The sequence below is a fragment of the Burkholderia sp. Ac-20353 genome (assembly GCF_017104785.1).
In the GTDB taxonomy this organism is placed as follows: Bacteria; Pseudomonadota; Gammaproteobacteria; order Burkholderiales; family Burkholderiaceae; genus Burkholderia.
In genome coordinates this window covers 1-57,671 of the sequence record NZ_JAAGPL010000025.1, presented here as the reverse complement: position 1 = coordinate 57,671, position 57,671 = coordinate 1, and the positions used below count along the sequence as shown (strand labels likewise).

The window sequence follows — 57,671 nt, the reverse complement described above, 5'->3', positions numbered from 1 at the left end:
CGACGTGGTGCTTGGCGAAAGCGGCTGGCAGGACTACGCGCTCTCCGACGGCGCGGATCTCATGCCACTCGGCCCGGATCTCGACCACCCGTCCCATGCGCTGGGCGTGCTTGGCATGCCGGGCTTCACTGCCTATACGGGCCTTCTGCGGATCGGGCAACCGAAGCCGGGCGAAACGATCGTCGTCGCGGCGGCGAGCGGGGCGGTAGGCGCCGTCGTCGGCCAGATCGCGAAACTGAAAGGCTGCCGCGTCGTCGGCATTGCGGGAGACGCGGAGAAATGCCGGTACGTCACCGAGACGCTCGGCTTCGACGTCTGCCTCGATCGGCGTGCGCCCGATTTTGCACTGCAGCTCGCGCAAGCATGCCCCGACGGCATCGACGTCTATTTCGAGAACGTGGGCGGTGCGATTTTCGACGCCGTGCTGCCGCTCCTCAATGTCGGCGCACGCGTGCCAGTCTGCGGACTGATCTCGCAATACAACGATAGCGAACCGCCTCCCGGCCCCGACCGGCTCGCGCTCCTGACCGACACGCTCCTGAAAAAGCGGATCCGCATGGAGGGCTTCATCATCCTCGATCACTATGCGACCGGCTATCAGGCGTTCCTGGCCGAAATGGGCGGATGGGTAAAGGCCGGCGAGATCACGCCGCGCGAGGACGTCACCGACGGTCTCAAACGTGCGCCGGAAGCGCTCATCGGCCTGCTCGCAGGAAAGAACTTCGGCAAGGTGGTCGTGCGCGTCGCCGAAGCCGCTGCATGAAGCATGCTTCGCGCATCCATCATTTACATTCATCGATTGATATCATGAAACTTCTCTTCGTCCTGACATCCCACGACACCCTCGGTTCGACCGGCGAGAAAACCGGCTTCTGGCTCGAGGAGTTCGCTGCCCCCTATTACACGCTGAAAGACGCTGGCGCGGACATCGCGCTTGCGTCGGTGGCCGGCGGCCAGCCCCCGCTCGATCCGAAAAGCGCGGACCCGGCGTTTCAGACCGACGCCACGCGCCGCTTCGACGCGGATCTCGACGCGCGGGCGGCGCTCGCGGCCACACACAAGCTGTCCGACGTCGCTGTTGAAGAGTTCGACGCGGTGTTCTACCCGGGCGGTCACGGCCCCCTTTGGGACCTCGCCGAAGACGCACATTCGATCTCGTTGATCGAGCAGGCCATCGCCCTGGGCAAACCGGTCGCAGCCGTCTGCCACGCACCGGGCGTGTTGCGGCACGCCAAGGGGCAGGACGGCAAACCGCTCGTCGCCGGCAAGACCGTCACCGGCTTTTCGAATTCGGAAGAGGATTTTGTCGGGTTGACGAACGTCGTGCCATTCCTCGTCGAGGACGAACTGAAGTCGAAGGGTGGCCACTACTCGAAAACCGACGACTGGCAACCGTATGTCGTCGTCGACGGCCTGCTGATCACCGGCCAGAATCCAGCATCGTCCGAACCGGCCGCCCTAGCGCTGCTTAACATGCTGACCCACGGCTAACGCGCGCAGCAATCCAGGCAACGACGAAACACTCCCAGCCGACGCCGGTCTCCCGCCAGATTGATTTGCGCGGAAGACCGGTTGTCGGGTCGCTCGGAGCAAGAATCACGATGCAGGCGCCCCCATCTCTTGATTCGTATTACATAATAATAGAGTCTACCCTCGCCAATCGTCACTATTCGTTCTCGCACCCAGCCGTCATGCACTGCGATCGATCCTGATCCAGCAAATGCATTTAACGTCACACGCAATACTCGAGCACACGTCCGGAAAATACAATCACGCTCGTCGTCCGCGTCATCGCCGCACGCCTGCATCGCGCGCCACTTACATCATGTCTCCATCACCCTTCAAATTCATACCCCGCATTACGGATACCAGAACAGGGGTGGCCATCGTCGACGCCGCCCGCGACTGGGCAAGCACAAGCGGCATCACCTGGCTGTACGTCTTCAAGACCCTCCTCGCCGCGCTGCTGGCGCTCGGCGTAGCGATGAAGCTTGAGCTTCCAATGCCAAGAACTGCAATGACGACCGTCTTTGTGTTGATGCAGCCGCAAAGCGGCATGGTGCTCGCGAAAAGCCTTTACCGAATCTGCGGCACGATCGTAGGCCTGCTCGCCATGCTGGTACTGGTCAGCTTGTTCGGACAGGCGCCAGAACTCTTCCTTGGTGCAACCGCGCTCTGGATCGGTGTATGCACTGCGGGTGCCGCGCGAAACCGCAACTTCCGGACATACGGATTCGTGCTCGCCGGCTACACCGCCGCGCTCATCGGCATCCCGTCATGGCAGCACCCGGATGCGGCCTTTCTTTCAGCGATGACGCGCGTAACGGAAGTGACGATCGGCATCCTGAGTTCGGGCGCGGTCAGCGCGCTCGTCTTTCCCCAGCACGTCAGCGAACAGATTAGTCGCGTGAACCGGGCGCGGTTCACGCAATTCACGGACGATGTCCTGTCGATTCTGTCCGGTCGAATCGACAGGTCGTTTCTCGAGGAGCTGAGCGTGCGCATCGTCGATGAGACCGTCAACTCGGAAGCCGCACGCAGCGCGGCGGTTTTCGAAGGCCCCAACACGCGCTTACGGAACGGCCGCCTGATTCGCCTGAATGCAGAACGCATGGCATCGTCGACGCGCCTGCACGCGTTGAGTCAACTGATCGTCCGACTGCGTGCCGAGCGAGCCGACGTCACGCTGACGGAGATCGAATCGCTGATGGCCAGTGTCGCGGCGCCGATCCGCGTCGAGCGGCAGAACGCAGGGCACGCCAACGACACGGAAGCACTCGTCAGGTCGTTGGCCGACAAGCTCGAACATTACAGAACGGTGCTGCCCCGCCGCGCGCTCGCAGCGCGAAATCGGCTCGGCAACAGCGAAACCTTGCTTGACTTCGACACGGCTGTCGAGTTGCTCGACCGATTCCTGGACAGCTATATCTCTTACGCGAAGACATATCTGTCTCTGACGGCAATCGCACACGAGCGCGAACAGTGGATCGCGCCGTACGAACCGCGAACCAATCCGGTCATCGCGGCGGTCGCCGGTATCCGGGCGATGCTGCTAACGCTCCTACTTAGCGTGTTCTGGATCGCGACCGCATGGCCATCGGGCGCATTGCTCGTCCTGAACGGCGGCGCAATCTGCGCGCTGGTCGCATCCTCCGCCCGCCCGGCGCACACGGCATTCCAGATGGCGATCGGCACCGCATTCGCGTCCGTGATCGGGCTGCTCGTCATGTTCATTGTCTACCCTGTCATCGACGGCTTCCCGCTGTTGTGCGTGGTACTCGCCCCACCTCTCGCATTGGGATGCTGGATGACAACTCGTCCGTCGCTGGCCGGGTATGGCATCGGATACTGCATTTATTTCTGTTTTCTGACGGGCCCCGACAATGTCGTCGCCTACGATCCGACGTCCTTCATGAATGACGCGATCGCGCTGGTCGTGTCCATGCTGATGGCGTCGGTTGCATTCGAACTGTTCCTGCCGCCGACGACACGCGGGTTGCGCAGGCACCTGTTGGCGGACCTGCGCAGGCAGGTCGTGTTTGCATGCATCGACTCGCTCGCGACGCTGCGCACGCGCTTCGAAAGCCGCACGCGCGACCTCATGTATCAGGTGCGGGCGATATCGCGTGACGACACGGTGGCGAGCGCTGAGGCCGTCGAATGGTTTCTGTGCGTCCTCGAGATCGGCTCGGCTGTCGTGGACTTGCGCGGTGCAATGACCATCAGCGCAGCCCAAGCCGGCCCAGATTCTGCGCCAGCGTGGCTCGAAGATTCCGCCGACGCGTGCCGCGCGATCCGGAAACTGTTCGGGGGCCCGACGCCGGCGGCGAGCGCCGCAGCCACGCATGCGGTGCAGGCGGCGATTGGCGCACTGGAACGAACGATGCAGACTACCGGTGCCGCTTGCCAGACGGCGCCGCATCTTCAAACGGCGCTCGGTAGTCTGCACTTCATTCGCAGCTCGCTCGCCTCGTCTGACTCGCCACTGCCCGCGCCAGCAGGGGGCGATCACGCATCAGCACTACTCCGAGCACACTGACATGTCCGCCGCTAAGCGTCGGGAATAGTGGCACGTTCAGGTCAATGCTCGTTAGGCTTTTCCGCACCGAGCCCGGTCTGCGCACGCACGAAGTGGGCGTCGAACGCGCTCCGCACGGCGTTTGACTTCGCACTTCGGTCACCCCAGCACAGAAACATCAAGGTCGGTCAGTGCCGGTCAAGTTCAGAGCGCCCCGGGAGAGCAAGGTCAGTTACGTCGTCTTGTGAACGGGCATACACTCCGGCGCAGAAAACAACCAATATTCGTATCGTAAACGACATCAATTGATGAACTCCACATCCCACGTGGTGCAAAAGACGCTGCGCCGCCGAACTTGTACTGAATTTCCATATGCTCAAAATCCAGCCCCGCAGGTACACTTGCCATCGGTCCACGGCGCGATAGGCATGGCCATCACGCCCTCTCGGCATCAACGCTCGAAGTCCGGCCTGGCGTCGTCTGAGCGATCTATTGCATCCGGCACGTTACGATCCGGCTGCCCGCGCCGCACATCCTGCTCACGCACCTGCACAGGTCGGTCTCGTTGCACGGGCATGGCTCCAACGAAGTACGCCATTTCAACGGCCATCGCACGATCCTCACGCGCACGCGAGCTCGCCATCACATGGGCCATCGCTCGCCAAGCGGTGAATACGCCGCCCTGCGCTACCCATCCAGCATCGCGCTGGGTGTCAGTGGGCAGCGGTTTCCAGTACCTCGGCGTTTCGCCCCGCGCGATCATATGAACGACGGCCGGCTTCGGATAGCGCTGCGTCACGCCACGCGCACGCCGGGGCGTTGCATTCGCCTCGACACCGTGCTCCCGCAGCTTCTGCGCAAAGCGCTCGCGCCAGTGCTGGAGATCCTTGTGGCGCGGATTCAGGCGGCGAGCGTGCGGACCACGCACCTGAACGCTCAGATGCACGTGTGGGTGCGCTTCGTCGTCGTGCGCCGCAAAGACATATGCGCGGCCGTCGCCAAACTCGAGCGCCGCGAAGTCCCGCGCTGCATCGCGCACCGCCTGTCGGTCCGTTCCCGGCGGCATCGATAGCAGAATATTAAAGACCTCGCGTCGCGTGCTGGCCTCCGGGATGCCCCACCCGCCGAGTTGCCAGGCTTTCGTGAGATCGTGCAACGCATCCTTGCCGACAATACGGTCGCCGTTCTGGTCTTCCAGTTCGATTCTGCCGTTACGGGAGATATAGCGCAGGTGCCGACGCACCGCACCCATGCCCTGCGCGCTGCCGGCTTTGTTGGTGATCTTGACCATGACCTCCGGGGTGCGCGCGAGCGTGCGGGCGAGCTGGGCACGCATGCGGGCGGCCTCGTCCCGAATACCGACACCGGAAAGCCGCGATGCGCGTGCATGCGGCAAGGGCTCCTGAAACAATCGATCGCCCCAATTCACGAGCATCGCGTCGATATAGATTTTCGGATAAGGCATGTCAGCGGCTCCAACGATCGAGGTTTACGCGAATGACGCTCGCCGCCATACGCAGATGGTCATCAATCTGTCTTCGCATTTCTGCCCATTCGAGCGTCAGATCCCGACGCACGAGCGCTATCCCGTCGGCACGCACAACGTGAACCAGCAAGCGGCTGATATCGGCAAGCCGCTGATTAGATACGGACAGCGCATGCATCTCGTGCTCGCCCAACTGAGGCTCCCGTGTCAGGTGCGCACGCACCAGCGACACGATCCAGCGATTTCCGCTCAGGCCCAACGAAGCAGCACGCTGTTCGACAGCGTTCAGTTCTGCGGCGGTCAGCCGAATTTCGATGCGACTGCGCCGCTCCCCGACGACCGGCCTGGGCAAGCCCGAAGTGATCGCACCTGATTCCCCATGCGCATCGTCACGGATGGCGATCGCGATCAACTGGCGAACGCCCTCGCCCGAAGTCAAACCGCGGCGTGCGCACCAGTCGTCCCAGCGCAAGCTGACTGGCCCGAGTTCGACACACAAGCGCTCGCGCACGACCACGATTCACCTCAACGAGACGGTGAAGGGCGTGATGGTTCGGCGGGCGTGCGGTCGATCTCCTGGGCCGACGTGCGTTCCGCAGCGGGACGCTTGCGACGCTCCCGGCCCGAAGGCGCTTTCGGATCGAATACTTTCGGTGTCGGCACCGGAATGCCCTCTCGCTGGAACGCAACCAGCATGCGTTCAGCACGCTGCTGCACGCGGGCCACTGAGCGCTCACTGAAACCCTGCTCGCGCATGGCGGCCGCCAGCACGGCCAGATGCAATGTCCGTTCGCTTTCCGAATCCTGCGCGTCACGCCGGCCATGTGGCTCCTGTTTCGTGACGTGCACAGCGTGCGAATCCGCGCAGCGGTCAATGCTATCCATCGAATTGCTGGGTTGTGGCGACGAGACGCAGGCTGTCCGGTCCCGCTGCACGACCTCCACCTGCCAGGTATTGCGATAAACGTCTTTCTCCTCTTCGCCGATTACCCTTCCTTTATCATCCAGGATCGGCACCCGCGTGGTGACGAAACGCTTGCCGAGATTTTCGAGCGTCACCTGCTGCCCGACTCCAGCATTCGCCTCACGCACCGCTCGCTCGAGATCGACACCCCACACCACCTGATCGGTTCCTGCCTCGTCGCGAAACACGACGTAATACGAGTCGCTGCGCGCCGGATTGTGCTGGTATGGGGCGCCACCGTGCTCACGCAGTTCGCCGGCATACCGTCGAGGGGCGTCGGTCTCGTCAATTGCGGCGCTCCTATTCGCTTCCGGGATAGGCGGTTCCGGTGCGGGTCCACGCACTGACGCGGATGGAGAAGTTCCGCTGACGGTCGCGCCTGCATCGACACGCGGCGCGGACGAGGCCCGAGCCCGATCATCTGCGTGACCCCGTGCGCCTGCAGCATCGCTCGCCCTGACATCCGCCGCGATCTCGATGCGATTATCCAGCCGTGCCTGCCGGGCATCCGCCAGACGAGCCAGGTCCGCAGCTTTCGGCTCGTAGCCATTCACTTCAATGCCGAGCAGCGTGCCCTGCAGCCACGCCTCGCTGCGAAATGCCTCGTGGCCCGATACGCGAATGCACCGCCACGATTTCGCATGCACCATGTCAATCATCGACTCGACCACGTCCGGCCGGTTGTGCTCCGTGACGAGGTACGGCCCCAGATCCTCGAACGCCAGCTGATACGGCGCATCCTTCAGGAAATACTGATTGCCCGCGCGCAGATAGCGCTTGCGCACGCGTTCGGGCGGCTGGTCAAGCGGCGCACTTCCCCGGTCCACCTCGGCCGTTGTCCCGATCGGTGATCGGGTATCGGCCTGCCGCGGTGTGGTGGCATCGTCACGCATCGCCTGGTCACGCAATCTCGCCCGGGCCGCATCGAACTCACGTCGGCGCTGGGCGGATACGGCGTGCATCGCGGCCGATTCCAACCTGTCCCGACGAGTGTGCGACGGAGCCGAGCCGCCACTGCTGCCCGGTTCATCCTGTTCGATCACATTGATGGCCGGATCGGCCTCGTGAGCGGAAGTTGTCTGAGCCATGTCGCCACCTCGCATCCTCAAGCCCGGCTTTGCACGTGGGTACGACGCTGCCGTGCCTTATCGGTCAGGTGCCGAACCCGCTTCGCGCGATGCATCCTGCTCCCTGGATTTCTCCAGCTCAGCCGAGCGCGCCTCCCGGATACGTGTCCAGGATCTCGCCTGCAACTGGTCGAGCATCCCCTCCAGATTGGGGCTGAAATTCAGCTCACGTGCGGACTTCTTCAGCGAACCAACCGTGCGCTCCAGCAGATCGCGCGCACGGTCCCACGGATAGACCTTTGCCAGCTGGCCGTCATAACCCACCTGCAACTCGGAACCGTTCAGTCGCGCGTTTTCGTCCATCCACTTCAGACGCTCGGACACAAACGTCATCTGATCCTTGCGGTGAAACACGACGCTGCGCGTCGAGACCTCCTGGATCAGGTAGTGTTCCGTGTTGAACACCTCACCGCGATACGGCCCGCCGCTCTCGCGTGGCGTGCCCATCCTCAGTGGCGAGCCGAAGCGGTGTTCCGCCAGCGCTCTGACCTCGCTCGGAACGTCACGCACGCCGAACAGGGGCTCGCCGACTGGCGGGCGCACCGACGCAGACCGCGGCGGATCGGCAACCGGAAGCGCTGCAGCCGGCGCCATAGCGGGAGAATCCACCGATGGTTGCGCCGAGCCGGATGCATCGTGCGTTGCCGGCACATCCGGCGCGGCCGGTTTCGGTGTGCTGCGCTTCGAGGACCGGCGACGCGGCATGCCTTCGTCGTCGGCCAGCAGCTTTTCGTTGACGTTGCCCATTTTTCCGTCCTCCTCACGCTGATCCACCTCAATTGCCGTCATGCCGGATGCGGTGGAGACATCCGGTTGACCATCTGCTTTCACTACAGAACGGGTCACGGCGCGCAGGTGCTCGCCGACGGCATCAAAGCCCGATAACACCGCCATATCGCTGAAATCGTTCGGCACCTTTCCGTCAATACGCGCATCTGCGGCAAACCGTGGCCAGGCCAGTAACGCCTTCGCGCCTTGCGCTGCGCGCCGGGCCTGCGCCTCGCCATTGCCCAATTCGCCGAGTACCATCAGCTTTGCATCGGGATACCGTTCACGCAGGTTCTGCGCCACCAGACCCAGATTCCCGCTCGAGAGCGCCGCCACCGCGAACCAGTGCGTCGCGCGTGAGGCCGACAATGCCGTCGCCATGCCTTCAGCGATCAGGATCAGCGAAAATTCGCCGGCCGGACCCAGCCTCGGCTGCGTCATCCAGTAGCCGCCCTTCTTTACGCCGCCGGCCAGTGACGATTTCCGCCCGTGTTCGTCAATCAACTCCAGGGTCGAGATCGGTCCGCTCCAGACAGGCACGATCAGCACGCGCCCCGTTAGCGGCTCGTCCTCGCTGGCCGGTGTATAGCCAAGCAGCGCACGCAGCTCCAGTGCATCCAGCTCGCGCAGCGTACCCACCGGCTCAAGGTGCTTGAGCACGAGATACGGATGCGCTGGCCCGACCGGCCTCGCCCACTGCCAGATCGAGGTGGCCTCGCGGGCAACAGCCGCGTGGCGCGCCTGCCGCTGCGCTTCCTCACGCGCTCGCTGCGCCAGCACCTCGGGAGGCGGTGCCAATGCGGCGCTCATTCGGTCCGGATAATTCGTTCGCGTCAGGTCAAAGCCATGCTGGCGCGCATGCCAGAACAGCGTGGCAAGCGTCTTGCTGCCCGACGCGCTGGCCGAGCGCCACGTGGTCCGGGCCGCGCGCTCGTTATAGTTGGCGGCCGTGCGGCTCCACGCGTCCCAGATTTCAAAGCCCTCGTCGCCGAAGCCCTGCTTGAGCGCGAACGCCATGTCGACCCAGGTCTCGTAGTCGTCAGCCGGAATCACGGCAAGCGCGGCACGCGCACGGTCCGCCTCATCCACGTAGGGTGTCGTCATTGCAGCACTCCCGTGACTGGCGAACCACTTGCGGCAGCACGTCGCGGCGGCTCGACAAAATCGAGTTCCGCTACGTCAAGATCGTCCACGCTCAGGTGACGTCTTGCCTGCACAACCTTGCTGGCCGGCACCCCCAGCAGAATGAAATGCCGTTCCACGTAGGCCACAGCTTCCGCCTCGCTGATGTCGGCAAGATTCGGCGGAAGCTCACGCGGATCCCACGCCTGCAGCACTTCCAGGTACTCGGGCGGCAAATGGCTTAGCCCCACACCGTGCGGATCGACCTCGTCGGGATGCACATCGCGCAGCCGGCGCTCGACGACCGCGCAGAACTGGGCCAGGTTCATGACAGGCACGGATGGCGCGGCCACGACACGCGACGCAAACTCGGGATCGCGCCAATAGCAGATTTTGTCGGCCAGGATTGGCTTGGTGTTTTCGAGTACGATAATTTCCTTGTCGCGACCGAGTTCCTTCAGCTCCTGCGGTAGCAGCAGCGGCCGGCGCTGCTCCGATACGCTTTCGCTCGAGCCGCCACGGCCGCCGAAGAACGCATTGGGGCGGCTCACGCTGCGCGATTGGTCGGTGAACGTACCGAGCATTTCCGAGTAGTCGTTCGCATCCTTTTGCTCGCGCGGCGCATAGAGGATTTGCATCGCGTGGTTCGTCATGAAGGTGCGCGCATCGGCGCGCCCATAGACGGACTCGAGTTGCGCGATCGACTGGACGATCGACAGCAGGCGCAGGTTGTAGCCCGCCATATAGGCAACCGCGCGCGCGATGATCTGGATCTTCCCAATCGAAGTCATCTCGTCGAGCAACACGAGGCACTGGAATTTCAGCGTGGGATCGGCTTCGGGCAACTGCTTGGTGTTCAGATTGACAAGCTGCGAGAACACGAGATTGACGAGCAGCGCCGCCTCCGACAGATGGTCCGGCGTGATGCCGATATAAACCGACATGCGGCGGCGGCGCACATCGCGCAGATCGAAATCGTTCGCGCTCGTCGCTGCGTCGACGATCGGATTGGCCCAGATCGTGAGCGGCGCGTTGAACGTCGCGAGAATGCTCGCCAGCACCTTGTCGTCATTCGAGAGGAAACGATTCAACGCGTCGACGCATTGCCCAGAGAGCAGGTCACGATGCTGGATCAATGCGCGCTGCAGCCAGGTTTTGACGGGCATGCCATTGCCAGATGACTGCCTCAACACCTCGCCCATCGTGACCGGATAATCGGGAATGGATGCCCGCTCGCCGGCCCGGCGCGCATCACGCCATTCGCACAGCAGGAGTACGATGCCGAGGAACAGGTTTCTCGCCTGGTCCTTCCAGAAATCGTCGTGACCGCCTGGCGGATAGAGGGCGTAGCCGATCGCAAGGATGTCACCCACCCGGAACACGCCATCCGAGATCGCCGACAGCGGGTTGTAGCGATGCGTGCGGCCGTCTTCGGCAAACGGGTTGAACAGGTACACATCCTGCCCGTGCGCTCGCCGGAAGCCCGCCGTGGCAGCATAGTTTTCTTGCTTGACGTCGAGCACCACGACCGAATCGGGGAAACTGAGCAGATTCGGAATCACGACGCCGACGCCTTTGCCCGAACGGGCGGGCGCGGCCAGTAGCACGAACTGCTGACCGGCGAAGCGCAGGTAGCGCCCGCGCCATACGCCCACGACAATCGCGGGCGGCGTATCGAGGTGCGTGTGCGTCGTCATAACAGCCCCGCCCGACGGATTTCCGCCTCGTTCGCAAAACGCGCACTTCCATAGAGACGACGTCGGTTCGAGCTCGCCCATAGCGCATGCAGGCCAAAGACCGGGCCCCCAAAGGACAGGAACACGCCCAAGAGCGCGGCACCCGCAAGCTTGCGCCCGAAGCTCGGCATCGTCCCGTTCCGCCAGGCCAGCGCCGCGTCGAGCCAGCCCCACAGTCCCGCGTGCAGCGGATTGATCCGCAAGCTTGCATACAGGAAGAACGACGCGAGCCAGAGCGACGCTGCCACTCCACCCATCAGGCAAGCCAGCGCGGCCAACGTCATTGCGGCCGTCCGAGTATGCTGAAGCAGAGGGGAAGACGGTTGCTTCATGAGCGGTCCCTATACGAACGCAGTGCGCGCCTTGCGCACCGGATCGAACCACACTTGCGTCATGCTCCAACGCTTGCCAGTCTGCTCGCCCGCTGCATTAAAGACCGGGCGCACGTCCATGTGCGCCACGACATCGATGGTCAGAAACAGCAGGCGCTTGAGTGCGACATCGTCCCAGGCTGCGGCCTCGGGGTGTTCCTTCGCCATCAGCGCGAAGCGTTCGATCGCGACGCTCGCATTGGGCGCGTGGTAGCTCGTGATCGAACCCGCGTGCCCGGTCGTCAGGAGCTTCAGAAAGTCATAGGCCTCGGCACCGCGCAGCTCGGCAAGGAGCACCCGATCCGGACGCATGCGCATCGCGCTTGCGATCAGATCTGCGGGCGTCACGCGCGCCTGACCGTGCCCGCCCTTGCTGTATAACAAATGCACGCAGTTCTCGATGTGCCGCAAGAACAGTTCGCGGACATCCTCGATCGTCACGATCCGCTCGGTGGCTGGAATCGAGCGACAAAGGGTTTTCATGAAACTGGTCTTGCCGGAACCCGTATTGCCGACGACCGCGATGTTGAGCCGCCCCGTGACCGCGCCCTTGAAAAAGGTGCCCCAGTCTCCGACTTCCAGGCACCGGACGAGCTTGCGGTCTTCAGCGCGCAACGCTGACAACCCTGCGTCGAGTCCATCCGGGCGTCGCCATACCGTCTCGTCGAACAGTCCGTCGTCACGACATGCATCGAGGGTCTTCGCGTGTGCGCACGGACGGCGGATCGTAACCGACACCGTTCGCGGCGGCACGACCGGCGGCACCACGATCTGGATGCGCGCATCGCCCGGCAGCAATGCCGACAGTACAGGATGCTGGGCCGAGATGTCCTGATTGGTCAGCGTGGCCACCGCCACGGCGAACGACATCAGTCGGTCGAAATCAAGATCATGGCAATCGTGGCCGTGCCAGCCGAGTGCATTCTCGGTCAGCACACGCTGCGGCCGGTTGATCACCAGCTCCGTTACGTCGGGATCGTCGAGAAGCCGCGCAAACGGTCGCATCAGTTCGCGTACCGAAGCGTCGTCGGGCAGCCGTGCCAGCACCGGGTCGCGCAACGCATCCGACAGGTGTGCATGAGGCGTCATCGCGGGCTCTCCGGCTGCAGCGCATACACCGAACCGAAGTCCAAATCACGCGCAATCACAATCGTGAACTCCGCGCCCTGGTTTTGCGTCAGCGTCGGCGGGATGTTGATCGTGCTGTCGAGAACGCGCGTGGCCATGTCGTTGCCCTGCTGCTGCGTGCTCTCGTACACCACCGGCCCGTTGGCGTTGCCGCCGCGCGTCGACAGATAGCCAATCGCGTCCTGGGTGATGCCGAGCAGCATCGCCGCACCGATACGCTGGCGCCAATGATTGTCCACATAGCCGTCGACGCCCATGCGGCCAAGCGCATCGGCCGCGGGCGAGTCGATCTCGACCATGACACCGTACGGCGTCTTGATACGGGCCGACAGCACGAACACCCGCTTCTGGCCCGGCGACAGATTCGAGCGATACTGGCTGCTGATCTGCGAGCCACGCTCGATCAGCACCACGCGGCCGTCGTCGGAATACACGCTCTTCGCCACCGTGCAGGTCGAGATGCCCGCCTCGGTCGAATCGAAGGCCGTATCGCCCACACAGTCGATCTTGGCTCCCTGCGCGAGCACCAGGCTCCGATTACCCAGCGTCCCGGCCTGCACGCGCGGCGTGACCGTTGGTGTCAGCGCCTGGGCGAGCGAGCCGCCCACCTGCCCCGGCCCTTGAGCGAATGCCCCCGCGCCGCTGGCTACGGCGGGTGCAAGCGACGACGCCGCGCCCGTCACCCCAACCGCCTCCGGTACGCCGGGCAGCCCACCCGCAGGCTCCTGTCCACCGCCCGTTGCGAGCAGCGGCGCATCGTAATAGCTGCGCGACGCCACAGCGCGCATGGTGCGAGCAGGTGCTGCGGCCACATCCGCGCCCGACGCTGGCGTGGGACGAACTGCGCCAGCACTCGCGGATAACGGGGCCGAAGCCGCACGACCCACCGACGACGCGGGCAGATCCGTGAACACGCGGCCCTGGGCAGACGTATCGGCCACCGAATCACGCCGTGCCTTCGCCTGGGCGTCATGGCGCGCGAGGAAACCGTGCACCGTCCAGACGGCGCCCGCGCCGACAACCAGCACGATCACGATCGGTGTCAGCCACCAGGCGCGCGGGCGGGCACCACGGTATTGCCCCAACGCTGGCATACCGCGATCCGAAGAGGCGGCCGATGCCCCCTCGCTCTGGTCGCGTCCAGGCTGCGAGCCGCAGGCATCGTCGGGCTCGATCACATTGCGCGGGGTATCATCACTCATCGCCGTGTCTCCGCAGAACACGCTTGACCCCATTGACCGTCGTGCCGTCATGGGGCGGCACGCCGTCCATGTCGTACGCGTCGTTCCAGATTCCCACGACCTCGCCCGCGAGCCGAAGCACAAAACGCTTCGCGAGCTCGTGCACAACGATCGTGTCGCCTTCGATGTGCTTGTCGACCACGCTTTCCGTGCCGTCGTCGGCCACGCGGAAAATCGCCGGCATGCGCCGGTTGTTCGGGACGCGCAAATAGGTAAAGCGCCCATCGTCCCATGCCGCGCTCGGCGCGATGTCGTCGGAGTTCGGCATGACCTGCATCGAGTACTGCACGTTGCGTACGGCAGGTGGCTGCGCCAAGCGCTTCGCGACCAGGCCGGCGTCCGAATCCGCATGGGCCTGTTTCTCCCGCTCGTCCGGATAGACGAAGCTCACGCGATACATCACACGGCCATTGCCGAACTTCGCCTTGAGCGGCAGCACCACCAGATCGAAGCTGTAGCTGCGCCGGTCGGTGCGGATTTCGAGATTCGAGGCGTGCGCAGCAAGCTGCGGCTTCAGGTACACGTCGTGATCGCCCTTGCTCGCGACTACCTGCCAGCCGTCCCGGTCTCCGGGTGCCACGACCTGGATGTGCTCGTGCGGATCGAGCGCGATGTGTGTGGCAAAGCCGCGCTGCGCCTCGACGCGTACTACCTCGTCCGCGCGATAGATCACCTGGCGAACGCGCGAGTCGTCATGCCATCCGGGCAGATCGAACGCGTCGGCCATGCCCGAGAACAGCAGGCTCGCCAGCGCGATACTAAGGAGGAGCGCTTTCATGGCGTGCCTCCTACAGCCGCGGCGGACGCTTGCGGCGTATATTCCGCGTCCCGGCTATAGGCCGTGACCTTGAAGCCGAACGGATTGGCAATCGCCACGCTCTCACGCGTGAACACGGGTGGCCGGTAGGTATAGGCCAACGTGATCACGAAGCGCTGGGTGGGCTCGGCATTGGCCTCGCCGTTCCTGAACGACGTGCGCTCGACATGCACGACCGCGTGGCCGGCTTCGTCGGGCGGCAGCGTGACCGAGACAATCCGGATGCGCCGCTCGATGCCGGGCCCCAACTGCCGGTCCAGCGCATCGGGGCCGCTATAGGTACCGCGATAATCGCGCGCAACGACGTCATCGCTCATGGCGAGCACGCTGTCGTAGTCCATCTGCAGCAGCCCCCAGTTGTAGCGCTCGCGGGCGCGCACGTAGGTCTCGACCCAGTGCTTGTCCTGGATCTCCTTCGTATGCACATGGCGGGCGTCGAGCACGTCGATCACCTGGGATTCGCCCGTCAGGCGATCGACCTCGATCGGCAAGGGCACCACGCGATAGAACGGTGCCATCACCGCAAGCGCCGTGGTGCTGAGCATGGCGACGCCGATCGCCGCATAGGCGACGTGCCACGCACGTCGTTCGGAGCGCTCCTGCAGGTGAGTCAGCGACGCCTCGATGTCAAGCACGCGCCCATAGTCGTGCGACGCGCTCATGAACGGTCTCCCGCATCCAGCGACTCGCGCTCGGCCGGCACACGCGGCGCATCAGGCGCGGGCGGCAGGCGGTTGATCGGCTCACGGTGCAGGCCGTCCGGCAATACGGGCAACGGCGGCCCGCTGCTGCAGGCGCAAAGGCTCCAAGCGAGGCACCCGGCGAGGATCAGGGAAGTCGACACGGACATGGCGTGCTCCTCAGCGTCCGAACGACGCCGGCACCATCTGGTCCTGCAACCGGTTGGTCTTGCCCGCCCGGCTCAGCACCAGTTCGCTCTGCTGCTCGGCCACCAGCTTGTCTTCGGTCTCGGCGAGCATCCGGAAAAGCTGTAGCTTGGTCATCTCGTTGCTGACCGCCGTGGTTTCGGTCTGGATACGCGCCTGCAATTCCGCGACACCCTTCGGATCCTGGGTCACGTCGATCTGCCGCATCAGGTTCTGGATCTGGTCCAGTTCCTGCAGCTCGCTCTGGTACGCCTGCAGGCCGAATGCCTTGTCCTGATAGGGCTTGTTCAGTGCGCGCTGGCACACCTGCTGATCGATCCCGGTCTGGTCCTCGCAGTTGTAGATCTGGCTGGCCGAACGCAACGCCTGCGCGCGGCCGGACAGGCCCGCGTAGCCGCCGCTCTGGATCGCCGCATAGACGCTCTGCCAGTTCGACGGCAACGAGCTGGCGATAACCGGATTGTTCAGAAGCGCACCGAAGCCGCGCGTGCCGACCGTCGACTGATAGATCTGAATCGCCTGCTGCACTTGCTGCTTGAGCTGGCCGACGGTCGCAATCGCCTGCACGACGCTTTGCGCGTCATAGACCGGGATACCCTGTGCGTGAGCACCGGCGCACCATGCCGCCCACAACAATGCGGCGCTCATCCATCTGCTTCGTCCGCTCATGATCGTCACCTCCTCTTCAACTGCCCTGCCGACCCAGGTTCGCGCGCGCGGCGCGCTGGTAAGCCGGCGCCGCACCGCCGCCCGATCCGCCAATTGCAGGCGTCCTGTCATGAATCTCGCCACCGGGACGTGGCCCCCGTGCGTTGCGGCTGGACGCCCGTCCGATCGCCGCTACAAGGCTTTGCGACGCCACGCCGGCCACGAATGCGCCAAAGCCGGACAGCGTCGCGCCACCACACAGCCCTGCCGCGACGGCGGGCAACTGCCAGCCGACCATCGCGAGGAGCACGCCGGCCGCAAAGAGGCCAAACGCGGCGGGCACCGCTGCCGCGTCGTCTAAGGATGCGGAAATGGATTGCATCAAGGCCAACGCATTGCCGCCGGGTGAACTGCCCGTCGCGTGAAACGACACGAGATCGGCCGAAAATGCCGTGAGCGCGATACCGAGGAAGGCGGCAACGAGGACCTGCAGCAAGGCGTAATTGGCGATCTTCGCGGTCCACGCCTCGAAAAAGCGCGCGGTCGGGGCAAAAGCCGCGCAGGCTATAAAGATCGGCCCAAGCGCGAGCACGAGCTCGAGCAGCACGCGCGCCATCATGACCTCGAAGGCCAGGACAATCAGGAAGATCGCGCCGCCGAGCGCGGCAACCACTCCGCACAGGACATCACCAATGGCGGCAGCCAGACCACTCGGGCTGATGCCCTCATGCATCGCCCTAATGAAGTAGGCGTTCGCCACGAGATCGATCTGCTGGTCGTAGCAGTCGAGCGTCTGGTAGATGCTGGTCGCCGCTGCCTGCCCCGTCACGCTGACTCCGTTGACCGAGCCGCATCCTGGATTGCCACCGCCCGTCGTGTCCGCCGCATTCTGGATCGTCTGGGCGAGCCCCGACGTCGCGCCGTTGACGGCGGTCACGATCTGCTGCTGGTAGATGCCGGTGCTTAGCGCAAACGCGAGCGTGATTGCAACCTTGAGCCCTCGCCAAGCAAAGGCCGGCACCGCCTCGTGAGCTTCACCACGCACCACCGCCAGACCATAGGCAAGCACCCAGATCGTGACGGCGGTTGTCACGACTGGCACGAGCACCACGGAAAGCGCCGACGACACGTTCGTGACATAGCTCGACATGCCGTTCTCGACGGTGCCGCCCAAGGCGGTAAAGAGGCCACTCATCGTGCACCTCCCGGCCCCGGCAATGGAGACTGACGCGCGCTGATCTGGGCCGCCCGGCGCTTGGCAAGCTGCTCATGGAAGACGGGTAACCAGTCTTCAGGCGCGTCGCCGACTCGCGCACGGATCGTATCGAGCAGTTCCACGTTGTCGGTCGTGCCTGACAGCACGTCAAGCACGTCACCAAGGCCCGCAAGATCGAGCCGGCCGATAGCCGAACGATGGCCCTGCTTGACGAGGAACAGGCGGCTGTTCTCGCCGAGGTTTCGCACGATATTGAATTCGGCCTCGGTCAGCTTGAAACCATGCACGTAGTCATCGTAGTCGGCACGCGGATTCGGCAAGAAGAAGAACGTCGCGCTCTGCTCGATCAATGCATTCGCGATTTCACTGCGCAGCACATCGGCCGGTGACTGGGTATCGAAAATTCCGAGCCCGTTTTGCTTACGGATCGTCTTCTGCTTGTTCTTCGCAAAATCGGTGAAGACGGGATCACCCAGGCGCTTCCAGAATTCGGTCATCACGTAAATGAAGCGCCGGCCGTCGATCAGGTCTTCGGTCCGATGCAGCAGATACATGGTGACGGGCGTCGACACCTCCGCGTCGTCAAGCAGCTCGGTATCGTCGAAGCCGAACAGATCCGCATCGGCCAGAACGATACGGTCGGTCGGGTTGTCGAGCACCCAGCCCAGACGCCCGCCCGCGCACCACTTGGCCAAGCGCGCATGCAGGCTGTTCTCGCCCACATTCGGCAGCAGCTGCCGTACCATCGAGAGGCGCCGCAAAGGCTGGTCCATGCGCGCAACCTCGCGCACGGCGCGCGAAATGTCGAGCTCATCGCGCGCGGAAAACGGCCCGCCGCTGTCAACGAGCTTGCGCACGAGCCGCTCCCAGAAGTCGATCACCGGCTCGCTCGGCGCCATCTGGAACGGATTTAACCCGCTCGGCTCACCACGGCGCAATACCGTATAGGTGCCGCCCATCGCGCGAATCGCGATCTCCGTGCCGCGGTCCTTGTCGAACAGCACCGCCGTGATGTCGTACTTCGTCGCCATCGCCAGCAAAAACAGTTCGAGTACCGTCTTGCCCGCGCCTGCGCGGCCAATGATCTGGGTGTTGGCGAGCGCCTTCTCGTCCAGCGAATCCTGCTTGTCCGGTGTCGCGTGGAAGTTCAGATAGAGCGGCTGGCCACTGGGGGTCTTGACGATCGTAATCGCCTCGCCCCACGGATTGCCTTCGCGCTTGCCGGTCGCGAAGTTGTGCAGGCTCGACAGGCCGCAGAAATTGCGCGACGTTAGCTTCGCCTCGCGCGGCCGGTAGCGCCAGTTGCCCGGCAGCTGAGCAAACCAGGCCGCATCGGCAACGAGATCAATCAGCGCCGTCTGGAAGCCGGCATCAGCCAGTTGCGTGCGGGCTTTTGCAACGCTTTTGGACACCGCGTCCGGTGTGTCGCCGAGCACGGCGAGCGTATAGTGGTATTCGCCAAGGACGAAGTCGCCGTTGATCAGATCATCGAGCGCCCGATCGATCGCCTCGACCTGGGAGACTGCCACGTCCTCGCCTGCGATCAACTGGTTGCGCTGTCGCTCGAGCGCCTCTTTCGCAGTGGGCTTGTCGAGAATCGTGAAGCTCTGCGTTTCGATATACTCGAAGTCGCCGTACAACAGGCCATTGAGCATGCCCGGCTCGGTATCTTCCGGGTAGTCCTTGATATCCAGCATTGCCGCGAAGCGCGTTGCCGCCGGCATGCGGATCTCGATCTTCTCGGCCCCGACGAAGATTCGCGCGGTCGGTAAAGCTTCACGAATCGGGCCGGCGGGCACCGGCTCGCGCTCCCAGACCCCATTGACCAGATAGCCGAGCAGTTCCAATGCACTCGAATAGCGGCGCGGGGTCGGCGTGAAAGGACTTTGCCGGGTATAGACGCCGAGTGCGACCGGATCGTAGGGTTTGAGACTCGATTCAACTTGAGCGGCCAACTCCCCCATCACCTTCAGCGCGTCGAGCTGGTCGCGCCGGATATCATCGTGCGTGCGGCGTGCCGCTCGGCTGAAGACGCGACCGAGCCTGGTGCGCTTCGGCCGGTAGACCACCGTCAGGTACGGCTCGTTGGCCATCATCCGGTAGCCGGAAAAGCTCGCGTAGTAGCGTTTGGCCAGCTCCTCACAGAAGCGATTGCGGTACGGCGTCGAAAACTGATCCGATACCCGTCGGCGCAGGCGATGCGACCAAATCGAAACATGTCCGCCTGCGAGCCCGCGCACGAACTGGTTGAAGCCATCGTGCCGCGCGAGAATGTCGGCCGGATCCGCCGCCTCGAACGCGATGCCTGCGATTTTCCAGATCTGCAGGTAGTCGCCTTCGCGCGTTTTGATGACGTGGTCGGTGACGTGCGTCAAGTACGGGATATAGCCCGCCAGCGGCACTTCCCGGTTAGCGACGCAAACAAGTTGCGGCTCGGCCGGCATGTCACGCCCTCCTCTTCAAGCGGACCGGCACGTAGGCGTGCGCGCCCCAGAAGCGGCGATTGCCCTGGCGCCGCGCCATGCGAATGCGTAGCGCGTACTGCGCAAGACGCTGGTCGTCGTACCGCGTATTCATCCGCATCGCGACGAACACGGGAATCATCAGCAAGAGAATCGCAACGCCCAGTGGCGGACACGCGAGCAGCGCCCAGATGGCCGGAATCAGCATGCCACCACCGATGGTCAGCAACGGCACGAGCGGCACGCCCCACAGCATCGCGGGACGCGTGCACCCCTTGAAGACGGGATCCTTGAGCGAATTCATGGTTCGGCGCTTCCGGATCAGCTCGTCGGAATCAGCATGCCGGCGATCACGGTCGCGCAGCCGACGAAGACGCCGCCGATGAACACGTTCGCGATGTCGCCAAAGCGCGCGTGCTGGAACATCATCCGGAAGCCCGCCCAGATGATGGAAATCGAGCAGATCACGCCACCGACACCAAGCAGCGTCGCCTGGATCGTGTTCAGCAACGTACTCACCTGGGAAAGCTGCGCCCACGCCGGGACCGCGAACATCAGAACCGAAGCAGCGATAGCGATTGCCCACGCCGCCTTCCGGTCGAGCATCAATCGTTCCGACCACACACGGAATTTTCTAGCCTTAAATCGTATTCCTAAACACATGATCGTCTCCTATTCTATCGATCGCACTCTGCTTTGACTAAATCGGTGGGTTAGAACACCACGGCACTGCCATCCGGTTCGCGCGGCCGACCCGTCGTCGGTGATGTGGCAGTCACCCCGTCGCGCTCCGGTCGCAATGTCTGTCGAATCACGGCTCGGGACTGTGGTGAGCGAGTCGGCATCGCGGAGCCGATCGGCACGAACGGGATCGGTGCGATCGCCGGCACCGTTGCCACCGTTGACGACTGCTCCATCGCGTTGTTCACGACGCGCTGTACGTAGCCCGAGCGGTAGCCGGTCGAGAAATCGCCGCTCGCATAGCACGACAGACTCGCGCGCAGCGCAGCCTGGACGTCAGACTGAGCGTTGGCCAAGGTACGGAATTGCCTGCTTCGGGCCGCAGTGAAACAGCGTTGCAGAATCCCGGCACCTGCCGCCAGGTTGCGACAGGGCTCGAATGCGTTCTCCGGAGTCAGGCCATAGGCTACCCAATTCGCGCGGTTCACCTGCGCAAGTCCGACACTGAAATTCCAGCCGAGCGCGTCCAGCACGCGCGCCGTTGCCACGGCTTCGGCGGCGCTCGACGGTTGCCGCAGCAGCCGGCCATGTACGACGCCGATCGCATAGGGGTTGAATCCGGACTCGATGCGCACGATCGCCGCCATCGTGACTGGGGCGATCTGCGGCGCGCACTGTTGCGCAAGCGCCAAGAAGTCGAGCGGCATGATCAGTACCCTCCACCAAAGCGATCCCACTGCTGATTGATACGCTGCAGAACGTGCGTGGCGGACTGCACAGGGCAATAGGGCACCTGCGTACTGCCTACACCGTGAGATTCGGTGATCGTTGGCCCCTGTGCGCCAACGCCCCACCAGACACGCGCATAGCGCTGGTTGTCGATCACGACGTTGTCTGCACCGCTTGCTCGACACCGCAGATCGCTCGGCTGCGGATCACGCCAGTCCATCAAGTCCTCGCGGCAATCACCGCCGCTAGCCAACGTGTTGGTTGCCGTCCCGCCTTGCGAGCCACCCGCGCCAACATCGCATGTCGGAAAAGGATCACCGTGTCTTAACGCCGCCCACAACCTTTCGATCGGCGGCACGCATTCGGCATACTGCTCTGGCCCGCCCGGATTCGACAGACACAGCATGACCTGGCAACCCCAGTCGTCTGCCCGGGCCATACCGGGCTCCATCAGCAGCGTGCCGAGAACGGCGGCAAGCGGCACCAGACGGCACCCCGCCGTTTGCCGCCTGTCCGGCGCCGACGCGCTGTTATGCACCACACACCTCGGCCACACCGGACTGCGATGCCGATTCGCCCAAGTGATCAAGGTGGCGAGCGAGCGTGTCGAAACACTCGCTCAGGGCGTGCCATTCGGTATGCAGTGTTGAATCGACTCGAGCCAGATCCGCAACTGATATCCCGCACGCTTGCGCCTGCGTGATGGCGTCGAGCCGAGGCAAGCGTAGATAGCCTGCCGAAACTTGAGCATGTGGAACCAGCCATGTAGCCACGCTCGCTTCGATCCATTTGAGCTGTGCCTGTTGCCGGCGTGTCAGCTCGACACAGTTGGGCACGATGCCGACAAAACACAGCGATGGATTGAGTCGAGCACGTACATTACGCACCCCGTTGCTGCCATTGACGAATTCGGCCACCTGCCCAAGCGTGTCCGGCGACAACAGAATCGGACTTACCAATGCATCCACGAGTGCGGCCGCGCAAATGGCGCGTGGGTCGGGCCATGGCGGGCTGTCGATCAGACAGACATCGAACGATGGCGCAACCTGCGAGAAGAGGTGTCGCAAGTTGGCGTAACAGCGCGCGCCGAGTGGATCATCGCGGCGCGCGATGCCCGCAATGGCATCCGCGGCGAGCACACCCATGCGCGGCGCGGCCGTATCGGGCGATGGGCTGCGTTGAATATCGTTCGCTCCGCGCTTCATCCTGCTCGCACACGGGCCTCGCGCGAGCGACATGGCACTGCATGCCGGCTCGGCCAAGTCGATCACCAACACCCGGTATCCGCGCACGAGGCGAAGATAATGGGCGAACTGGCACACCAGCGTCGTTCTGCCGGTTCCACCATGGGCCGAAGCCACCAGAAGCGATTTCATGGCCGTCATTCCTCGGATGGGGCTCCGAGCATCGACGTCCCTGCGTGAAACAGTAAACCCGCGGCGCCAGGAAGGCAGGCTAAAGGTTCAACGGAGAATCATGAAACCACGCCAGAAAGCGCAAAAGCCTGCGATTGCAGGCTTTTGCGTGAGCATTGCGGCGCACCACGTGATCACACAGACATCGATGCTGCGGGGCCGCTAACGCGTACTCGGTCGTGCTACGCACGTTGACCGGATCAGATTGTTGGCTTCACTGTAGGTCAGCCGTCGCGTCGAATCAAGTGTCGACATTCGTCAACAGGATGAACCGGAATCCCTGCAGCGCTGCGATGTTCCTGGCCGTTCCCAAAATCATTTGGTGCTCCATGTGCGCACGATCTTGACGATGACGGCATCTTCGCGACGTGACTTCGGTTCACCCTGCCTTGGCGCGGGGTGAACCAAAAATCGCACGACATACGCTACGGGAACGTCACCGTTGACGCTCGTCTTCTTCAAGGGTACGAGCAAGCGCAGAACGTGCCGCATGAAGTTCGAAATCGAAAAGGCGACCGGGATGGCGAGGAATCTTCAGCCGTCGGCACACCACTTCCCTGCCCGCGTGCCACAGGAAAACCATTCGCAAGATTTCCCGATACCGTGGCGCAAGCGTTCGCCACGCCCGTGTCACGCACTCGGCATCAACGCGTTCGTACGCACCGCGGCTTGACTGCCCCCAATTGCGAAGACGCTCATCGAGCGACCACTGACGCTCATTACGCTTCACCGCCGCCTCCCAGCATTTCCGGCTCGCGCGCCTGGGAAGCACGATAACGCGCGGGGTTTGCCAAGAACCGTTCGATATCGGCCGCCCGCCACCCGACCATCCGCCCGCCGAGCGGAATCGCGGGCGGAAAGGTTCCGTCCCGCATGCGCTTGTAGATCGTCGAGCGCGACAGGCCCGTGCGCTGCTCGACCTGCCGTCGGCGCAGGATCGTCAGCGCTCCGTCACCATTCCATGACATGACTCGCCCTCCATACCCGGCACACACGTAGCCGGAACTGAGAGGCATTCAAGCAGCGAAAACGATGCGTTGCCAAACCCGTCTTATCGACGGGACATCCCGTCGGGTCAGAGTGAGCTCGCGGCACAACCCGCAGGCAGCAGGGTCGTGGCCCGTCACACCCGGTCAATGGCTCGCCCTCGCGCTTACGCGACCTCGCCTTCGGTGGCCGACGGACGGCTCACCGAAAAGGCGGTAGGCTAATCTCAGGGGATTCTCACAGTCAGGAGGCGGCTTTATGTCACGCCGCCGCGTACAGCGGCGAAATGGGCGACGGGATCTGTCCGGCCATGAATCGCTGCAGGCGTTCCCACGCGGAGCAATACCGGTGCATCGGCACGGCCGCCAACTGTTCGTCGTGTAAGACCAGAATCTGCTCGATCATGGAGCGCTCATGATCGAGCAACAGCCACGCGGCCCCGTGCTCTGCCCGTGCGATGCACGCTTCCAAGGCGGCCTCGGCCCGCCGGTACAGCGCCAGCGCCTCTCCCAACTCACTCTCGCCGCGCAGGTAAAACGCGAGATAGACCACCCGCAACAGACAACTGATCTGCGCTTCTCCCCCATGACCGGCCCGCACCACTGCCAGTGCCATGTGATTTTCGAGCGAGAGCGCATGGACTTTCTCGGTCGATAAAGGCAGGAGTTCGACTTTCGTAAGCGGTTTGCGACCGGCGCGTCGGACTCTCGGCAAAGCCATGGGCCATGAAGGGTTCGTGATGACGAACAGACATGATAGCGCGAGCCTCACGTCAAGCCGAACGCATCTTCCCATCTGGAATCGCGCATGTGTCACGCAATCAGTTCTGCGAAATTTACCCGGATCACCCGTTGTCCACGGCCCGTGACACGCGAATCTGTGGTCGATTATTGCATCCATGCAGTCCCGCGGAAATGCATCGCTTCGCATCGTACACGGAACAATCACGGCTTACGCGGCCGCGGCCGGATGCCCAACCCGGCCGCTTTCTGCCTGAACGGCGGTTTGCCGCTCAAAACTTCATCCGTATCCCGGCGCCCACGCTGTTGCCTGAGGACACACGGGTAATCGTGTCGTAACGCCAGGCCGCATACACATCGGCCCGCTTCGAAAGCGGGTAGTCATAGCCCAGCGCTGCTGTCGACCAACGGACATGATCTCCTGCCGAGGGGCGTCGCTGCGTTCCGGCCCACGACACCAGTACGCTCCCGAGCCCCATTCGAACACTCATGCCGACCTGAACCGTGTCGTCCGTGACATGATTATTGTTGTCCACGCGTTCGTACTGCGCAAATAGCTTGATCGCGCGGAACCGATACGCACCGCCGACCAACCAGGCAGTCTGTGTCGTCGCCCCGTTGAGAAACAAGGACGCCGTATGCAGACTCTGCACGGCGGCCGTCGCCGAAAACGGGCCCGCGAAGTACAGGACATTCGCGCTGTAGTTGGCCTGCCCCACATGACCGGCGACGCCGGCATTGCTGTAGAGCAGGCTTCCCGATAGACCGCCTACCTCCGGCGTCTGGTACAGCACCGAGTCGTCAATCGCCGTGTCACTCTGTAGCGACGCGGCGCCCATGGCCGAGCCAAGGTAACTGTGCACGACGATCGGCGAGAAAACGAAGGAATTCCCGAACGGATTGAAGAGCAGGGTCGACACGAACAGCGGGGCAGTATTACGTCCGAGCGTCAGCTCGCCAAAATGACCACTCAGACCGACGAAAGCATTGCGCCCGAAAAACGACTGCCCGTTGAAGGAACCGACCTGACCGCCGTTCACGCGAAAGAAACTTTCCAGCGTGAACACGGCCTTCAAACCACCGCCCAGATCCTCGGAGCCGGACATTCCCCAATAGGATGTCGTCATGCCGCCCGACCCGACCTGCCAGGCATTGCCCGCCGCGCCGGCCGGATGCAACTCGCCCACAAAGGCATCCACGAGCCCGTAAAGCGATACCGATGATTGTGCGTGTGCCATCCCGGAGGCAATGCCTATTGCCAATGCCAACGTCAACCTCCCTCCAGTACCCTGAAGCGTTTTCTGCATAGTGTCTCCTTCTCGTGATTGTTCTTTTGCAACAGCGACGCCAGGTACCGCTTAATCCGGCCGCACCCGCGCCAGAGGTCGTCCGTGCTCCGCCAGCGCGATTGCCACGACGATCTCGTCCGGCGCGGGCGAATCCGCGACCGTCAGCGACACCGTGTCGAAGAGATCAAAGTTCCACATGTCCGCAGTCCCATGCAGCGGAATGTCGACGCACGCGCCGGGCGCCGCGCGCTTGGCAACCGACGGCATGATCGACGTCGCGCCAGGCAAGCCCGCACGCACTGCCTTGCCCAGCCGGGGATGCAGGAGCGCCGCGCCACACTCGAGCGGCACGGCCGTGCCCACGATCGCTGCCTTGCCGTAGCCCTGAATCACCGTCGGCATCACGTCCAACGCCCATCTCGCACGTGCCGTCAATAGCGTTCCGATCTCCGCACCGATGTCGTAGAGCGGCTCGAGTGCGGCGCCGTCCCGCAGGTCGTGAAGTCTCAGGACAGCCGCCGCGACCACCTGCCGGTGCAACGGTTTGACTGACACACCGAGTTCCGCATGGCGTTCGACGAGATGAACGATGATCTTTTCAATCTGTGCTCTCATGGTTGCGACTCCGCTTCGGCGCTCCGACGCTCCTTTGCTCGCCCCGGCGTCGGAAACGGCCCTCTCGCCGATTCATAGGCGCGCGCTGCGCGCAGCACCAGCGCGTCGGCACCATGTGGTCCAATGATCTGCAGCCCCGTCGGCATTCCTCCCGGTAACCCGCAAGGCACGCTCGCGGCCGGGAAACCGGTCTGATTGCACCAGGACGTCAGCGGTGGCGCGACGCGCAGTTCCTCTGGCAGGCCCGGCACGGGTGGCGGGCCGCAATGAAAGGTGGGGGTCACCAGCAGGTCGTAATGCTCGAAGAACTCGGTCATCGCGACGGTCAATGCGTGGCGTGCCCGCAGCGCATCGACGAAGGTCGATGTCGTCTCCCGTGCACCGCTCTGCGCCAGCGCCAGCACGTCCGGATCGAGTTGCGCTTGTGCGTCTTCGTCTAGTTGTTGGATCCGCTGAGCAAAAAACACCGACCATTGAATCGAATGCATGCGGCTCTTCAGATAGCCGTTAAGCGGCTCTACCTCCGTCTCGTCGACGTGCGCCCCCAGCGTTTCAATCAACCCGACGGCCTGCCTGACGCTGTTGGCAATAGCGGGGTCGACCCGCACGCCGGCCGGCGCCGGGCAGTACGCGACACGAAGCCCGGCAACGCCGTCGCCCAGTCCGACGCGCCAATCTCGAAGGCAGGACGTGAGAGAGTCTGCCGTGCGCCGCGCTCGCGCGATCACGGTGAGCATCAGCGCCGCATCGCTCACGTTGCGGGCAATCGGTCCCAGTGTCGACAGGGACGGCCAGGTCCCTTCGGCGCCCGACGGCACCAGCCCGAACGACGGCTTGAAGCCCACCACGCCGCTCCAGCAAGCTGGAATACGGATTGAACCACCACCGTCCGTTGCCAGCGACAGCGGCCCCATGCCGAGCGCGACGGCCACCGCCGATCCACCGCTGCTGCCGCCCGACGTGACACGCCTGTCCCACGGATTTCGGGTAATGCCCGTGAGCGGGCTGTCCGTCACGATCTTGTTGCCGAATTCCGATGTCGTGGTCTTGCCGAACAGGAGGGCACCGGCACGCCGCAACCGCCCGACCGCGGGTGCATCGTCCTGCTCCGGACCAACCAAAGACGCCAGCGAGCCGTGCCGCGTCGGCAATCCCTGAACGGCCACCAGATCCTTGATCGAGACCGGTACACCGTCCAGCAGACCGCATGGCTCGTTTCGCCTCCAGCGCTGTTCCGACTCACGTGCGGCCGCCAGCGCGCCCTCTTCGTCGACGCAGCACAGACAGTTGAACTGTCGATTGAACTGCGTCACCTGATCCAGTACGGCAGCCATGACTTCGACCGGCGACAGCGCGCGACGCTGGAATGCCATAGTCAACTGACAGGCACTCGTCCATATTTCATCATCCATATGCAGTCCTGATTAAATTGATAAAATTTCGACTCTCTCAGAATCCCCCTCGTACCTCTATCCCTGACAAACCGGCTTGATGGGTCCCACCGAGTCTAGAAGAGCAAAGCTGTCGTCCGCTGATGCCCGGCCGATGCGCGTCAAACACTGCACGTGGCCGCCGTCCTGGCCCACGCCGGTTTTCCCGCGCGGCAAGGCAAGCGAAACGCGAGGCAGCGCCGCCTTGACCCGGTCGGCATCGACGCTGCCCGCGATCCGGACCGCCTGAGCGAACAGGCGAATGCCCGCATAGGTGTTCTCGCCGTGCGGCATCACCACGGCATACGGCCCCAGTCGTGGATCCCGCGCAGCGGCGTGACGTGCGGTATAACGTGCGAGGAAATCCCGATTTTCAGGATTGTCGATGCTCATGAAATACGAGGACACGCCGATGACGCCAGTCGACGCCCCCGTGGTTGCAATCGACAGCGACTCGTGCGCGATATCGGTCACGAGTTGCGGCTTCATCGCGAACGAGCGGTACTGCTTGACGAACGTCACGGGATCATCGCCAATGCTGTGCCAGACAACCTGCGGCGACTGACTGGCGACCTGCTGAAGAACCGCCCCATAGTCGCGCGTCCCGAAAGGCAGCCAGTACACGCCGAGGAATCGCCCGCCGTGGCGCGTCACGGCTGCTTGCAGTTCGGGCACGAGCACCTTCCGGTTGCTGCCGATATCCGATACCACGGCGCAGACGTTACGCCCGCCCTCGTGCATTAGCCACGCGACCAACGCATCCACCCGCTGGTTGGTGGCCAGACCGGTGGTGAAAAGGTGGGGATGGCAACGTCCCTCATCGAAATTTGGATAGACGATGAGCCGGCCCGCGACTCGCGCAGCCTGCAGCGCCGCTTCTCGCTCCGACGGCAACACCATGCCGGTGATCATCGCCACCTCGTCGCGCATGAAGAGCTGCTGCGCCTTCTGCAGCGTCACGGCCGTCGACATCTGCGTATCTTCGACGTGCAGTTCCAGTGGCCGGCCCAGCAGTCCGCCCGCTGCGTTGATTTCGTCGACGGCCAGCGCCGCGCAATTGCGGTTGGTTTCACCCACCCGCGTGAGCGGGCCGCTCAGCGGCGCGAGCAGTCCAATTTTGATCGGCGTCGCAGCACGCACGAGCGACGGAACGGCAGACGCTGCCAGCGCGCTGGCAGCGCCCCATAACATGGTTCGAGAAAAATTACGGCGGGTCAGGGTGGTTTTCATCGGAGATCGTCCAGGTGGAAATTCGGTGCAGCGTCGCCGGCCGGCGACAGGTATTGGGCGAGCGGGTGTGTACCCATCTCGCCGTGCCGAGGCTCGATGCCCCCTGCGTGAACGAGTCGGCCATTCTTGAGTACGATGCACCGCTGCGCACTCCGCAGCACGAGATTGAGGTTCTGCTCGACCAGCAGCACGGCCAGTTGCGATCGGCGGCACAATGTGGGAATGACCTCACCGATCAGTTCGACAAGATTCGGCTGCACGCCGTCGGAGGGCTCGTCCAACAGCAGCAGCTTCGGTCGCCCGCACAAGGCACGCGCAATTGCCAGCACCTGCTGTTCGCCGCCCGAGAGCGTGCCGCCCTGCTGGGCAACACGGGACTTCAGCACGGGAAAGTACTCGAACACTTCCTCCAGGATTGCGCCGCCGCCAGCCGCCTGCGTGCCCATCATGAGATTCTCACGCACGGTCAGTTTCGGGAAAATCCAGCGTCCCTGGGGAACCAATCCGATGCCGCTGCGCGCGATCTGATGGGTGCGCAGGCCGGTGACGGGCTGCCCGAGAAAGCGTACTTGACCACTTACGCGTGGCAGCAAGCCCATGATGGCCCTGACCAACGTCGTTTTGCCCGCACCGTTGCATCCCAGCACCGCCACGACCTCGTTGGGCAGCACATCGAGTTCGATCTGGTGAAGCACGTCCACATCGCCATAGCCGCCGGACAATTGCTCAATTTGCAGCATGCGTCGCTCCCTGCCCCAGATAGATCCGCCGGATTTCCTCGTCCCGCGCGATATCGTCGTAAGCACCCTGCCGCACGATCTGCCCGCGATGCATGACCCAGGTCTCGCATTGAAGCGCCTGCACAAAGCTCAGGTCGTGCTCGATGGCCAGCACGGCGCAGCGCTCACGCAGCCGTCGAATGAGACGCACCAGCCGCTGGGTGTCGTTGGCCGACAGGCCTGCGGCCGGTTCGTCCAGCAGCAGCAACGCGGGCTGGCACATCATCGCCATGCCGATTTCGAGCCACTGCCGTTCGCCGTGCGGCAAATTCATGGCTCGCAAATCCGCTTGGGACGACAGCCCGATTTCGTCGAGGATCGCTTCAGGGTCTGGCATCGGTGAGGCCCGGTAAGGCGCCACCCCCAGCCCCGCCACGACAAGGTTGTCCCGCACGCTCATCGCGAGGAATGTGTTGGTTCCCTGAAATTTGCGCAACACGCCGCGCCGGCAGAACTGATGCATCGGCCGGCCAGTCATCCGCTCGCCGGCAAAATACAATTCCCCTGCCCCCGGCCGGATTGCGCCCGACAGCAAGCCAACCAACGTGCTCTTGCCAGCACCGTTTGGCCCGATCACACAGAGCAGGTCGCGCGGCCCGATCGTCACGTCGACATCGTCGACCGCATGGATACCGCCAAATGCGCGTCGCAGCCGAATACCCTTCATGAGCGGCTCGTTCATCATCGCCCCCCTTCTGCATGGCGCGTGCGGTGCAAGGTCACCCGCGCCGTGCACATGCGAACGAACCGGTGAACGTGTGCGGCCATACCGCGAATGCGCACACCGTTCGGCAGGAACAAGACGCAACCGAGGAATAGCGCTGCAAGCATCAGGGGCCACCACTCGGTACTGAAACTCGAGACGGACTGTTTCAGCAGCGTCAGCGCAACGGCTGCGAGCACGGGGCCGCCAAGCGTGCCCCGGCCACCGACGGCGACCCAGAGAATGACCTCGGTGGCCAGCACAGGCGAGAACACGTCTGGCGCCACGACACCCGAGCAGGCAGCCATCAGCGCTCCCGCGATGGCAGCTATCCCTGCCGATGCTACGAACACGCGCAACAAGTGCCACGACGTGTAGTACCCGCAGGCTTGCGCACGCCATTCGTTGGTCGCGATCGCGGAGAGGATCTTGCCGTATCGGCTGCGGCAGGCGAGCCACGTGATGAACAGGATCAACAGGAGAACCGTCGTCACGGCGTACCAGGATTCCCTTGTACCGCTCAGATCGAGCGTGTAGCCGGCAAGACCGAACGACAAACCCGGGATACCCAACATGCCGGTGTCGCCCCCTGTTACCGACTGCCAGCTTGTCGCCAGTTGCTGCGCAATGATCAGGATCGCCATGCTGATAATCGCGAAGAAGTGCAGCCTGACGCCCGCAAAAAGCAGGAAGTACCCTAACACCGCCGCGACCGACGCCGCACATATCAGTCCGACAACCAGCCCGATGGCTGGCGTCTGCCCGAATTGCGTCGTGGCGACCGCGAAACCGTAGGCACCCAGGCCAAAGAACGTGGTGTGCCCCAGCGTGAGGACACCCGCTCTGCCCCACAGCAAGTCGTAGCTGAGCCCGAGCAGCCCCATGATCAGCGCATCGCGTACTGTCGAGAGCGGATACGCTCCCAAGCAAAGCGGAAGGATCAATGCCGCCACGGCAATCGCGACCCACGTCGAGATCGGCGAAAAATCGTCGTGGCTGAGCGCGGGCTGGGATAGCATGAGGCGCATTTGAGCGAGATAGCGTCGGAACATGACTTAGCCTTTACCAAGAAGTTGATGGGCAGCGCTGAATCCGGGAACAAGACCTTGCGGCCTGAAACGGATCAGAACGATGGACAGGATCAACACCATGGCTGAGGCAAGCGAAGGATCGACACGGTAGCTGAGCAGCGTTTCCGCCGTGCCGACGAACGCACTACCGAGCAGGCTGCCAACGATCGAGCCGATGCCGCCCAGGACGATCACGAAAAATGCCTTGGCTAGATAGGCAACGCCGAGATGAGATTCCACGGAGACCATTGGGGCAACTAGCACGCCTGCCAGCGAGGCAAGCGCTGCGCCGCCACAAAAGGCCATTCGGTTCAGGCGCCGTGTATCGATGCCGACTGCCTCAGCCATTGCGGGGTGTTGAATGACTGCGCGCAGTTGCGTGCCAAAGCGCGTACGGGCGAAAATCAGCCAGCATCCCGCGGTCACGGTGAACGCCACGCCAATCACGAACAGTCGATACATCGGATAGCTGCCGCCGGGTACGGCAAGCGCCCCGTTGATTGGTGCATACACAAGCATCGGCTGCGTGCCGAACACAAGCTCCAGAGCCTTTTGGACGATCAGGCTGACCGCGTAGGTCGCAAGCAGCGTATCGAGGGGTCTTTCATAGAGCAACCGGATGACAAGACGTTCCAGGCACCATCCTAGTATCGCGCCGACCGCAGGCGCGACGAACAACGCGAACCAGAACGCCTGCGGGCCGCCTACCGACTGCGCGATCGCTAACGTATAGGCGCCGATCGTGACCCATTCGGCATGCGCGAGATTCACGATGTCCATCATGCCGAATATGACCGCGAGTCCGAGCGCCACCAGCACCAGAATGCTCACATAACCGAGAATATTGAAGATTGTCGTCATCGCTACAAGTCCCTCTTTCCGTATCCACCATACCAACCCTATCCAACTCGAAAAGCCGCCGGGCAGTCGCCATATCGGATTCACAAGCCACGTCACCACCCACATCAAACTAAGTATCCCTTAGCCTTTAGACTAAGAGATACTTAGTAAAAAGTCCAAAAAAAACGAAGAACCTCCTAGGATGCGTCGGAACACATCGACATCCTCTATTTTCCCTAAGCGCCTGAAACAGGCTCGCCTGCGCTCGGGCCTAACCCAAGAACAACTCGGAATCGAGGCAGGAATCGATGAATTCTCAGCCAGCGCGCGTGTCAACCAATACGAACAGGGGAAGCATACGCCCAAGTTGCAGATGGGACAGCGACTCGCCAGAGCACTGCACGTTCCGACCAGCTTCCTTTACGAAGACGACGACCTTCTTGCGAATCTTCTCGCTACGGCAGCAAAGTTGCCCCGAGAAAAAAGGAAAGCCCTTCTCAAAAGCGCTGAAGCATTAGCGCAAACCCCCGCCACGCCGACAAAGATCAAGTAACTTTTAGCATACAGACTAAGAGTTACTTAGCAACAATGGCAGACGATTCCCGGAAACTTCGGGAATGCCCAGCGATACCACGATACCCTCCGTGTTTTCCCAGCGCCTAAAGCAGGCGCGTTTGCGCTCGGGCCTCACCCAAGAACAACTTGGTATCCAGGCAGGAATCGACGAATTTTCCGCCAGCGCCCGAGTCAACCAGTACGAAAAGGGCAAACATTCGCCGACAGTTCAGACCAGTCAGCGTCTCGCCCGCGCACTGCTTGTCCCTACAAGTTTCCTCTATGAGGAAGACGATCTGCTCGCCAGCCTGCTTGCCATCGCTGGCCGACTCAGCAAGGAAAAGAAGAGAGCACTCATCGCCGGTGCTGAAGCACTCGCTAAAGAGTGACACTCTCGAAGCTCGGCTTCCCGAACATCTCATCGTTTGCCTCCGCGCGGCGTCGTTATCCGTGACCACTGTATCGCACGCGCTTCAGACGCAGCCCACGCGAAACGGTAGCCACAACCGCTAGTACCGGCCGCTCGCCGTTCCACCGCCACGAAACGTTCGACCTTGCCTGCGCGCGGCAGATCATCCTCCTTCGATGCCGGCACTACCGCATCTATTAATTATCATCAATTTATTATTACAGGAATCGCCTGTCAACACGGATTAGCGTCGCGTTTACCCGTAATTTCGGTGATCTCTGCGATCAACCTCCCGCTTGACATGAGCCACAATCACGCCTACCTTCAATTTATTATAATTAACTGGAGGTGACATGATCGACAATTTCTGCGAGCTGACGGCACGCGAACTCAGCACACTCTACGAAGCCGGCAGCGCGTCGCCGGTCGACGTCATGCACGGCGTACTCGAGCGCATTCAGTTGTTCGACCCCGCGGTCAACGCGTTCTGCCATATTGCCGACACGGCACTTGATATGGCACGTGCATCGGAAGCCCGATGGCAGCGTGGTCTGCCGCTCAGCCCGCTCGACGGCGTGCCGATCAGCATCAAGGACAATGTTTCCATCGCTGGGGTGCCAACACGGCACGGCTCCCGCGCCACGACGCACGAAGCGGCCCAGCGAGACAGTCCTTGCGTGGCCAGATTGCGTGAAGCAGGCGCAATCTGCTTTGCCAAGACCACTCTGCCGGACTTCGCGCACAAAATCGTCACCGACAGCCCGCTCACCGGCACCACGCGAAATCCGTGGGATCTCACGCGCACGCCCGGCGGAAGCAGCGGTGGCGCCGCGGCTGCAGTGGCGCTCGGGATGGGCCCAGCGGCCATCGGGACCGACGGCGGTGGATCCATTCGCATCCCTGCCGCATTCACGGGAACCTTCGGATTCAAACCCAGCTTCGGGCGCGTCCCGCATGCGCCCCGCGGCCCATTCGGGTTGCTCAGTCATGCCGGGCCCATGACACGCTGTGTCGACGACGCAGCCCGTCTCCTCACGATCATCAGCCGCCCGGACAGCCGTGATTGGTATGCCCTGCCGTTCGACGGCGGCGACTATGCGCGCGGATTGCAATGCCAACCGGTTCCCGACGGCATCCGCATTGCCTGCAGCCCGACGCTCGGATTGCAGGTCCCCGTCGAGTCGGAAATTCACGACGCTGTGATTCGCGCCGCTGCAACCTTCCGCGAACTGGGCGCCCGGGTTGACGTTGCCGACCCGCCAGATATCGCCCGATGCAATGCCGTCCACGCCACCCTCTGGCGCGCATTCTGCCGGCAACTCGCGTCGGGCCTGCCAAACGGATGGGACGAGCTCGATCCATCGCTGCAGGCATATGCTCAGGCAGGAGACGAGGTATCACGTGAGGCCTTGCTGGGCGCGCTGATCGAACGAGGTGACCTGGGGGCCGCGGTCAATGCCTTTTTTGAGCAACATGACATCCTCATCTGCCCCGTGTATCCGCGCGTCGCCATGCCGCTCGCCGAACTGACGTCGAGCAACGAGCTGTTTCCTCATTTCACGGCATGGTGCAATCAGCTCGGGCTACCCGCCGCGAGCCTCTATGCCGGCATGACTGCGGCGCGCCTGCCCATCGGCATCCAGATCGTCGGCGGTCGCCATGCTGATGCACTGGTCCTGTGGACAAGTCATGTGCTCGAGCTCGCGTTCGGACGAGCGCCGTTCGCGGAAATGGTGCACACCCTATCCGCTTCCGTTGCCGGCGCAACACTCACCCGATAATGAGTCGGTCCAAGCGAGCCACGCCCGCTCGCTGCGACCGCGTGCCCAAGCCCCGGTTGCCGGATAGTCGCCAGCGGATTGAACAGCGACAGCGGGGCACTCGCGAGCCGACTGAACCAAAAATGCCGATAGATGTCCGGCGTTTGTGCGTCCTTCACATCGATCGTCAGATTCCGCGGGCATTCACGACGCGCCGCGGCCCGTGTCCAGATCCAGTTCGGAATCCAGTACCAGCTTCTGTTGCAATGCGGCGTGAACCTTGCGCAATTGCGCCTCAGCTTCCTCCATATGCGTCCCCATGAGTTGCTGGACCGCTTCGGCATCCCGGCGCCGCGCCGCCTCCAGAATCGCACGGTGCGCAGTGACGGTCCGCCGGCCAAACGCCTGGTAATCGGCTTGCGTTACGTTCCCGGCGACGATCACCAGTGAGTGAAGCATCTGATTGATGATCTGGCACAAGCAACGCAGAAACGCATTGGGATGTGCAGCCGCCAGCACATCGTGGAAATGAATGTCCTCATGGCGCTGATCGAGCGCTTCCTCATGGTGCGCGACAAACGGCTCGCACACGGAAACGCTACGTTCAAGTGCTTCAAAATCCGTATCGGTCAGATGGGCAACGGCGCCTGCGGCCACCAGCGGTTCGAGTACGCGACGCACCGCGTAAATGTCCTCAAGCGACATGTTCTCGAAAAACAGATAGTTCTGAAGCGACTGGAATGCTCGGGCGATGGGCACGCGGGTAATCGTCGCGCCCCCCTCGGGTCCCGTGCTCAGACTCACCAGCCCCTGGACCTCGAGGGCCTTGAGCGCATCGCGCATCGAGCCACGGCTTACGTTGAACATCTGCTGGAGCTCCGCCTCCTTGTTCAGGCGCTTTCCCGGTCGCAACTGTCCGTCGTTAATCCACCGCTTGATCAGCTCGGCGACCTGATCGCCGCGCTTGACCGCGCGGGACCCACGCTTGTCCGGCTGCACCTGCGGCATCTTTTCGGTTGTCTTCTTTCGCCCTGCCATATCCGTTACGTCCGTCGTTGGCCATTCATCGGTTCATCCCGGCGCCATTATCGGGCATCCACATCGCACGCGGCCAGCAAACTGGCCCGTGCTGGCTGCACCCTCCCCAGGTTCGGAGGTAGCCATGCCGACGGCGACACCCTACGCTCCAGTTCAAACGACGCGTCCACGGCGTATCCACAATTTCCGTGCAAGTCGATCATCCGGCGCAGGTGCGCGATGTTAGGGGAAATCCGTCATGTCCCAGTATGTGCAACCGTTGCGACAGCATCCGGGCCTCGCGACCATCACCGCGCAGCTCGCCACCCACGGCCTACACCTCGATCGGCTCGCGGCTAGCATGCGCGCGCACGGCCCGACAGCCGATCAGACCGGACATATCCCCGACGCAATCTGGGAACCAGATGATATCCGCGCACTCAACCTGAACCTCGTTCCTGCCACATATGGTGGCTGCCCCGATGCCCAGTCGCTCGCGTCGCGCGTCGTGCTGATGGAGTACCTCGGTTACGCGGATGCGGGTCTTGCCCTCGCACTGCCGGGACCGGGTCTGGCGATGCCGCCGGTCCTTGCCCTCGCCAACAAGCAGCAACAGGCCCATTTCTTCGAGCGATTTCACAGCCCAACGCCACGCTGGGGGGCATTTGCCATTACCGAACCCGACTGTGGATCCGATGCTACAGCCATGCGGACCACGGCACGCAAGACGGCGCACGGCTGGGTGCTGAACGGCACCAAGTGCTTCATCACGAACGGTGCCCGCGCCGACTGCGTAATCACGTTCGCCACGATCAACCGACCCTCGGGCCGTTTCGGTATCCGCGCATTTCTCGTCGAGAGCAATACCCCTGGCTTCTCGGTCACCCGTATCGAACGTATGGCAGGCCTGAGGGTCAGCCAGCTTGCCGTCCTGTCCTACAACGACTGTGAGGTTCCGGACAGCGCGCTTCTAAGTCGCGGCGACGAAAGACCCCTCGACGACGCGTTCTCTGGCGCCCAGCATGCGTGGGACTATTTCCGGCCACTGCTCTCCTCGATCATGATCGGCACATGTCGACGGGTACGCGACGACCTGGCCGCCTACTTCGACGCAGGCGGGCGACCCACCGACAGGCGTCAACGCGCGGCCGATGTAGAAAGACGCCTTCTCGACATCGACCGGCAGATCACCGCTGCGCACCTGTTGTGCCACTACGCGGCCTGGAAAATCGATTGCGGCATCGCAACCTCCATGGACGCGTCGATCACCAAGGCCTATGCCTCGCGCATGGCTGCTCGTGTTACCCACACTGCCCTTGAGCTTGTCGGCCTCGACGGCATCGCGACCTATCCCTCTCTCGAGCAGAGTTATCGCGACGCCAAGGCGTTCGACATCATGGAAGGCACCGGAGACCTGCAGCGGCTCATGATCGCCCGCGCCTTGCAGCGATCGACGTCTCCGCCATGGGAAATTCCTTCCGCTGAATCACTGCATCCCACGTCACCCCTCACATCCCGAGTCCTTTGATGTCCATCCCGGAGATCGTTCATGGCCCCCAATCTTACCCCGCACCTCCCCGACGTTCCCGCCACCGTGAAGGCCTGCCTCCTATCGGTGCTCGGCAGCAGCCTGAGCGCCGAGCTCGTCGTCGACGACACGAATCTGTTCGACGTCGGCGTGGATTCGATGAACATGACGGAGCTGCTGCTGCAGCTCGAGCAACGCTTCGGTTTCACGCTGGCTCCGGAAGATCTGTCGGCTGAGCTCTTTCTTCGGTTCAGCAATCTGGTCGCGTTCGTCGAATCTCATGTCTCCACCAATTGACCACTCGGGTATCGAGCCGCGCATCGTCGCGACAGCGCGGTACATCCCGTCGGCGCGCACCTCACCAGACACATGTGTCGAACCACTCTCAGTCGCCGGGAGCGTGCGCGAAACCGTCATGCAGGCCGTCTATGCCGACACCCTCCGGTGGCGCGACAGTATCGCGCCACTCAGTGGCGACGGCCGCTTACCGCCCCAAGCCGGCTTCGCAACCGCTGACCTGGTCGCCACCGAGCCCAGCCTGACGCTGTCGGACATGGCGCTCACCGCCGCCAGGACACTCATCGAAGCCGTGCCTCACGCAGAAGACGCCGTGCCGGATCAAATCATCGTGTGCACCACCAGTTTCGAACACGACCTGGCGCTGTCCTGTGCTTGCCGTCTGCACAACGCCCTTGGATCGAATCGGCCTCCCTTCGCGATCGGGCAGCTTCATGGCGTATCGCTCGTGATGGCGTTGGAGACTGCCATGGCCATGATGGCCGCCGACACCCGAATGAGCACGATCCTGATCGCCGCGGCAGAGCGCTGGCGCGCGCCGTTTTCGCGCCGCGTCGGCGTGCTCACCGCGATGGGTGACGGAGCCGCTGCTTTGTTGATTGCACGGCGCCCCCGTCCAGGATGGCGCGTGCGCCATCTCACGATACGCACACCATGCCCTTTTTCCTCGACGGCGATAGGAACGCAATACATCGACACAGCGACGCTCGCGAATGTCATTCACGAGACGTGCATGCGCGCTGAATTGCGGCCCGCGGAAATCGACTGGATTGTGCCCGCTGCAATCAACGCAGAGCTGTCACACGAAGTCAACGCACGTTGCGGACTGCCGGCCGAACACGTCTGGAACGACGAAGCGGCGCCCGGCTATCTCGGCGCCGCGGACCTCCCCGCGCGTCTCGACGGTCTGCTTCGGTCGACCTCCCCCTCCAACAGACAGCGCGTGCTCGTCTGGTCAGCCGGCCTCCAAGGGCAGGCCGGCTGCGCCATCCTCGAATATTGCGGAGATGCGCCATGACTGCCTCGGTACAAGTCCCTTTGTTCTCACTGTCCAACATCGAGTTCAGCCTACCCGAGAGGACAGTCGATACGCGTCGCTGGGCAGCGCGTTGCGATCTGCCCGATGCGCGCGCCCGTGCGCTGTTCGACAACGGCGTCGCGCAGTTCCACGATGCATGCGGTGAATCGCCGGTCGCGCTCGCCATTCGCGCCGTTTCCGAACTGCTGCGTCGAACCCGCACGACGCCCACGACGATCGACGCACTCGTATTTACCCACACGATCCAGACCAGCGTCATCGCGCCGCCCGCCAGTACAGTCCAACAGATACAGTCCCACACGGGCCTGCATCGGGCATTGGCATTCTCGATTGCACAACAGCACTGTGTCTCGCCGATGGCGGCCATCCGCGTCTTGCTTGCACTCGCCGCCCGGCACCCGCCCATCGAGCGAGCAATCATAGTCTGCTCCGATGTGATCGGCGCCGAATGCGATCGACTGCGTGCAATCCAGGACCTCGCCCTGCACAGCGACGGCGCCTGTGCAATGCTGCTCGAGCGCGATGGCCCGCGCAATGTCATTGCCGGTCTGCACCTGTACACGGATGGCCGCTTCTTCCGTGGCACCGACGACGACTTGCAGCCCGTGCCCGACGATCGCTACTACTGGTCCGCATTTTCCACCATGCGCACCGCCCTTCGACAGGCCGGCATCACGGCCCGCGACGTCACTTCCGTGCTACCCCATCACGTCAATCTGCCCGGCTGGGCAAGACTGATGACGATGCTCGCTGTCCCTCAGGAACGGCTTTTCACCACGAATTTCGGGCGCATCGGTCACGTCTTTGGCGCCGACCCGTTCATCAATTTCCACACCTGCCCCGACCGGGACGCAGGAGGTTGGTCCCTGTTGTTCTCGTGTGGCCTGTCCGGCTGCTTCGGTGCCATGGTGATACGGCACTGACTGCCCGCAGGAACCCCTTCAACGCTCACCCTCACCCACTATCCCCATGAAAAACATCCTGGACCTTGTTCATGCGGCCGCCCATCGAACTCCCGACACTGAGGCTCTGGTACATGGGTCGGTGCGCCTCACCTATCAAGACCTGGTAAGCCGCACGCACGCCCTCGCGCGCATGCTGTCCTCGCTTGGCATCGTGCCGGGTGCGCGTATCGCGATCTTTCTGGACAAGCGGATAGAAGCCGTCGTGTCGATGCTCGGCAGCGCCGCCGCCGGACAGGTGTTCGTCCCAGTCAATCCACTGCTCAAGCCCGACCAGGTTGCGCACGTTCTGCGCGACTGCGGTGCCGACTGCCTGATCACGACTGCGCTACGAGCACGCATGCTCGACGAAAATGGGCTGACAGGCGTTGCCCACACAATCATCGTGGACGATCCCGGTACCGCAGGCCCGCATCTGCAGAGCACGACGAACGTCCATAGCTGGCCCGGGATCACGAGCGCCGGCGAAGACAAAGGCATCGACGTGCATGTGCAGCACTCTCCGGCCGTGTCAGGTATCGATACAGATCTGGCCGCCATCCTCTACACGTCAGGCTCGACGGGGTTGCCCAAAGGCGTGATGCTCAGTCATCGCAACTTGCTCGAGGGGGCCTGGAGCGTCGCGCACTACCTTCGACACGTCGCCTCTGATCGTATCCTCGCCGTTCTGCCGCTCAGCTTTGATGCGGGCCTCAGCCAGCTCACCTCCGCCTGGTCAGTAGGCGCCACTGCCGTTCTCGTCAACTATCTGAGCGCAAAAGACGTCATCGATGCGTGTGAGCGCGAACGCATCACGGCCATTACGGGCGTGCCGCCGCTATGGATGCAACTGGCCCGCGCCACGTGGCCGAAAGCGGCACGCCGAACACTGCGCTATTTCGCCAACACTGGTGGCCGGCTTCCGGTCCCTGTCCTGCAGCAACTGCGCACACTGTTTCCACAAGCGTTGCCATACCTCATGTACGGCCTGACCGAAGCATTTCGCTCGACGTTCCTCGATCCCTCAGAGGTGGACCGCCGACCCGATTCGATCGGCAAAGCCGTGCCGAACGCCCGAATCCTCGTCGTACGTGCCGACGGCTCGCCCTGCGCACCGGGAGAGACCGGCGAACTGGTGCATGTCGGGGCCTGCGTCACATCAGGCTATTGGAACGATGCCGCAAAAACAGCACTGCGCTATCGGCCGTCGCCCGAGCTCAGACCAGGTGGCGCGCCGCGGGACGTCGCCGTCTGGTCCGGCGATCTCGTACGGCGCGACGAGGACGGATTTCTCTACTTCGTCGCACGCAACGATGCCCAAATCAAGAGTTCCGGGTATCGGATCAGTCCAGAAGAGATAGAGGAAACCGTGCACGGCAGCGATCTCGTTACGGAAGCGGTCGCCGCCGGCGTCCCGGATGACGCACTCGGCGAAGCGATTGTCCTGCTGGTCGTGCCCGCTCACGATTCGTTCGATTCTCAAACGCTTCTGGCATGGTGCACGCAGCACTTGCCGCGATACATGGTGCCGCATCACATCGTCGTGCGTCAGGCTATTCCACGTAACCCCAACGGGAAGTTCGACCGGGCCGCATTACGCGCCGCGTTCTCCGGCGCCGAAGCCGGACTCGAAGCGAGGCACCCATGAACCATCCGTTCAGCGAGCACAACGGCGCACTGGTAGTCGGCGGCATCAATATCAACCGGCTCGCCGATCGCGCCGGACGCACGCCGTTCTTCGCCTATGACCGCGCGGCAATCGATGCTCGCGTACGCGTACTGCGCGAGGCGCTGCCGTACGGCGTCCAGTTGCACTACTCGATCAAGGCCAACCCGATGCCCGCTGTCGTGCACCACCTCGCGTCACGGGTCGACGGGTTCGATGTGGCATCCGCGACCGAAATGGCGCTTGCCTTGGACACCGGCATGCCTGCCGACCGGATCGGCTTTGCGGGTCCGGGCAAGGATAGCGACGAGCTGCGTCGCGCCGTTGCAAGTGGCGTCAACATCCACATCGAGTCTGTCACCCAACTGCATCTCGTCGCGGCTCTCGGCTGGCAACTCGGTGTACAGCCCAACGTCGCGATTCGCATCAACCCGGACTTCCATGTGAATCACAGCGGCATGCGCATGGGAGGCGGATCAGCCCCGTTCGGCGTCGACGTCGAGCAAGTTCCCGCATTGCTGCGCGAACTCCACACACGCGACGTGGCCCTCGCGGGCTTCCATGTGTTCTGGGGGTCACAATGCCTGCACGCCCCAACCGTTATCCAGGCTCAGCGACAAAGCGCGGACATCGTGATGAAATTGGCTGCCGGCCTGCAAGCGCCCCCGCGATTCGTCAATCTGGGAGGTGGCTTCGGGATTCCCTATTTCGCGGGCGAAACGGCGCTTGATCTGGCTACCGTCGCTGAGGCCATGCGCGGCTGGCTGCCGCAATTCACGGAAAATCTGTCGGGCACCCACATCATCATCGAACTGGGCCGATATCTGGTTGGAGAAGCTGGCATCTACGTATGCCGCGTCATCGACCGCAAGATATCCCGCGGCAAAACGTTCCTCGTCACCGACGGCGGCCTGCACCATCATCTAGCCGCCTCGGGGAATTTCGGGCAAGTTTTGCGCCGCAACTTTCCCGTGGTTCTCGGCAATCGCTTAAGCGAAGCACCACAGGAGCGCAGCCACGTGGTCGGGTGTCTGTGCACACCACTTGACCGGATCGCAGACGACGTATCGCTTCCCGAAGCCCGCATCGGCGATCTCGTGGTCGTGCTGCAATCCGGCGCATATGGACGCTCGGCCAGTCCCAACGACTTCCTCGGTCACCCCGCCGCGATCGAAATGCTCATCTGACAGCGCTCACTTTAGCGGAGGAACATGATGCACGCCTCTGAATCCCCCCAGCCGGATCCCGTGCCCAGCTCGTGGGCATTGACCGACGATCAACGCAACCTCCTTGCTGCGAGCCAACGCTTCGCTCGCGAGCGGCTGGTCCCCTTGCTGTCGCAATCGCCTTCGGCAACGGTGTGGCAGGAAACCGTCAAGCAGGCCGCGGCACTCGATCTCGGGACGATGATCCTGCCTACGCAATTGGGCGGCATGGCAATCAATCGCCACGATCTATCTCTCATCATTGAGGCACTCGCCGCCGGCCCCCTCGAGCGGACGGCCGAGCTGACCCTAAGCGCACCGGCGCTGATGACGATGTGCGCGCATCAGGCGCTCGACGGGCTTCCCACACGCAATATTCAGGACTATTTCGACGGCACAACGTCGATTGCCTTGAGCATGCCGGATACCGACACCGCCTCGTTATGGCGGCTGCGCTCACAAGCACACACAAGCGGACTGACGCTATGGATCGATACCGGTTGCCAGAAGCTCGTCCTCATCGAGCAGCCAACCGATTCGAAGCCTTCACCATACACGTGCATCGCGCGGCTCGGCGCCCTCTGCCTTGAGCAATTCAGTCTGGACGAGGCGCGAGCCGATCCACCGCTTGCCACGCTCGAACTGCCCGACTGCCACGGCAATTCGCCGGCGCAGACGTGGCTCACGGAAGCCGGCCTCTACCTGTGTGCACTGCTAATCGGTGCGATGCAGCATAGCGTTCAGTTCGCGCTCGACTACGGAACAACCCGGCAAGCGTTCAGAAAGCCGTTGGTCACGCATCAGCTCGTCGCTACACGACTGGCCGATATGCTGATCACCACCCACAGCAGCCACCTGTTTCTGCGATCCGTGGCAAACGCCCATCCAGCGGCCCCCGCATCGCTAATTCGTCAACTCGTTCGGCACGTCGCCGCCGAATCCGTTGATCTCAGCCGCGAACTCGTCCAGTTCTGCGGCGGTCACGGCTATGTCGAAGGGTTTCCGCCGGCCGTGCGCTTCCAGACAAATCACTGGTTTGCGTGGCTGCTGATGCGAATCGACGCGGCGCTCGCGCCGTTCACGGCATCCGCGCAGCCGCAACGGCCGGACGGAGGCTATGCATGAGCGAGCGCATCTCCACAAAATGCCCCTGCCAGCACACAGCTAACGAGACTTCAGTCAGATACTGGCTGCGCGAACCGAATCATGACGACGTCCAGGATATCGCTGCCTGGCTCGCACAATCGGATATCAACCGATGGTTCGATTTCGGGCTCGGTCGACAGGCGTTGCCGGCACTCGCCGTGCACGCAATGTTGCACGCCGGGCGACATCGAATACGCGTGTTCGGCCCGGCCGGATACCGGACTCCAAGTGGTCTGGTCGCAGTGAGCGACGTCACGCACCGCTTCGCGATGGGCTCGTTCTGGGTACTGCGGGACAGGCAACGCCCCGCATACCCCAATATCGCGTACGACGCTTCAAAGCGTCTCCTTCGTGAAGCATTCGATCACGACCAACTGCACTGCGTCACCGCATGGGCACTCCAGTGCAACGCCCCGTCCCAGCGTCTGCTCGCGCGACTCGGCTTTCGACTGATCGGGCTGCAGCGCGACTGTCATCTCATCGAGGGTGTGCGGGTTGGCCGGCTTCTCTATGATTTGCTGCCGGACGACCTCGCCGTCCCGCCAAATACGTTGTGAACGCACCCGTAATCACGGCAATCGCCACCTATGTGCCGCCCGCGATTTCGCTGGACCGCTGGCGCATTATCGAAACCACGCTCAGCGCGGCGATACCGTCCGGCTGGGACGCGTGGGTCCGGTCATGGGGTCCGGAATTCGGCGCATTTGAACAAGTAGCTGCGGCGGCCACCGACTGCCATGCCGCCAGACAAGCAAAAGTATCTGGAGCATATCGGGTACCCGTCGAGCAAGAAGCCGATCAATCCGGGCTTGCAGCCCGGGTGGCGCAGACGATCAGTGAAGCGAGACGTTCAGACAGCGCACCCATCGATATCGTGATGTTCTGCCACAGCAGTCTCAATGAGCATGTCTCGACAACGACTGCAGGACGCCTGTGCGCGGTGGTCGGCACACCATGCTTTCCCTTCTCCGTGTCCCAACAACAGGGCGCCTCGTTGTTTACCGCGCTGCAACTGGCCAGGGATCTCTTGATCGCGGAACCCGATATCCACGCCGTCCTGATCGTTGCTGCGGAAAAATGGTGCCCGCCGTTTTCGCGCTCGATCGGTCACCACATGCTGCACGGTGACGCGGCCGGCGCCCTGCTGGTGGAGCGGCACACGGACACCGCCCGTGGACTCCAGGTGATCGACACGGCGACCCATGCGCTTCACCCATTTTCAGTTCAGCGCCCATACGCAGGCGCGGCGCTCGGTCCGTGTTGGGCACCGGCGCTACTGGCGATGGTTGATGACATGTTGGCGCGACAAGGTCTTCTTCCGGTCGATCTTTCAGCCGTGGTCGGACAGGACATCGATTTTCAATTGAACGACCTCCTATCTCGGCACCTCGGTTTCCAACCAATTGGACGCGATCGCCACGCGTACCTGGGCGCCACCGACTCCATCGTGCAACTGGCCGACAGGCTCCGCACAAGCGAACTGCTCCCGCACAGCCGATTGCTCGTGTGGGGAATCGGGCTCGGTGGCTATGTCGGCTGCGCGCTGCTCGCGTCCCGAGGCAAACCGTTGCTGCATCACATCGACACGCGCGTTGCGTCGTCATGACCATGCGATTCGGCATTGCGCATGTCGCCTACTACCTGCCCGATCGTATCAACGACGTTCGGCACTGGGGCCAGAAAACGGGACAGTCGGACGCGACCATGACGCGCCTCGAGCAAGCGGGCGTGCGACGTTTCCACGAAGCGGCAGGACAGAGCGCGTTGTCGCTCGCGGCCAACGCAATCGAGACGCTGCTCGCCACTGCGACACTCGCACCCGACACGATCAATTGCCTCGTCTATGTCCACACGCTGCAAGGCAGCATTGCACCACCGCCGCTTTCCCTGCCGAAGCTCCTGTGCGAACGGTTTGGCTTCGTGAACGCCGAGGCGTTTTCGTTTGCCCAGCAGCACTGCGCATCCTCACTCGGCGCCCTACGCGTCATTCGCGCGATGTTGATCGCCCGCCCTGCCGTCAATAGAGTGTTGCTGGTCGGGGCCGATGTCATGCCGATCGAAGCCGAACGGCTGATGGGCGCGGCCGGGCTCCTGAGCGACGGTGCGTGCGCCGCGCTGATCGAACGCGATGCCAAGGTCAACCGCGTGCTCGCATTGGCAAGCCACGCAAGCGGAAGCGGCTGGCGGGGGATGCTCGGAGAAGGAGATCCACGCTTTGCAGCCCAGTATTTTCTCGCAGCCCGGCGGCTGATCAAGCAGGCCACCGACGAAGCACACCTGCCATTGGCCGAGATCCAGCGCATTCTGCCGTCCCATCTGGATCTACCGGCGTGGCACCGCATCATCAAATCCCTCAGGCTTGCGCCGACGTGCCTGTTTGCCAACAATTTTACCCGCGTCGCACATGTCACCGTGAGCGACCCCTTCATCAATCTCGCCGATTGCGACGGCCTGATTCCAGGCAAACCATTCCTGCTTTATGCACAAGGGGTCGGCGGATTTTCGGCGGCAGCGCTGCTAATGCGCTAGCCACGCATTTCAATCGGGATTCGACGCCACTTTGCGCACTCAGCCTGCACAAGCACCGCCCGTCGCGACAAAATGTTCTTGCCATCAAAATCACTGGATCTTCCAATCAAAAATCCGGTATCAAACTATTACAATTAAATGGCCGGACCCCGTCACACAACAATTAAAATGATAACTTCATGATTATGACGTGTTTCAGAGGCCCGACCGAAATGCGATCCATATCAGACATCCCGCCCCCTCGTGGCACCGTGTACGCCAAGTCTCATCCGGCAGACGCGAGGGAGTGACGGTGCCCTCTGTCTTCCGATATCGCACGAGTGGTTTGTCATCGAAACCGCTACCGTCAAACAGGGAATGGGCGGTTCGGATGTTTCGTTTTCTCGTGCCATTCTCAAAGTCCAGCAGCCTCCGATCGCTTTCCAACTCGTTTGGCAACGTTGCACATTCGTTAGGCTTTCCTTGCTACGCGATCAGCAGAATATCAAGATTTCGCTCGCGCTCTACACCAAGCATATGCGTCGAGGTGATCTGCGCACATTATCCCAATAATTGGGTAGAGCATTACCAGCAATACGACTATGGACTTATTGACCCCGTACACCGGGCAGCTTTCACCTGTGCCTCACCTTATCGTTGGGGCGACATTTCCGGCTTGAACGACATCGAGCGGCGTGTGCTTGGAGAAGCCCGCGATGCAGGATTGATGCATGGGCTCAGCGTGCCGATTCACGAGCCGGACGGCAACGTTCTGCTCTTCAGCTTCTCCGGTCCGCGCTCTCGCGTCAATGACCTCCTGAACACACGGCTGGCCCATTTGACCAGCTCGCTCTTCCATTTCGAACTTCAGCGCCTCACTTCGATCCCCCATCTTGAGCCGCCCCTTCGCCTTTCTTCCCGCCAACAGGAATGCCTTTTCTGGGTCGGCCAGGGAAAAACATCGTCGGAGATCAGCATCATCATGGGAATATCGCACCACACGGTTGACTACCACATTGGTGAAGCCATGAAGAGCCTGAACGTCAATAGTCGCACGAAGGCCGCTGTGTACGCCGCCGTCTACGGACTGATCCAGCACTGACTGCCGCGCCGGCCAGTGCTCTCCCAAGCGTGACCCCGACGAATCGTCCACGCGATCGCCATGAGCGCCGGCCTACCCGTTTCCGTAAATTCGAACGTCTCAGATACTGAATCGCGTTGACTTGCGCCATCGCGCGCGGGCTTCGCCTGTCGCCATGGGTATTGGCGCGCGATTCAACCATTATCCCTCCCAGAGTAACCAGTTCCTCCCGGAGCGTCACGTTGCTAACGTGGCACTCTTCAACACACGAGGGGAACGCTCATGTTCGACATTGTCGCCGGCAGACTGAATGATCTGCCATTCGAGATCCGCCACGAATTGGGTGCGTATCGGCATGAGGTGTTCGTGCGGCGACTTGGCTGGTCATTACCAAGTGCCAAGGAAAACACCACCGTCGAATGGGATCGATTCGACGACGGAGATACGGTCCAGATTGTTGCGCTCGACCTCCAGCGGCAGATTTGCGGTAGCGCCCGGCTGATATCCACCGTTGGCCCATATCTGCTCCAGGATTTGCTCCCAAGCTCAGTCGCGCTCGCACTACCAACTTCGCCAACGGTATGGGAACTCTCGCGGTTCGCAGCATCCATCACCCATGGCCCAACGGCAAATGCGACGTCTGGCATGCAGCTATTTCCCTACGTACTCGCCATCGCGACGGCACTGGGTGCAACACGCATCATCGGCGTGGTTACACGAGCCATCGCACGGCTATATCGCCGGTTTGGTCTCGACCTTCACTCTATCGGGCCCGATCATGGGACGTCCGAATTTCCGTTTATAGTCTGCACAATTGAGCTCACGTCCTTGACGTTCGCCGAACTCGGCGATCATCCCAACAAGTTGCTGAATACAATCATGTGGTTCGGGTCGCGCGCATCGAAAACGCCTCCCGGCATGAGGTCGGACTCAAACGCAACCGTGTTGCCCAGTGCCCTGCATGACTCCCGATTCACCGTTTAATGTGCCAGAACCCGATGACACAAACTGCACCTTCGCATCGAATTCTTTTTGCACTACTGATGTCTTCCCGATCACGGGAATCGTTTCCCCAATACGACCGGCCGATGATGGCGCATGTCCGCATCCTTCACCCAGTCCGGCCTGATTGCAGATGCATATGCCTGGCTGCTACGCGAGGCTTCACCGTTTGTCTGCGCGCTCAATCCCAGGCGCTCATCGAGCGCATGCGCAACGGTCGAAGACTTTGGAAGGCGGTGACGATCACAATCTGCCCAGAACGCGCGCATGGTGTCAAACAACACTGACAGTATCGCCGTCACGTAGGGCAATCTAACGATCACGCCATTTCGCTGCGGGTCGCCTTCGACTCCATTGGGGAAATCGTCCGTCATATCAGTTGGCATATTGATCCGCAGCGCGTCGAGTTCGCGCTGCAAGCGATCTTCGACGCAATAGTGCACGACCGCTGAATTCGCCAGCACCTTCCCGAGTTCGGACAGTTTCCGATCCCTCAATTGAATGCCTCTCGTGAGCCGACGGATTTCAGCTTCGGCACGCTGTAGGCGTGCTTGCATAGCGGCGCAATCACACGACAGCGTCGAGCAAGTTTCTTTGACACTCGATTGCCATTCATCCATGGTGTGCCTCGCCGTGCACGCAGCGCATAGAGCGCCACAAGAACCACAACCAGAATGCGCGAGCCCCATCGTCCCGCGATATCTAGCGACATATTACGTGAGATCGAATCGCAAGCACTCAGGACTCGAGAAACAGCAAGATGCCGATCCAGAACTTTCGTATACATTATTTCGTTTCTATCGGACACAATGTCAACTATGAAACTAAGCAGGATCGACCCAATTGGCAATCGCTGATCGGCCGCCCACGTGTTCCCTCAATGTTCCTTGAAGATTCGCACATATCGATGTAGCTGCGATTTCCCTCGTGACGAGCTAACAGAAATGCAACATGGGATTTGGAGGACACCCGCATTTCGCCGACACGGCGTTTCTGCTCGCCAGGCGATGTACTACGCTGCACTTGTCATGTAACACATGAGAGCAACGCCATGAGCGAAGCAACCTCTACCTTCCGGGTCGATGAGACCCTCAAAGCCGAGTTTGCCACGGCCGCGAATACCCACCACCGCACCGGCGCGCAGCTCCTGCGCGACTTCATGCGTGACTACGTCAAGCAACAGCAGGAAGCGGCGGAACATGACGCGTGGCTGCGAGCCAAGGTCGAACGGTCGCGGGCCTCGGCCAACGCCGGTAATCTGGTGCCGGCCGCCGAGGTCGAGGCCAGGTTTGCAGTGCGTCGAGCAGCAACACGTCGTCGACTTGACGCGCCGAAGTGATGAATTCTTGTGGACGCCAGAGGCGATACAAGACCGTGAGGATATTTACGACTACATCGAGGCGGACAATCCAGCGGCCGCGCTGGATCTCGATGAGCTGTTAGAGGAAAAAACCGCGCTGCTGGTCGACCATCCGAATCCAGGCCGGCTTACATACCCGCTCCGCCATTGCACACCTGCGCGGCATCCACTCGTGCGATGCCACGCCATCGCACGGCACTGCTCGCATCGCCACGGCCACATCCTCCGCACCGACGCAAGCCCACCCACACCTGATAACGATTCAAGAATTTGTTGGTTCCCTTGAAAGTGCGCGGTCCGTATCGTTCAGCGATTCGTTAGACCAATCGACTACGGGGGTAACCACAACATGACAGCGTTCAAGCGCCTCACCCTTCTCGCACTGCCGGCGGCACTCGCCGCCACCGGCGCGCACGCGCAGAGCAGCGTCACGCTGTACGGCATCGTCGACGCGGGCATTGCGTACGTGCGCAATGCACAGGACGCAAGCGGCAACAATGCGAAGAATCTCGTCAAGTTCAGCAGCGGCAACCTGTCGGGCAGCCGCTGGGGACTGCGCGGCACCGAGGATCTCGGCGGCGGCCTCGCCGCACTGTTCCAGCTCGAGAACGGCTTCAACGTCGGCACCGGCGCGCTCGGCCAGGGTAGCCGCGAGTTCGGCCGCAAGGCGATCGTCGGCCTCACGCACAACACATGGGGCACCGTGACGCTCGGCCGCCAGTACGACCCCATCGTCGATCTCGTGCAGGGCGTCACCGCGGACAACTACTTCGGTGGCGTGTTCGCGACGCCGGGCGACCTCGACAACTACGACAACAGCCTGCGCGTGTCGAACTCGGTGAAATACACGAGCCCGCTGATCTCCGGCTTCCAGTTCGAAGCGCTGTACGGCCTGGGCGGCGTCGCGGGCTCGACGGGTAGCGGTCGCACGTACAGCTTCGGCCTGAGCTACGCGAACGGCCCGCTGTCGCTCGGTGCAGGTTACTTCTTCACGAACGGCGGCACGACGACGGCGAACGGCGTGCGCACGTGGACAAGCAGTTCCGACACGCTGTTCAACACCGTCATCAACCAGGGCTTCGCGAGCGCGAAGTCGATTCAGATCGTGCGCGTCGGCGGCCAGTACGTGCTCGGGCCGGCAACCTTCGGTCTCGCGTATTCGAACACGCAGTACGGTGCGGACACGCTGTCGGCGTTCAGCCAGACCGCGAAGTTCAACAACGGCTCGGCATTCCTGAACTGGCAGTTCTCGCCCGCACTGCGCGCAGGCGTCGGCTACAACTACACGTCGCTGACGGGCCCGACTTCCGCGCATTACAACCAGGTCAACGTTGGCGGCGATTACGCGCTGTCGAAACGCACCGACGTATATGCGCTGTTCGGCTACCAGAAGGCGAGCGGCCGCACGCTCAATTCGAGCGGCGCGATCGTGAAGGCCGCCGCGTCGGTCGGGTCGTACGGCGTGAACTCCGGCACGGACACGCAGCAACTCGCGATCGTCGGGATCCGGCACAAGTTCTGACCGCGGGTTCGGATAGCATCGCGCGGTGTGCCCACCGCGTTGCATGCGGGCAGGCTCACGGAGCAATCCGCGCCGCCTGCCCGCTCAATTGGAATCCGCGAGATACGGCGTTGTGAAGGTCCGCGGCGGGAACGGCTGCAATCCGCTCTGCGGCGTGAAGCTGTAGCGCAGATAGATGGCCGCCGCCCATTCGCGATACTGGTACGCGTTGCCGAACGACGCAGTCGCGCCGACGGCGAGCTGCGACGCAAACTGATACTCGCCGCGCGCCGCGAGCGAATAGGCAACGCCGGTCTTGCTGCGCGCCGGATAGACGGCCCCAGGGTCGAGCTGCAACGTCGAGGAGAGGTTGGCAACGTTGGCAACAAGCGCCGCTTGCGCCTGCATGCCCGGATCGAGCGGGAAATAAGGCACCTCGTTCTGCCGGTAATGCTGTACGCCGATCGACCCGGTCAGATCGTAGGTGAACGCGCCGGTACGGCCCGCATACTCGATCGGGATATTCAGGATCACGTATTGCTGCGGACTGAAATAGCCGCCCTGCCCGTACGTGAAATATGACTGGTTCTGGCTGAAGCGCATCCACGTTGCATTCACGCCGACGGTGAGGGTCTGGTCGGCATCGCGAAACAGACGCGTATACGCGCCGCCGCCGCCCTTGCCCGAAAAGTTGCGCTCGACGTGGTGGCCGTCGTAGTAATCGAATGAGCCGGCGACATAGAGCCCGCTCGTGCCGTCGTCCCAACCCAGCGCGCCGCGCACCCCGCTGCGCGTCACGCCGCCCCACTTGAGCCCGGCGCCCGAGTCGCGCGCGCCCGCGAACGACAGCAGGCTGTCGGTCACCGCGCGGCGCATGACGGCCAGCGAATAGGACGCCCTGTCGGTCATCGCGCCGTCGTAGCGCACACCGCCGACCACGTCCTGGAACGGGAATCCGACCGGCGTTGCGCCGATGTCGGCCTTCAGCTGCTTGCCTTCGTAACCGACGGACAGGCCGACGCCGCTCGCCGACTGCGAGCCCGGCAAGCCGTTCAAGCGCCCGAGCGTCATCCCGGCACCGAAACGGGCGAGCGTCGGTATGTCGGATGGCGGGGTGCCGGCGTCGAGCATGACGGGCGTCGCGGTCACGACCACGTGGCCATTACCGGCCTTGATACGTCCCTCGATCGGCGTCTCGATATCGCTCAGGCCCGACAGCCCGTCTTCGCCCGTGCGATTCCGGAACACGAGCCCGCCGGTCACCGTGCTCGCCTGATCGCGATTCACCTGCGCGAGTTCGGCGGCAACACCGAGCGTCTGCGCATTGGCGTCCGCATTCGCGCCGCGCTGCACAGGTCCGGCTGCGGCATAGCTCTGCGCGTAGCCCGCAGGCGGTTGCGGGATGTAGGGCTGCTGCCCGTAGGCTTGACCGTATCCGTCCGATGCATACGGTTGCTGCGAATACGAAGGTTGCGCACGCATCTGTCTGCCATAGCCCGGTTGACGAGACATCGGTGGCGCATAGGCCGGTTGCCGATCATCTGCCTGCGATGCGTAGGCCTGCCCGTATGCGGGCAGACGACCGGGCGGCTGCATATCGGATGAATTCGCGTACGAATTCGGGCCGCCGCGCGCAACCCGGCTCGACCTTGCGGACCGCGCACGCGTTACCGGTGCCTGTGCCACTGCCGCCGACGGCTGCGCAGCTCGCGCGGCGGGCGACATCGGCCACGGCGTCGACACGTAGCCCTGATCGCCGCCTACGTCATCGCCCGGCACGCCGTATCCGGCAGGTGGCACCATCTGCTGCGCATCGGCCGCAGCCGGCAGATACCGTGCATATCTCCGCCCCGTCGCGGGGCCGCCCGCGTCCGCCGCGCCGCCGGCCGCCTGGCCGTAACCGCTGGAATCGCTGAAATCACCGTCCGCCGCCGGCGCGGCCCCATACGGCACTGGCGCGCGCGATTCCGGCGCGACGGCGGGTGTCATGTAAGTCGCGGGCGGCGCAGGCGGCATCGAGTAAGGCACGGTCGGAGCGGAAGAAGACGGAGAAGACGAGTTGGACCACGAAGGCATCCCCGGCAGCGGCACCACGGTGCCCGCATCGGCGGCGGAGCGCACGGCATCGACCGAGGTCTTGCCTTCGAACGGATTGGTGCCCGGCAACGGATTCGCGCCGATCCGCTGCATCGCAGCCTCCCAGCCGCGCGGCACATTTTGGCGGGCGCTGCCGGTGCTGCGCACGGGCGGCGTGTTGCCGGCCAGCAACGAACGCTGCAGATACTGCGCGGCGAGCGACAACTGCCCCTCCGCGCGATACAGCCGGCCGATCGCCGCGAGCAGCGCCGGGTCGTCCGGCGAGATCCTCAGCGCGGCGGCCGCGAACGCCTCGCCGTCGCGCCATGCCTTCGCGCCGCTCGCCGCGTAGATCGCGGCGATCAGCAAACCCGGATCGTCCGGCCGGCGAGCCAGCGCGATCCGATAGCACGTCAACGCGTTCGCGGAATCTCCGGCCGACGCATACAGGCGCGCGAGCGCGGCCTGCAGCTCCGGGCTGTCGGGCATCGCGGCGAGCCACGGTGCGATGACGGCGTAGCCGCCGGCCAGGTCGCCACGCTGCCGCACCGCGTCGGCCTGACGCACGACGATCTCGAGGTTCAGCGCGTCGAAATCGCTGCGCTGCTGCGGCGTCAGCTGCATCGCGGCGAGGCGGCGCATTGCGTCGCCGAGCAGCGAATCCTGACGGCCGGCCAGCAGGATGCGCGCGTATTGCAGCAGCACGCCCGCGTTGCCGGGCTCGCGGGCCAGCGCACGTTGCACGAGCCACAGCGCGCGCGACGTGTCGCCCGCCGCAAGATAGCCAGCGGACAGCTGCACCGCCAGCGCCGGCGCCTCCTGCCCGATCGCTTCCGTTTCGCGCAACACGCCGAGCGCCTGGGCGCGCTGGCCATGCTGCGCCATCCGTGTCGCAAGCTCGACCTGCTGGCCGACCCACAGCCGGTGTTGCAACGTCGTCATCGCGGCCGTGCGCTGCTCGGCGGGAATGCGCTCGAGCCGCTGCAGCCCGATCGACCAGTCATGCGTCTGCTCGGCGAGCAGCGCGCTCGCGTAGAGCGCGTCGGGCATGTCGGGATGCTCGGCAAGCAGCCCGTCCATCATGCTGCGTGCCGAAGCGATCGCGCCCTGCCGCACATACACGCGTGCCAGGTCGAGCCGCAGCCATGGATCGTTCGGGGTGCCGGCAAGCGCATCCTCGAACAGGCTGCGCGCGGCGCCAAGGTCGCCGCGCGCGTCGGCCTCCCGCGCCTGCGCGGCCTCGGCGGTGCGGCGCAAGCGGTCGAAGCCGCCTGCCTTCGACTGCTGTTCGGCCGTCAGTTGCTGCGCGAATTGCATTGCCTCGTCGCCGCGCCCCTGCGCGGCCAGTGCGCCGACGAGCCCGCGCAGCGCATCCGGGTGGTCCGACTGGCGGCGCAGCGCCATCCGGTAGGCCTGCTCCGCGCCGCGCGGATCGCGATTCGCGAGCAGCGCGTCGCCAAGCAGCACCTGCGCGGTGACGTTCGACGGGTCCGCAAGGATCGCGCGCTCGAACAACGCCTTCGCCTTCGCGAAGTCGCCGTTGCTTTGCGCGCCGAGCGCCTCGCTCGTATAGGTCCAGTAAGTCGCGCTGTCGAGCGCCGAGCGCCAGCGTGCCGCATTTCCGCCCCGCGACGCGCGTTCTAGATCGCTACGTGCCTGCGCAAAGCGCTCCTGCTTCAGTTCGACGATGCCGAGGCCGCCAAGCGCGTCGGTATTACCCGGCGACTTCTCCAGTATCGCGTTGAAGCGCGCGCGTGCCGTGTCGAGATCGCCACGGTCGAGCGCGGCGAAGCCATCCGCGATCTCGCGGCCGCGCACCTCGTTCGCCGCGTCCTGCTGACCGCGTTCGCGATTTGCCTCGTCCTGCCGCACCATGCTGTCGTAGCGCGCCTTCACCGGAGGATCGTCGGGCACCACCTTCAGGTACGCAACGTAGCGCACCTGATCCGACGGCCGTGCGGCGAGCCAGAGCAGCGCCTGCCGCCAGCTCTGCCGCGCCTGTGTGCCGACCTTGCCGTCAGCGGCCAGTTGCTCGAGCCGCGCGATGCCGTCGCGGCGCGTCGCGTCGCGATAGGTCAGGTGCTGCGCATACGCGAGCGCATAGCGCGGATCCTCTGGATTGTCCCGCGCGAGCTGCTCGAGCCCGCGCCGGGCTTCGTTCCATCCGCTGGGCGTTGCCGCAAGCGCCTGGTAATACTCGAGCCGCAGCGCGGGCGACGAAGGCGCGCCTTGCAGCGCCCGCTGGTATTGCTGCGCGGCCGACGCGCTTTGCCCCATCTTCGCGAGGCGCCGCGCATCGTTAATTTCGTCGTTGCGCGGGCTCGACTCGCCGAGGCGCTGGCCCAGCTCGTCGATCTGCGGAAAGCCCGGTGCCGTCTGGCGCAACTGCTCCAGATAGCGTTTCGCACCCGCGTTGTCCTTGCGATCGGCGAGCACCATGCCCATCCCGAACAGCGCGTCGGGCTGGTTCGGATCGAGGCCCAGCACTTTCTTCCAGGCTTGGCCCGCGAGATCGCCGCGACCATGTGCCTGCCAGTACTTGCCCTGGTCGATCAGCACCTTGAGCGGATCAGTACCCGCGGCGGCGGCCGGGTGCGGCAGTGCGACCGCGAGCAGGACGCTCGCGACGAGCGCGTGCATGCGGCGTCCCGCGACACCGCGTGCCCGTGCGGCAATGCGCTTGCGTGACAGTCGGGCGCGCATGTCACTCCTTCAGCCGGCGCGCCGCCCGCGCGCGCAGCAAACGATAGAACACCGCCGCCATCACGAGCGCCGCCAGCACGCCCCCCAGCACGAGCAGCAGCGGGTGTGCCGACAGGATCCAGCGCAGGTATTCGATCGGCGACAGCGCACCGACGTGATACGGCACGCCGTTCGACGTGACGCTGACCATGCGGCCGTGAATCACGACCATCCCGCCCTGGATCGACGCCAGCATGTCGTCGTCGAGCAGCGCGCTCCCGAGGTCGTCGTCGGATTGGCCCGGCGCGCTGATCAGCGCAACCGCGCTGCGCGAACTGCGCAGCGGCGATTCAAAGCCGGCGATCAGCGCGCTGGCCTCGTCCGTGACGACGGACAGGTTTGCGCGCACATGCGTCGGCGCGGCACCCTGCGCGCCACGCCACCAGTCCTCGACCTTGAACACCAGATCGGTCAGCGCGAACGTGCTGCCGGCGCCGTCGCCGGAGAACGGCATCTGCTTGTCCCAGCGCTTCAACAGCGGCTGCGTGTCGGGCGCGCCGAGGATCAGCAGGTCCTTGGCGGCGAACGCGTCGACGCCCGCCGCATCCGTCACGCTCACCCCCGTCACCGGATAGCCGGTCGACGCCCCCATGCGGCCCATCACGAGCAGGTACAGGCTGTAGACCGACGGCGTCGGCTCAGCGGGGAGCACGACCGCCGTGTCCGACAGGTCAGCCAGGCGCGTAAACGGAAAGCCGCTGTTCGCAAACGCCGCGAGATCGGGCAGCGTCATGTAATGCGGAAACGACGACACGTCGATCGTCGAATCCGGATCGATCGCGCCTTGCACGTTCTGCAGCAGCCGCCCCGTGCATTCGCCGGTATCCGGGATGTCGTAGTAGAAATTCAGCCGAAGTTGTGCGCGCGGCGTGAGCAGCAGCGGCGGCACGTGAAGGGTCACGCGATCGCTGCCGGTATTGTCGGTGCGGCCAGGCGACAGGTAACGGCCGACGCTCCACCAGGACGTGTCTCGCGCCGGGATCGGCAACTCCTTCAGGAACGTGTCGCCGACGCTCAGATTGAGCGACGAGCGGTCGACGCGCGGGCGCACCGTGTACCGATAACGCAGGTCGATCGGCGCACCGCGCGTGTTCCACATGAACAGGTCGGGCGGCACGCGAAGGTTGATCCGCACCGCGCCCGCATCGTATCCGGACACGGCGAGCGCACGCTCGCCGACCAGCTCGCCGAACCGCACCGGGCGCGTCGACGACAGCCAGTTCGGCGCGTCGTACGGCACGCGCGGCGCGACGTTCGCGAGCCCGGTCACCGCGGCCCGCGTGCCGGCGAGCGCGCTGTTGCCCAGTGCCAGCGCGCTGGCGGCCAGAGCGGAAGAGCC

54 protein-coding genes (1 of these 54 running past the window's edge) are annotated in these 57,671 nt (G+C 63.3%); 21 read left to right on the top strand and 33 right to left on the bottom strand.

Features of this window, described 5'->3' with window-relative positions; all coding sequences use genetic code 11:
• The 3 genes from G3N94_RS11615 to G3N94_RS11605 form a co-directional block, all read left to right on the top strand.
• Nucleotides 1-763, top strand: the 3' portion of a protein-coding gene (locus G3N94_RS11615; RefSeq protein ID WP_205792537.1) for an NADP-dependent oxidoreductase. The gene continues 278 nt to the left of window position 1, outside the view; 763 of the gene's 1,041 nt are visible here — the last part of the coding sequence; the start codon falls outside the window, past its left edge; the stop codon is at nt 761-763.
• 44 nt (nt 764-807) lie between these two features.
• A complete protein-coding gene (locus G3N94_RS11610) occupies nt 808-1,491 on the top strand; it encodes a type 1 glutamine amidotransferase domain-containing protein (protein WP_205792536.1) in 684 nt (227 codons plus the stop codon).
• 388 nt (nt 1,492-1,879) lie between these two features.
• Complete coding sequence (locus tag G3N94_RS11605; protein WP_346778687.1) at nt 1,880-4,039, top strand: FUSC family protein; 2,160 nt, start codon at nt 1,880-1,882, stop codon at nt 4,037-4,039.
• A gap of 430 nt (nt 4,040-4,469) precedes the next feature.
• On the opposite strand, the gene G3N94_RS11600 is transcribed toward G3N94_RS11605, so the two are convergent.
• The 29 genes from G3N94_RS11600 to G3N94_RS11460 all read right to left on the bottom strand — a co-directional run bounded on the left by G3N94_RS11600 (nt 4,470) and on the right by G3N94_RS11460 (nt 32,520).
• The gene (locus G3N94_RS11600) at nt 4,470-5,483 is read right to left on the bottom strand and encodes a hypothetical protein (RefSeq protein WP_205792524.1); all 1,014 of its coding nucleotides are present in this window, start codon (nt 5,481-5,483) and stop codon (nt 4,470-4,472) included.
• A 1-nt stretch (nt 5,484) separates the two neighbouring features.
• The gene (locus G3N94_RS11595) at nt 5,485-6,021 is read right to left on the bottom strand and encodes a plasmid stabilization protein (RefSeq protein WP_205792523.1); all 537 of its coding nucleotides are present in this window, start codon (nt 6,019-6,021) and stop codon (nt 5,485-5,487) included.
• An 8-nt stretch (nt 6,022-6,029) separates the two neighbouring features.
• Nucleotides 6,030-7,556, bottom strand: a complete 1,527-nt coding sequence (locus tag G3N94_RS11590; protein WP_205792522.1) for an LPD7 domain-containing protein — start codon at nt 7,554-7,556, stop codon at nt 6,030-6,032.
• Between the two features lie 57 nt (nt 7,557-7,613).
• On the bottom strand, nt 7,614-9,467 hold the full coding sequence (locus G3N94_RS11585) for a PriCT-2 domain-containing protein (protein WP_205792521.1): 1,854 nt from the start codon (nt 9,465-9,467) through the stop codon (nt 7,614-7,616).
• Nucleotides 9,464-11,182, bottom strand: coding sequence for a type IV secretory system conjugative DNA transfer family protein (locus G3N94_RS11580; protein WP_205792535.1), 1,719 nt, complete (start codon nt 11,180-11,182; stop codon nt 9,464-9,466). The genes G3N94_RS11585 and G3N94_RS11580 overlap by 4 nt, the downstream gene beginning before the upstream one ends.
• Nucleotides 11,179-11,553, bottom strand: a complete 375-nt coding sequence (locus tag G3N94_RS11575; protein ID WP_205792520.1) for a hypothetical protein — start codon at nt 11,551-11,553, stop codon at nt 11,179-11,181. The genes G3N94_RS11580 and G3N94_RS11575 overlap by 4 nt, the downstream gene beginning before the upstream one ends.
• Nucleotides 11,554-11,562: 9 nt before the next feature.
• Complete coding sequence (virB11, locus tag G3N94_RS11570) at nt 11,563-12,681, bottom strand: P-type DNA transfer ATPase VirB11 (protein WP_205792519.1); 1,119 nt, start codon at nt 12,679-12,681, stop codon at nt 11,563-11,565.
• On the bottom strand, nt 12,678-13,922 hold the full coding sequence (gene virB10 / locus G3N94_RS11565; RefSeq protein WP_205792518.1) for a type IV secretion system protein VirB10: 1,245 nt from the start codon (nt 13,920-13,922) through the stop codon (nt 12,678-12,680). The genes virB11 and virB10 overlap by 4 nt, the downstream gene beginning before the upstream one ends.
• The gene (locus G3N94_RS11560; RefSeq protein WP_205792517.1) at nt 13,915-14,739 is read right to left on the bottom strand and encodes a TrbG/VirB9 family P-type conjugative transfer protein; all 825 of its coding nucleotides are present in this window, start codon (nt 14,737-14,739) and stop codon (nt 13,915-13,917) included. Before G3N94_RS11560 ends, virB10 begins: the two co-directional genes overlap by 8 nt.
• Nucleotides 14,736-15,440 carry a type IV secretion system protein gene (locus G3N94_RS11555; protein WP_205792516.1) on the bottom strand — a complete coding sequence of 235 codons (705 nt, stop codon included), beginning with the start codon at nt 15,438-15,440 and terminating at the stop codon, nt 14,736-14,738. The genes G3N94_RS11560 and G3N94_RS11555 overlap by 4 nt, the downstream gene beginning before the upstream one ends.
• Nucleotides 15,437-15,628 (bottom strand): hypothetical protein, encoded by a 192-nt coding sequence (locus G3N94_RS11550; protein ID WP_205792515.1) that lies wholly within the window; start codon nt 15,626-15,628, stop codon nt 15,437-15,439. The genes G3N94_RS11555 and G3N94_RS11550 overlap by 4 nt, the downstream gene beginning before the upstream one ends.
• 10 nt (nt 15,629-15,638) lie before the next feature.
• On the bottom strand, nt 15,639-16,334 hold the full coding sequence (gene virB5, locus G3N94_RS11545; protein ID WP_205792514.1) for a P-type DNA transfer protein VirB5: 696 nt from the start codon (nt 16,332-16,334) through the stop codon (nt 15,639-15,641).
• 16 nt (nt 16,335-16,350) lie between these two features.
• Nucleotides 16,351-17,508 (bottom strand): type IV secretion system protein, encoded by a 1,158-nt coding sequence (locus G3N94_RS11540; protein ID WP_205792513.1) that lies wholly within the window; start codon nt 17,506-17,508, stop codon nt 16,351-16,353.
• Nucleotides 17,505-19,973: a VirB4 family type IV secretion/conjugal transfer ATPase gene (locus tag G3N94_RS11535; RefSeq protein WP_205792512.1), complete on the bottom strand. Its 2,469-nt coding sequence runs from the start codon at nt 19,971-19,973 to the stop codon at nt 17,505-17,507. The genes G3N94_RS11540 and G3N94_RS11535 overlap by 4 nt, the downstream gene beginning before the upstream one ends.
• A gap of 1 nt (nt 19,974) precedes the next feature.
• Nucleotides 19,975-20,295 (bottom strand): VirB3 family type IV secretion system protein, encoded by a 321-nt coding sequence (locus G3N94_RS11530; protein WP_205792511.1) that lies wholly within the window; start codon nt 20,293-20,295, stop codon nt 19,975-19,977.
• Between the two features lie 17 nt (nt 20,296-20,312).
• The gene (locus G3N94_RS11525) at nt 20,313-20,597 is read right to left on the bottom strand and encodes a TrbC/VirB2 family protein (protein ID WP_241021768.1); all 285 of its coding nucleotides are present in this window, start codon (nt 20,595-20,597) and stop codon (nt 20,313-20,315) included.
• Between the two features lie 107 nt (nt 20,598-20,704).
• Entirely contained in the window at nt 20,705-21,382 is a 678-nt protein-coding gene (locus tag G3N94_RS11520) for a lytic transglycosylase domain-containing protein (RefSeq protein ID WP_205792534.1), read from the bottom strand.
• On the bottom strand, nt 21,382-21,840 hold the full coding sequence (locus tag G3N94_RS11515; RefSeq protein ID WP_205792509.1) for a hypothetical protein: 459 nt from the start codon (nt 21,838-21,840) through the stop codon (nt 21,382-21,384). The genes G3N94_RS11520 and G3N94_RS11515 overlap by 1 nt, the downstream gene beginning before the upstream one ends.
• 91 nt (nt 21,841-21,931) lie before the next feature.
• Nucleotides 21,932-22,777 carry a ParA family protein gene (locus G3N94_RS11510; RefSeq protein ID WP_205792508.1) on the bottom strand — a complete coding sequence of 282 codons (846 nt, stop codon included), beginning with the start codon at nt 22,775-22,777 and terminating at the stop codon, nt 21,932-21,934.
• Between the two features lie 758 nt (nt 22,778-23,535).
• Nucleotides 23,536-23,784, bottom strand: a complete 249-nt coding sequence (locus G3N94_RS11505; RefSeq protein WP_205792507.1) for an AlpA family transcriptional regulator — start codon at nt 23,782-23,784, stop codon at nt 23,536-23,538.
• A 280-nt stretch (nt 23,785-24,064) separates the two neighbouring features.
• Nucleotides 24,065-24,523 carry a hypothetical protein gene (locus G3N94_RS11500; protein ID WP_205792506.1) on the bottom strand — a complete coding sequence of 153 codons (459 nt, stop codon included), beginning with the start codon at nt 24,521-24,523 and terminating at the stop codon, nt 24,065-24,067.
• 292 nt (nt 24,524-24,815) lie between these two features.
• Nucleotides 24,816-25,850, bottom strand: a complete 1,035-nt coding sequence (locus tag G3N94_RS11495; RefSeq protein ID WP_205792505.1) for a porin — start codon at nt 25,848-25,850, stop codon at nt 24,816-24,818.
• Nucleotides 25,851-25,901: 51 nt separating this feature from the next.
• Nucleotides 25,902-26,447 carry an amino acid synthesis family protein gene (locus tag G3N94_RS11490; RefSeq protein WP_205792504.1) on the bottom strand — a complete coding sequence of 182 codons (546 nt, stop codon included), beginning with the start codon at nt 26,445-26,447 and terminating at the stop codon, nt 25,902-25,904.
• Nucleotides 26,444-27,859 carry an amidase family protein gene (locus G3N94_RS11485; RefSeq protein WP_205792503.1) on the bottom strand — a complete coding sequence of 472 codons (1,416 nt, stop codon included), beginning with the start codon at nt 27,857-27,859 and terminating at the stop codon, nt 26,444-26,446. Before G3N94_RS11485 ends, G3N94_RS11490 begins: the two co-directional genes overlap by 4 nt.
• 57 nt (nt 27,860-27,916) lie before the next feature.
• Complete coding sequence (locus tag G3N94_RS11480; RefSeq protein ID WP_205792533.1) at nt 27,917-29,095, bottom strand: ABC transporter substrate-binding protein; 1,179 nt, start codon at nt 29,093-29,095, stop codon at nt 27,917-27,919.
• An 8-nt stretch (nt 29,096-29,103) separates the two neighbouring features.
• A complete protein-coding gene (locus G3N94_RS11475; RefSeq protein ID WP_205792502.1) occupies nt 29,104-29,847 on the bottom strand; it encodes an ABC transporter ATP-binding protein in 744 nt (247 codons plus the stop codon).
• Complete coding sequence (locus G3N94_RS11470; protein ID WP_205792532.1) at nt 29,834-30,568, bottom strand: ATP-binding cassette domain-containing protein; 735 nt, start codon at nt 30,566-30,568, stop codon at nt 29,834-29,836. Before G3N94_RS11470 ends, G3N94_RS11475 begins: the two co-directional genes overlap by 14 nt.
• The gene (locus tag G3N94_RS11465; RefSeq protein WP_205792501.1) at nt 30,568-31,641 is read right to left on the bottom strand and encodes a branched-chain amino acid ABC transporter permease; all 1,074 of its coding nucleotides are present in this window, start codon (nt 31,639-31,641) and stop codon (nt 30,568-30,570) included. Before G3N94_RS11465 ends, G3N94_RS11470 begins: the two co-directional genes overlap by 1 nt.
• A 3-nt stretch (nt 31,642-31,644) precedes the next feature.
• The gene (locus G3N94_RS11460; RefSeq protein ID WP_205792500.1) at nt 31,645-32,520 is read right to left on the bottom strand and encodes a branched-chain amino acid ABC transporter permease; all 876 of its coding nucleotides are present in this window, start codon (nt 32,518-32,520) and stop codon (nt 31,645-31,647) included.
• 181 nt (nt 32,521-32,701) lie between these two features.
• Here G3N94_RS11460 and G3N94_RS11455 point away from each other — a divergent pair, with 181 nt between their 5' ends.
• The 3 genes from G3N94_RS11455 (at nt 32,702) to G3N94_RS11445 (ending at nt 35,244) form a co-directional block, all read left to right on the top strand.
• Nucleotides 32,702-33,052, top strand: a complete 351-nt coding sequence (locus G3N94_RS11455) for a helix-turn-helix transcriptional regulator (RefSeq protein WP_205792499.1) — start codon at nt 32,702-32,704, stop codon at nt 33,050-33,052.
• 64 nt (nt 33,053-33,116) lie between these two features.
• Nucleotides 33,117-33,443, top strand: coding sequence for a helix-turn-helix transcriptional regulator (locus tag G3N94_RS11450; RefSeq protein ID WP_205792498.1), 327 nt, complete (start codon nt 33,117-33,119; stop codon nt 33,441-33,443).
• A gap of 373 nt (nt 33,444-33,816) precedes the next feature.
• The gene (locus G3N94_RS11445; RefSeq protein WP_205792497.1) at nt 33,817-35,244 is read left to right on the top strand and encodes an amidase family protein; all 1,428 of its coding nucleotides are present in this window, start codon (nt 33,817-33,819) and stop codon (nt 35,242-35,244) included.
• A gap of 183 nt (nt 35,245-35,427) precedes the next feature.
• Here G3N94_RS11445 and G3N94_RS11440 read toward each other — a convergent pair whose 3' ends face one another.
• Nucleotides 35,428-36,261 carry an FCD domain-containing protein gene (locus G3N94_RS11440; RefSeq protein WP_205792496.1) on the bottom strand — a complete coding sequence of 278 codons (834 nt, stop codon included), beginning with the start codon at nt 36,259-36,261 and terminating at the stop codon, nt 35,428-35,430.
• 238 nt (nt 36,262-36,499) lie between these two features.
• Here G3N94_RS11440 and G3N94_RS11435 point away from each other — a divergent pair, with 238 nt between their 5' ends.
• The 12 genes from G3N94_RS11435 (at nt 36,500) to G3N94_RS11380 (ending at nt 48,635) form a co-directional block, all read left to right on the top strand.
• On the top strand, nt 36,500-37,768 hold the full coding sequence (locus tag G3N94_RS11435) for an acyl-CoA dehydrogenase family protein (RefSeq protein WP_205792495.1): 1,269 nt from the start codon (nt 36,500-36,502) through the stop codon (nt 37,766-37,768).
• Between the two features lie 21 nt (nt 37,769-37,789).
• Entirely contained in the window at nt 37,790-38,065 is a 276-nt protein-coding gene (locus G3N94_RS11430) for an acyl carrier protein (protein ID WP_205792494.1), read from the top strand.
• Between the two features lie 118 nt (nt 38,066-38,183).
• On the top strand, nt 38,184-39,083 hold the full coding sequence (locus G3N94_RS11425; RefSeq protein WP_241021766.1) for a 3-oxoacyl-[acyl-carrier-protein] synthase III C-terminal domain-containing protein: 900 nt from the start codon (nt 38,184-38,186) through the stop codon (nt 39,081-39,083).
• Nucleotides 39,080-40,027, top strand: a complete 948-nt coding sequence (locus tag G3N94_RS11420; RefSeq protein WP_205792492.1) for a 3-oxoacyl-[acyl-carrier-protein] synthase III C-terminal domain-containing protein — start codon at nt 39,080-39,082, stop codon at nt 40,025-40,027. The genes G3N94_RS11425 and G3N94_RS11420 overlap by 4 nt, the downstream gene beginning before the upstream one ends.
• Nucleotides 40,028-40,073: 46 nt before the next feature.
• Nucleotides 40,074-41,693, top strand: a complete 1,620-nt coding sequence (locus G3N94_RS11415) for an acyl-CoA ligase (AMP-forming), exosortase A system-associated (RefSeq protein WP_205792491.1) — start codon at nt 40,074-40,076, stop codon at nt 41,691-41,693.
• Nucleotides 41,690-42,898, top strand: coding sequence for a pyridoxal-dependent decarboxylase, exosortase A system-associated (locus G3N94_RS11410; RefSeq protein WP_205792490.1), 1,209 nt, complete (start codon nt 41,690-41,692; stop codon nt 42,896-42,898). Before G3N94_RS11415 ends, G3N94_RS11410 begins: the two co-directional genes overlap by 4 nt.
• 24 nt (nt 42,899-42,922) lie before the next feature.
• On the top strand, nt 42,923-44,041 hold the full coding sequence (locus G3N94_RS11405; RefSeq protein ID WP_205792489.1) for an acyl-CoA dehydrogenase family protein: 1,119 nt from the start codon (nt 42,923-42,925) through the stop codon (nt 44,039-44,041).
• The gene (locus G3N94_RS11400; RefSeq protein WP_205792488.1) at nt 44,038-44,619 is read left to right on the top strand and encodes a GNAT family protein; all 582 of its coding nucleotides are present in this window, start codon (nt 44,038-44,040) and stop codon (nt 44,617-44,619) included. Before G3N94_RS11405 ends, G3N94_RS11400 begins: the two co-directional genes overlap by 4 nt.
• Nucleotides 44,616-45,668, top strand: coding sequence for a 3-oxoacyl-ACP synthase (locus G3N94_RS11395; RefSeq protein WP_205792487.1), 1,053 nt, complete (start codon nt 44,616-44,618; stop codon nt 45,666-45,668). The genes G3N94_RS11400 and G3N94_RS11395 overlap by 4 nt, the downstream gene beginning before the upstream one ends.
• Nucleotides 45,665-46,591 (top strand): 3-oxoacyl-ACP synthase, encoded by a 927-nt coding sequence (locus tag G3N94_RS11390; RefSeq protein WP_205792486.1) that lies wholly within the window; start codon nt 45,665-45,667, stop codon nt 46,589-46,591. The genes G3N94_RS11395 and G3N94_RS11390 overlap by 4 nt, the downstream gene beginning before the upstream one ends.
• A gap of 370 nt (nt 46,592-46,961) precedes the next feature.
• A complete protein-coding gene (locus G3N94_RS11385) occupies nt 46,962-47,672 on the top strand; it encodes an autoinducer binding domain-containing protein (protein ID WP_205792485.1) in 711 nt (236 codons plus the stop codon).
• 261 nt (nt 47,673-47,933) lie between these two features.
• Nucleotides 47,934-48,635 (top strand): acyl-homoserine-lactone synthase, encoded by a 702-nt coding sequence (locus G3N94_RS11380; RefSeq protein ID WP_205792484.1) that lies wholly within the window; start codon nt 47,934-47,936, stop codon nt 48,633-48,635.
• 71 nt (nt 48,636-48,706) lie between these two features.
• Here the strand turns inward: G3N94_RS11380 and G3N94_RS11375 are convergent, their stop codons facing one another.
• Nucleotides 48,707-49,273, bottom strand: coding sequence for a hypothetical protein (locus G3N94_RS11375; RefSeq protein WP_205792483.1), 567 nt, complete (start codon nt 49,271-49,273; stop codon nt 48,707-48,709).
• Nucleotides 49,274-49,704: 431 nt separating this feature from the next.
• On the opposite strand from G3N94_RS11375, the gene G3N94_RS11370 reads away from it, so the two are divergent.
• The 3 genes from G3N94_RS11370 (at nt 49,705) to G3N94_RS11360 (ending at nt 51,535) form a co-directional block, all read left to right on the top strand.
• Nucleotides 49,705-49,992 carry a hypothetical protein gene (locus tag G3N94_RS11370; protein WP_205792482.1) on the top strand — a complete coding sequence of 96 codons (288 nt, stop codon included), beginning with the start codon at nt 49,705-49,707 and terminating at the stop codon, nt 49,990-49,992.
• Nucleotides 49,943-50,299: a type II toxin-antitoxin system RelE/ParE family toxin gene (locus tag G3N94_RS11365; RefSeq protein WP_241021765.1), complete on the top strand. Its 357-nt coding sequence runs from the start codon at nt 49,943-49,945 to the stop codon at nt 50,297-50,299. The genes G3N94_RS11370 and G3N94_RS11365 overlap by 50 nt, the downstream gene beginning before the upstream one ends.
• Nucleotides 50,300-50,362: 63 nt before the next feature.
• Nucleotides 50,363-51,535: a porin gene (locus G3N94_RS11360; protein WP_205792480.1), complete on the top strand. Its 1,173-nt coding sequence runs from the start codon at nt 50,363-50,365 to the stop codon at nt 51,533-51,535.
• An 84-nt stretch (nt 51,536-51,619) separates the two neighbouring features.
• On the opposite strand, the gene G3N94_RS11355 is transcribed toward G3N94_RS11360, so the two are convergent.
• Together G3N94_RS11355 and G3N94_RS11350 are read right to left on the bottom strand one after the other, a co-directional pair.
• On the bottom strand, nt 51,620-56,293 hold the full coding sequence (locus tag G3N94_RS11355) for a cellulose synthase subunit BcsC-related outer membrane protein (RefSeq protein ID WP_205792479.1): 4,674 nt from the start codon (nt 56,291-56,293) through the stop codon (nt 51,620-51,622).
• A gap of 1 nt (nt 56,294) precedes the next feature.
• Nucleotides 56,295-57,671: cellulose biosynthesis cyclic di-GMP-binding regulatory protein BcsB (locus G3N94_RS11350; protein WP_205792478.1), on the bottom strand; the 1,377-nt coding region annotated here is incomplete at its 5' end.

Bases quoted from the DNA above. Each gene is read 5' to 3' on its own strand.
- G3N94_RS11610 (WP_205792536.1), top strand. From the start codon at position 808: ATGAAACTTCTCTTCGTCCTGACATCCCACGACACCCTCGGTTCGACC.
- G3N94_RS11600 (WP_205792524.1), bottom strand. From the start codon at position 5,483: ATGCCTTATCCGAAAATCTATATCGACGCGATGCTCGTGAATTGGGGC.
- G3N94_RS11590 (WP_205792522.1), bottom strand. From the start codon at position 7,556: ATGGCTCAGACAACTTCCGCTCACGAGGCCGATCCGGCCATCAATGTG.
- G3N94_RS11585 (WP_205792521.1), bottom strand. From the start codon at position 9,467: ATGACGACACCCTACGTGGATGAGGCGGACCGTGCGCGTGCCGCGCTT.
- G3N94_RS11580 (WP_205792535.1), bottom strand. From the start codon at position 11,182: ATGACGACGCACACGCACCTCGATACGCCGCCCGCGATTGTCGTGGGC.
- G3N94_RS11575 (WP_205792520.1), bottom strand. From the start codon at position 11,553: ATGAAGCAACCGTCTTCCCCTCTGCTTCAGCATACTCGGACGGCCGCA.
- virB11 (WP_205792519.1), bottom strand. From the start codon at position 12,681: ATGACGCCTCATGCACACCTGTCGGATGCGTTGCGCGACCCGGTGCTG.
- virB10 (WP_205792518.1), bottom strand. From the start codon at position 13,922: ATGAGTGATGATACCCCGCGCAATGTGATCGAGCCCGACGATGCCTGC.
- G3N94_RS11560 (WP_205792517.1), bottom strand. From the start codon at position 14,739: ATGAAAGCGCTCCTCCTTAGTATCGCGCTGGCGAGCCTGCTGTTCTCG.
- G3N94_RS11555 (WP_205792516.1), bottom strand. From the start codon at position 15,440: ATGAGCGCGTCGCACGACTATGGGCGCGTGCTTGACATCGAGGCGTCG.
- G3N94_RS11550 (WP_205792515.1), bottom strand. From the start codon at position 15,628: ATGTCCGTGTCGACTTCCCTGATCCTCGCCGGGTGCCTCGCTTGGAGC.
- virB5 (WP_205792514.1), bottom strand. From the start codon at position 16,334: ATGAGCGGACGAAGCAGATGGATGAGCGCCGCATTGTTGTGGGCGGCA.
- G3N94_RS11540 (WP_205792513.1), bottom strand. From the start codon at position 17,508: ATGAGTGGCCTCTTTACCGCCTTGGGCGGCACCGTCGAGAACGGCATG.
- G3N94_RS11535 (WP_205792512.1), bottom strand. From the start codon at position 19,973: ATGCCGGCCGAGCCGCAACTTGTTTGCGTCGCTAACCGGGAAGTGCCG.
- G3N94_RS11530 (WP_205792511.1), bottom strand. From the start codon at position 20,295: ATGAATTCGCTCAAGGATCCCGTCTTCAAGGGGTGCACGCGTCCCGCG.
- G3N94_RS11525 (WP_241021768.1), bottom strand. From the start codon at position 20,597: ATGCTCGACCGGAAGGCGGCGTGGGCAATCGCTATCGCTGCTTCGGTT.
- G3N94_RS11515 (WP_205792509.1), bottom strand. From the start codon at position 21,840: ATGGCCCGGGCAGACGACTGGGGTTGCCAGGTCATGCTGTGTCTGTCG.
- G3N94_RS11510 (WP_205792508.1), bottom strand. From the start codon at position 22,777: ATGAAATCGCTTCTGGTGGCTTCGGCCCATGGTGGAACCGGCAGAACG.
- G3N94_RS11505 (WP_205792507.1), bottom strand. From the start codon at position 23,784: ATGTCATGGAATGGTGACGGAGCGCTGACGATCCTGCGCCGACGGCAG.
- G3N94_RS11500 (WP_205792506.1), bottom strand. From the start codon at position 24,523: ATGGCTTTGCCGAGAGTCCGACGCGCCGGTCGCAAACCGCTTACGAAA.
- G3N94_RS11495 (WP_205792505.1), bottom strand. From the start codon at position 25,850: ATGCAGAAAACGCTTCAGGGTACTGGAGGGAGGTTGACGTTGGCATTG.
- G3N94_RS11490 (WP_205792504.1), bottom strand. From the start codon at position 26,447: ATGAGAGCACAGATTGAAAAGATCATCGTTCATCTCGTCGAACGCCAT.
- G3N94_RS11485 (WP_205792503.1), bottom strand. From the start codon at position 27,859: ATGGATGATGAAATATGGACGAGTGCCTGTCAGTTGACTATGGCATTC.
- G3N94_RS11475 (WP_205792502.1), bottom strand. From the start codon at position 29,847: ATGCTGCAAATTGAGCAATTGTCCGGCGGCTATGGCGATGTGGACGTG.
- G3N94_RS11470 (WP_205792532.1), bottom strand. From the start codon at position 30,568: ATGAACGAGCCGCTCATGAAGGGTATTCGGCTGCGACGCGCATTTGGC.
- G3N94_RS11465 (WP_205792501.1), bottom strand. From the start codon at position 31,641: ATGTTCCGACGCTATCTCGCTCAAATGCGCCTCATGCTATCCCAGCCC.
- G3N94_RS11460 (WP_205792500.1), bottom strand. From the start codon at position 32,520: ATGACGACAATCTTCAATATTCTCGGTTATGTGAGCATTCTGGTGCTG.
- G3N94_RS11455 (WP_205792499.1), top strand. From the start codon at position 32,702: ATGCGTCGGAACACATCGACATCCTCTATTTTCCCTAAGCGCCTGAAA.
- G3N94_RS11450 (WP_205792498.1), top strand. From the start codon at position 33,117: ATGCCCAGCGATACCACGATACCCTCCGTGTTTTCCCAGCGCCTAAAG.
- G3N94_RS11445 (WP_205792497.1), top strand. From the start codon at position 33,817: ATGATCGACAATTTCTGCGAGCTGACGGCACGCGAACTCAGCACACTC.
- G3N94_RS11440 (WP_205792496.1), bottom strand. From the start codon at position 36,261: ATGGCAGGGCGAAAGAAGACAACCGAAAAGATGCCGCAGGTGCAGCCG.
- G3N94_RS11435 (WP_205792495.1), top strand. From the start codon at position 36,500: ATGTCCCAGTATGTGCAACCGTTGCGACAGCATCCGGGCCTCGCGACC.
- G3N94_RS11430 (WP_205792494.1), top strand. From the start codon at position 37,790: ATGGCCCCCAATCTTACCCCGCACCTCCCCGACGTTCCCGCCACCGTG.
- G3N94_RS11425 (WP_241021766.1), top strand. From the start codon at position 38,184: ATGCAGGCCGTCTATGCCGACACCCTCCGGTGGCGCGACAGTATCGCG.
- G3N94_RS11420 (WP_205792492.1), top strand. From the start codon at position 39,080: ATGACTGCCTCGGTACAAGTCCCTTTGTTCTCACTGTCCAACATCGAG.
- G3N94_RS11415 (WP_205792491.1), top strand. From the start codon at position 40,074: ATGAAAAACATCCTGGACCTTGTTCATGCGGCCGCCCATCGAACTCCC.
- G3N94_RS11410 (WP_205792490.1), top strand. From the start codon at position 41,690: ATGAACCATCCGTTCAGCGAGCACAACGGCGCACTGGTAGTCGGCGGC.
- G3N94_RS11405 (WP_205792489.1), top strand. From the start codon at position 42,923: ATGATGCACGCCTCTGAATCCCCCCAGCCGGATCCCGTGCCCAGCTCG.
- G3N94_RS11400 (WP_205792488.1), top strand. From the start codon at position 44,038: ATGAGCGAGCGCATCTCCACAAAATGCCCCTGCCAGCACACAGCTAAC.
- G3N94_RS11390 (WP_205792486.1), top strand. From the start codon at position 45,665: ATGACCATGCGATTCGGCATTGCGCATGTCGCCTACTACCTGCCCGAT.
- G3N94_RS11385 (WP_205792485.1), top strand. From the start codon at position 46,962: ATGTTTCGTTTTCTCGTGCCATTCTCAAAGTCCAGCAGCCTCCGATCG.
- G3N94_RS11380 (WP_205792484.1), top strand. From the start codon at position 47,934: ATGTTCGACATTGTCGCCGGCAGACTGAATGATCTGCCATTCGAGATC.
- G3N94_RS11375 (WP_205792483.1), bottom strand. From the start codon at position 49,273: ATGGATGAATGGCAATCGAGTGTCAAAGAAACTTGCTCGACGCTGTCG.
- G3N94_RS11370 (WP_205792482.1), top strand. From the start codon at position 49,705: ATGAGCGAAGCAACCTCTACCTTCCGGGTCGATGAGACCCTCAAAGCC.
- G3N94_RS11360 (WP_205792480.1), top strand. From the start codon at position 50,363: ATGACAGCGTTCAAGCGCCTCACCCTTCTCGCACTGCCGGCGGCACTC.
- G3N94_RS11355 (WP_205792479.1), bottom strand. From the start codon at position 56,293: ATGCGCGCCCGACTGTCACGCAAGCGCATTGCCGCACGGGCACGCGGT.